Below are 57,671 nucleotides of genomic sequence, written 5' to 3'. Positions count from 1 at the left end.
CACCCTCGCCCGGGCCACTGCCCTGTCGTGGCGTGGTGCGGGGCGGGGGCTGGCGGAGCACTGGGGAGCACTGGGGAGCACTCAAGTACACCCAGGCCCTGGCCGGCGATCGTGACTCCTTCCTCAATGGCAGCCACAGCGACTCCGCCACCTCTGCCGAGCAACTGGCCTCCGCCTCGGCCCACGCCGAAGCGGTCCACATCGGCGCGTGGAACGAGACCCCCAGCCTGCTGTTCAGCACCCAGCTCCCGACGGACGGCGGCACGATCACCGTCCACGCCCTCCAGGCACCGGGCAGTGGTGGTCGGCTGTCCCCGGCAGAGGGCCGGGAAGCGAACCGGAACGCCCCGCCGTTCCAGGCGAACGTGATGCCGGACATCCACCCGCCAGCCGAGGGCCTGGTGGCGCCGGAGCCCGTACGGGGCTGCCACGTACAGCCGAAGGACTACGCCTGGTTCCAGGAGTCCCTGGCCCACACCACCGCGGCAGGCCTCATGGCCTTCACCGGCTCCGGCCACGCCACCGCCCGCCACCTGACCGACCGGCAGGGCCGCAAACGCTTCACCGGCCTCGAACTCGCGGCCAGCATGAGCATCCAGGACGCCGTCCACACCCTCTTCGGCAACGAGTACGTCGGCACCGACCACGTCTTCCGCCTCAACGGCCCCCGCGTCGAGGCGTTCTCCGGCGTGGTCAAGGAAGTTTTCCGACTTCTCGCCAGAGGCGACATCGAGGAGTACCGCGCCCTCGTCCACGCGAGCCGCCACGTCCGCCCCCGCCTCACCTTCGACAAGAACTGGGGCGGCCCCGTCTCCGTCCACGCCGACGGCTCGGTCTTCGTCCTGCGACTGCTGCCGGGGCAGAACGAGAAACCCCGCGCATACCCGTCTCGCTGACGCGCCTCTGAGACGGCAGGTCCGTCCGGACGGCCCCTGGGCGGACGGCCAAACCACCTGACGGCCAGGAGCGTGGGCCTCGACTCGCAGTGACGGTGTAGGTGCGGGCGATGCAGCGCATGCCCGCGCTTACCCGCGCCGAAGGAAGGCAGAGTCAGCCACGGCAGTGACCGAGCGGCGTACGAGCGGGCAGTGGCTGGCTAGTCCACGTTGTACGCCGTATGGCCTGGAGAGTGGTCCAGCTGCTGCACTACCACGGCCGGACGATATCGCTTCTGCTGGCGGGGCGCGGAATGCGTTGGCGGGTCCTTCCCAGCACACGGCGCCAGCAGGACCGGGCGGCGATCACCGGTGACACCCTGCTGGGCACCAGCCAGGTCCTGTTCACCTGATCTGTTCTGCTCAGCGCCTTCTTGCGGCTCGCCGGCCCGAGTGGGCCACTCGTACGCCGACTCGACGTACAACGCCCCCGGGGATGCCGGGTTGGACTGGATGTCTGTCGCCTTCATCAGCGACATCCCCTACGGCCCGCTCGATCGCGCCCGCGGGTCAGCGCGGGTTACCCGCGGTGGCGCAAGGGTGGTGCCGAGTGCACCGGTCAGCGCAAACCCGGGTGCAGCGTGTCGTACCCAAGGACGATCCGGATCGCGACAGTGGAGCACCCCCGATCGACTGACAAGGACAATGAGATGCCGGAGTCGACGACCGCTCGGCGACGAGCGCGCGGAGCTGCCGCCGTAGGTGTAGGTGCAGTCGCCACAGTCATGATCCGACGCAGCGCCCGGAGGCGCGACGAGTCGTTTGGTCGTCACGCGACACTCACCAGCGCGAACGGGAACGCCCGCGTAGCCGCGACCACGACTGCGCCGCACGTCGAGCAGCACACGAAGAGCCGGTGGTCGGTCTTCCTCGCCTACGGACTCCTGGCGGCCGCGACCCAGGCCCTCTTCGTGAACTACGCGCCCGTGACGCAGGACGCTGCGCGGCACTTCCGCGTTTCCATCGGCGCGATCGGCTTGCTGTCCCAGGTCTTCCCGCTGATCTACGTCCTCCTTGCCATCCCTGCCGGCATCGCGCTGGACCGGTTTCTCCGTCCATCCCTCGTGGTCGGCGCGATACTCACTGCGTCAGGGGCGTTCCTGAGGCTGGTTGCCGACGACTTCACCTGGGCGTTCATCGGACAGGTCGTCGCCGCAGTGGGACAACCCTTCATCCTGAACGCCATCCCGGGTCTTGCCGTGGGCTACCTCGCCGAAAAGCACCGCGCCACCGGAATCGCCGCCGCATCCTCCGCCACGTTCGCCGGCATGGTCCTCGGCTACCTGCTCGGCGCTTTCCTGCCGGGTGAGAGCCACATCCGTACCCTCACCCTCATCACCGCCCTGATCGCCATGGACGCCGGGCTGTGTCTCGTCGGGGCACTTCGCCTCCCACCGCGGACGAGCCGCGAGTCCGCATCCGTGACCAGCGGACTCCGGGCCTTTCGCGCGGCACTCGGCAATCGCCACGTACGCCGTCTGTGCGCGGTCGTCGCCATCCCGATGGGCACGTTCATCGCTCTCGCGACGTTCGTGCAACCGCTGTTGGCACCGGCGGGAGTCTCGGAAGCCACCGCCGGCCTCATCCTCGCTCTGACCATGATCGCCGGTGTGGTCGGCTGCGCAGTCGTGCCCATCTGGGCGGACCGGCACGGCCGCGAGGTCCAGGTCATGGGCCTCGCGATCGTTTTCACGGCCGGGGCCTGCCTCCATCTCGCCCTGGTGCCGAGCACGCCCATGGCCTTCCTCACGCTCCTCGGCACAGGCTTCGTGCTGCTCCCGGCTCTTCCCATCGTGCTCTCCCTGAGCGAGCGGCACGCACCGGAGGCCGAGAGTACGGCGGCCGGGCTCATCTGGATGGCGGGCAATCTGGGAGGAGTACTGCTGGCGACGGCGGTCGGACTCTTCGTCGCCCGCCCCGAGATCGCCTTCGGGGTCCTGTCCGCCGCTACCCTGCTCGCTCTTCCGGCACTTCACTGGTTCAGGAAGCTCGAGCACCCCGAAGCCATGACGTGAGTTCAGCTCGGTCTGCTCGCCACGCCCCGTGACGTGAGCTCAGCGCGATCCGTTCGCCACGATGTCGGGCGCGATGTCCAGCACAAGGAGCGCCGCCGCCACGTGGGTCGGGTTGTCCTCCACCTTGACGGTCGAGAGCTCGTTGGCGCGCGAGACCCGCCGCTCGACGGTGTTTCGGTGCGCGTAGAGGTTGGCGGCAGCCCGGGTGGTGTTGAAGCCGCACTGCACGTAGGTGAGCAGTGCCTGACGCAGTGCTGTGTCGGCTTCGGCCAGCGGCCCGAGAGTGTTGAGGACGAACCGACGTGCGCCGGCACGGTCCTTCGTGAGCGCGTCGATCAACTCGACGTCGGCGTAGGCGGTGAACCGCCGGTCGGACCCGAGGCGGGTGATCAGCGCTTGCGCCGCGAGAGCCTCCTGGTGGCTGGACCTGAACCCTTCGAGTCCACGTCCAGGCCTTCCCACCGCCGCGCGCACCTTGTCGGCCATGGCCAGGACCTTCTCCACATGATGAAGGTCCGGGACACCCGGCCCAGAGAGCCAGATCCACCGGGAAGTCGCACTGGCACGCGCCACCAGGGCGCTTCGGCCTGCGGCAGTGGAACGCGCGGCCGGGATCGCCTCGTCCAGAGCATCGACGTGCTCAGGATCGTCGACCCACAACACGAGAGCCACGTGCCACCGTGCAAGCCGGTACCGCAGGCGCCCCTCGGCGAGGTCCTCCGCCATCGGCGCCCCGCTGGCGATCAGCTGGATCAGTGCGATCGCATCGGCACCCGCATTGCCCATCGCGGCGGCGAGGCCGGCCTCGCGCAGGGCAGCGACCGAATCGAGCGCGTACTGCACCAGCGACTTCCCCGACACGTCCAGGACCCCCACGAGCAGGTCGGGGTCGGCGCAGTGCGCCACACATTCCTCCAGCCACCGCCGCCAGCCGATCCCCAGTGCCACACGCCAGGCACCGGCGAAGTCGGGTGCGATGCCGCGGGAGACGAGATCGTTGATGTACGCCGTGGTCCTCGGGCCGATGTAGGGCTCCACCCGCCGCCCCGGCTGCTGGATGTTCGCGGTCAGCCACTGGACTATGTCGGAGCGGTTGAGTTCCCGGTCCTCCTCGACCAGGGAGGCGTCGGCGAGGAGGGCAGGATCGTTCTGGGCCACGAGAGAGGGCCTTGCAAAGGCGTCGATCAGGGCGTCCGTCTGCGTCAGCAGGCGTTGGCAGAGTGACCTCATCGCATCAGCGACCTCGCGGGAGGGCGGGGGCCACAGATCTTCCATTTCTCAAGTCTCCCTCTGATCCTTTGGAGCCGGCGCTCCCGACGTGCCGTGTCACGGACAGAGGAAGGGCCGGCCGGCGGCACGGCCGCCGGCGAGGTCGGGTGTCATGCCGCCGGCCGACGGCAGCGAAAGGCGTCGGGCCGCTACGACCGTGCGGCAGCGGCGGCATCCGGCTCCGCGTGGGGTCTCCAGCAGCGTGGTGTTTAGTATGAGTAAACGGCGGAAGGTCTATCACGCCGTCGGGGGTGCAGCAAGGGGTTCAGCGACGCCTTCGCCGCTTCTCCCGAAGGCCCCATGACGTCGACGTCAGGACGGGCGGTGAGCACACCATGTCCATCGATGACAGCGGAAGAGCAGGCGGAGCAGCCAAGGGCTCCCCTGCCCTCGAAGCGTCCACGGGCGCGCAACTGAGGGAGATCAGGCTCAGCCGCGGGTTGTCATTGACGGAGGTCGCACATCAGGCAGACGTCACCAAGGGCTTCCTGAGTCAGCTGGAGCGTGGTCTCACCAACGTGTCCGTCGCGACGCTGCTGCGAGTCTGCGATGTGCTGAAGATCGGGGTCGGCGAGCTGTTCGCCTACCCTGATGAGCAGGTCGTGGAGGGCGGGAGCCGGATCGACATGGGCGGTGAAGGAGTCACCGAGTACCTGCTCACGCCCGCCAGCGCCACGGCGTTCCAGGTCTTCCGTTCGGTGATCGAACCAGGCGGGGGAACGGGTGGCCCCTATCGGCTCGACACCACCACGATCTTCGCGTTGGGACTGAGCGGCTCGACCCGGCTGATCGTCGGGGGTGAGACCCGGATGCTGTCAGCCGGTGTGTCCACCTCGTTCTCCGGTCGGACGCTGCATCAGTTCGACAATCCGGGCACGACCATCAGCGAGGTCCTGTGGGTCCTGTCGCCTCCGCTCCTTCGTGTCGCCCGCGAACCTTCCTAGAGCCGCCCGCATCGAGTCGCTCGTAGACAGCCGGACGGCACGTCCTCAGCACGAGCGCCTGCACCAAGCCGGCTACGGCCGAGAGGGCGACGAACCCGCCGATCACCCAAGCGCCCTCGGTGGTTCCGACGAGGAGCGGGAAGTTGGCGACCACCAGGTAGACCACGCAGGTCAGGCCGAGGAAGGCCAGGGCCGGGGCCACGACCGTGCGCCACACCGACCACTGCCCGTCCTGCTCATCGACTTGCCGGAAAAAGCCGATCACCGCGAGGCTGGTGGCCGCCATGAGCAGGACGATGCCGAGGGTGGCGGCGCCGGAGAACCAGGCGTAGACGTTCGCGATCGGGTCCAGGCCGAGCGCGACGACGACGAGCGTGGTGACGCACGCGACCGCCGAGACGACGCCCGACGACGCAGACGGCGCCCGGTGCCGGGAATGAACGACGCTCAGCCGCGCCGGAAGGGCACCGGCCCGGGACAGCGCGAACTGGTAGCGCGTCACAACGTTGTGAAAGGCAAGCGCGCACGCGAACTGGCTGGTGATCATGAGCATTTGCATCACGTCGAACCAGACGGGTCCGACGTAGCTCCGCGCCAGCGCCATGACCACGCCCTCGGGGTCGGCCTTCGCGGCGCCGGTCACCGCGTCGACGCCGACACCCACCACGACCGCCCACACGGTGAACGAGTAGAAGATCCCGACGACCAGGATCGCGACGTACGTCGCTCGCGGAACGGTGACGTCAGGGTCCTTGGCCTCGTCCCGGAACACGGCCGTCGCCTCGAAACCGATGAACCCGAAGAAGGCGAACATCATGCCGAGGCCCGGGGAGCCTTCCCCCAGGATCGAAGGCAACAGGGGCTTGGCCGTCAGGCCATGGGCGCCACCGTGGCCCACGATGCGGAGGTCCATGACCAGGAGCAGGAGGGATTCCAGCACCAGCACCACACCGAGCACCCTGGCGCTCAGTTCGATGTCCCGATAGCCGAGGAAAGCGATGATCCCCAGCGAGACGAACGCCCACAACCACCACGGGGAGCTGATGCCGGCGTACCGCTCGACGACATTGCTCGTCGCGACGCCGACGTAGGCGTTCACTCCGACGAGGATCAGCGTGTAGGAGAAGAGCGCCAGGGTCGCCGCCGAGAGACCGGGTATCCGGCCCAGGCCGGCCTGGACGTAGGCGTAGAAGGCACCCGCGTTGCGCACCCGTCCCGCCATCAGCGTGAAGCCGACCGCGAAGATCAGCAGCATCACGGTGGTCAGCGCGAAGAACAGGGGCATTCCCGGGCTGCCGCTCACGGCGAAGGCGACCGGCACCCCACCGGCCACCAGCCCGAGCGGCGCCGCCGCGGCGACGACCATGAACACGATCTGCGGTACGCCGAGCCCGCGGTGCAGCGGGTTGCCCGGGCCTGCTTCCCTGCCGGGTGCTTCGAAGTGCCCTGTCTCGGAGAGGTCGGCCATGGCGACCACCTTTCAGCTCACGGGCCGGTGCCGGCTCGTCGTGGTGGGGTGATGGGAAGGTGCGGGGGTACGGCCACACGGGGCGAACCGGCGCGACTGCCCCGCGGCAGGGCGACGCGGTCCGGGTTCTGCTTCTCCGGCCAGGTAAGCGGCGTCCATCCGGTGATCGACCCGGAGAGAGCCTGCCGATGAGGTGGCCGCAGGCGACGGCTACCGGAGAGAGCCGCGACCTTCTGGGACGGAGCCCGGTCGCGTCCCGGAGCGAGGCACGCACTGCCGCAGGTGTTTAGTACTGGTAAACGCCGCAAACGACTATCACGCCGGTGAAGTCACCGCAAGGGATGCGGCGAGGTCGGCCATGTCAGACAGATCCGCGGGTTCCCGGCTTCTTCGAGAGCCGCCGAGACCTCGGCCGAGGTCGTACCGGGCTGCCGCCAACGCCTGAGGGCGGTGCTGCCGGACCGGCTTGTGCATCGTGCACCGAGCCCCGGGCCCAGCCGGTGCACGCTGTCGTTCCGCCCGTGGCCGCGGCTGGCGACAGTGAGATCACCACCCCGGGAACAGCGAGGAAACACCATGACAACTGAGGTGCTTGACGCCGTCGAGGAGTTCGACGTCATCATCATCGGAGCGGGGATCTCCGGAATCGGTGCGGCCAGCTACTTCCGCCGGGAGCTCCCCGGCAAGTCCCTGCTCGTGCTCGAGGGCCGCGACAACATCGGGGGCACGTGGGATCTCTTCCGCTACCCGGGCATCCGCTCGGACTCGGACCTCCACACGTTCGGCTACGAGTTCAAGCCGTGGCGTCATGAAGCCGCGATCGCCGACGCGCCGCTGATCCGGGACTACCTCCGGGAGACGGTCGAGGAGAACCACCTGGAGCCCCTCATCAGGCTGCGCCACCGGGTCGTCGGGGCCGAATGGTCCTCGCACGAGGCGCGGTGGACCCTCACCGTCGAGGCAGCCGACCCCGCCGGCGGCACCGTGACCAAGACGATCCGTGCCGGATGGGTGTTCGCCGCCACCGGCTACTACCGGTACGACGAGGGGTTCTCCCCCCAGTTCCCGGGGCGCGACGACTTCGAAGGCACGATCGTCCATCCGCAGCACTGGCCCGAGACGCTCGACTACAGCGGCATGAAGGTCGTCGTCATCGGCAGCGGCGCGACGGCGATCACGCTGGTGCCGGCCATGGCCACCGGGCCCGGCGCCGCCCGGCACGTGACGATGCTGCAGCGGACCCCGACGTACGTCCTGGCGATGCCTCGCGTCGACAAGGTAGCCCTGGCGCTCACGAAGGTGCTCGGGGAGGAGCGCGGGTACGCCGTGACGCGGTTCAAGAACATCTGGCTCGACCGCGCCGTCGTCAAGGGACTGCGGACGTTCCCGAAGGCCGGGCGCCGGTTGATCCGGCGCGAGAACATCAAGCGGCTGCCGAAGGGGTTCGACGTCGACAAGCACTTCAATCCGCCGTACGACCCGTGGGACCAGCGGCTGTGTCTGGCGCCGGACGGCGACTTCTTCGACGCGATCAAGCAGGGCTCCGCGACCGTCGTCACCGACACGATCGCGCGGTTCAGCAAACGCGGAATCGTGCTGAGCTCGGGCGAGGAGCTGGAAGCGGACGTCATCGTCACCGCGACGGGGCTGAACCTGCAGCTCTTCGGCGGCATGCCCATCGTGGTCGACGGGCGTCAGGTCGACATCGCGGACGCGCTCTGTTACCGCGGAATGCTGCTGAGCGGGATTCCGAACTGGGCGATGGCGATCGGCTACACCACCTCGTCCTGGACGCTCAAGGTGAGCCTGATGTGCCGTTACTTCATCGACTTGGTCCGGCACATGGACGACCGCGGATACGACACGGTCGTTCCGGTCGCACCGGCGGGGACGGAGCGCAGGCCCGTCATGGACCTCCAGGCCGGCTACGCCAAGCGCGGCGAGAAGCGCATGCCCAAGCAGGGCCCCGAAAAGCCCTGGCGGATGGCGATGTCCTACCCCGAGGACGCCAAGGCCCTGCGCGGCCCGGTGGCCGACGAGCACCTCGAGTTCGGCTCCCGTCGGGCGCCCGCGACGCAGTCGCTCGGTGGGAGGCGAGCCACCCATGTCTGAGACGAGCGGCGCGGAGAGCACCGACCGGTACGCGGCCCTGCCTTCCGGGATGAGGATCTGCTTCCGGGACGTCGGCGACAAGGCCGACCCCACCATCCTCCTCATCGCCGGTATGGGCGAGGACCTCACCTTCTGGACCGACGCGTTTTTCGGCTCGCTCGTCGCCCGCGGTTTCCGGGTCGTCGCGATCGACAACCGTGACGTCGGCCAGTCGACGTTCGTCGCCGCACCCCCTCCGGCGCTGTGGCGTCAGCTCGCCGGGCGCCCGCGCAGCGACGCGTACGCGCTCGCCGACATGGCCGAGGACGCCGTGGGCGTACTCGACTGCCTCGGGATCTCGCGAGCGCACGTGGTGGGGCGGTCGATGGGCGGGATGATCGCGCAGACGATCGCGGCCACGGCCCCCGAGCGCGTTCTGTCGCTGACCTCCATCTACTCGACCACCGGGTCGAAGAAAGTGGGCCAGCCCGCGCTGTCGACGATCCGGCTCCTCGCCGCCCCGCCGGCGAGGACCAGAACCGCGGCGGTGCGGGCCCACCTGCGGCTCACCCGGCACATCGCGGGGACGGGATACCCCATCGACGACGCGGCCGAGGCGGCCATCGCGGCCCGCGGCTGGGACCGCAGCGCCGGTGACCCGGCGGCCGGCGTGGCGCGCCAGGTCCAGGCGATCCAGCGCTCCGGAGACCGGACGGCCCAGTTGAGCGCCATCACGGCACCGACGCTGGTCATCAACGGCGACCGGGACCTGCTGGTCCACCCGAGCGGCGGCGCAGCGACGGTGAGGGCGATCCGCTCGGCCCAGCACGTGGTCATTCCCGGCATGGGCCACCACATCCCCGAGGCCCTCGTCGGGCCCGTCACCCAGTACATCTCCCAGCACGCGGACCGCGTGGGCGAAGGAGGAAACCATGTCCGGATCTCGTAAGCCCGGCTCCGCGGACACCTCGGTCGACGTCGTGGTCGTCGGTGCCGGCTTCGCCGGCCTGAGCGCTGCCGAGCGACTGGCGAGTATGGGGCAGTCCGTCCTGGTCGTGGAAGGCCGCGACCGGGTCGGAGGCCGCTCCCTGTCCGGCGAGGTGGCAGGCGTGAAGGTCGACCTCGGAGCGACGTGGGTGGCACGGCGCCACACTGCCATCCGGGACCTTGCCGGCCGGGTGGGGTGTACCACGACCGGCCAGTTCGACCAGGGCCGCAACGTGCTCTGGATGGCAGGCCGGCGCCGCACCTACAGCGGCACCATCCCCAAGATCTCCCCCGCGGCCCTGGTGGACATGGCCCGCATGCAGCTGGCCGTGAACAAGCTCGTCTCGACCATCGACGTGGACGCCGCGTGGGAGTCGCCCGAGGCGAGCCGGCTCGACGCCATCTCGTTCGGCGAGTGGCTCGACCGGAAGAACGCGCTGCCCAGCACCCGCGCGCTGATGACCGTCATCAGCAAGGTGCAGTGGGGCTGCACCCCGGGAGATGTTTCCCTGCTGCACGCATTGCGCTACATCCGTGCGGCGGGCGGAATCGATCACATGCTGGACGTCGAAGGCGGCCAGCAGCAGGACCGGTTCGTCGAGACCACCCAGGAGATCGCCAAGCGGGTGGCGGAGCGCCTCGGCGACCGCGTGCGTCTGGCGACTCCGGTGCGCCGTGTCGTGCAGGACGACCACGGCGTCACCGTCCACACCGATTCCGGCGAGATCCGCGCCGGGTACGCGATCGTCACGGCCGCGCCGGCGCACCGCGCCGCCATCGAGTTCTCGCCCGCTCTGCCCGAGCAGGCCGAAGGCCTCACGCGCACCTGGCGCATGGGCGTGCTGAGCAAGGCCTTCGTGGCGTACGACGTGCCGTTCTGGCGGGCCGGCGGACTCTCCGGTGAGGCAGTGACCGACACCGGAACCGTGTTCATCACCTTCGACGTGTCACCCGCCCCCCGCGGACCGGGCGTGCTGATGGCCTTCTGCGATCCGCGCGTCTTCGACGGCTTCAGCCCCGAGACCCGACGCGAGCGGGTCATCCAGCAGCTCGTCGACCTCTACGGTCCGCAGGCCCGCAACCCCATCGACTACGTGGACCACTGCTGGGGATCGGAGCCGTTCGCCCCGGGTGGCCCCAACCCTGCCGTCGCTCCCTATGCGACCACGAGCTACGGCAAGGCGCTGACCGAGCCCCACGGGCGCATCCACTGGGCCGGTACCGAAACCGCCGGCGAATGGGCCGGCACCATCAACGGCGCGGTTCTGACGGGCCAGCGTGCCGCCGAGCGCGTCGCCGCCCTCCTGTCCCGCGACGTGCGAGAGGGGGCGCTGCGATGAAGGAAGCGCTGTTCCTGCTGGCCGACCTGTGGATGATCTTCGCCGGCTACTTCTACGGCTGGAGGTTCATCCGCCGGTACGGCAACTACCTCCTCGGTCTCGAGTGGATGGTCGTCGCGACGTCGGGCAGCAACTTCCTGCTCTGGTCGCTGCTCGGAGCCGACAGCGGCAGCGTCCTGTACGACGTGGCGTACTTCTTCGACGCGTTCTCCAGGTCGGTCGGCATCACGCTCATCCTGATCATGGGCTTGATGAAGGTCACCCATCGCTACAAGCCGAGCCTCGGCGTCGATGTCGGCGTGTTCGCCGTCGCGACCGCGGCCGGCCTGTTCCTGCGGCACTTCCACGGCGCGGATCTCCACGCCGACCGCGCCGCGTTCTCGGTCGCCGTGTTCTACGTCGTCGTCAATCTCCTCACGGCGGTCTTCCTCGGGTACTTCGTCAAGCGGCTCTGGGACGCGGGCGCAAGGTGGCAGGCGATCTGGACGGGGCTGGTCACGGCCGCCGGGACCACCATCGCGATCACCTACGACTTCTTCCCCCTGTCCTTCGACGACGCGAACCGCACCATCTTCTACACCGCCGCGCTCGCGACGTGGGGCACCCAGGGATTCGTCTACTTCCGTGCCTACCGCGCGCTGCACGACCACAACGCGGCCTTGGACGCGAACCCGGCCCGCGCGACCGAAACCCTCGCATGAACCCCGAGAACGAACAAGGAGTCAGCATGGCGAACAGGCACGCGTACGCGGTGGTGGACCCCGCCAGCGGCAAGCTGGTCAAGGAGTACCCCACCGCGACGGACGAGGCCGTCGAGGGGGCGGTCGACGCGGCAGCCAAGGCCTACGCGCAGTGGTCGAGGCAGACCTCCGTGGAACAGCGCGCCCAGCTGCTGAACGCCGTCGCCGCCCTCCACGACGAGCGCAGCGCGCAGCTCGCCGAGATCATCCACCGGGAGATGGGCAAGCCGGTGGACGAGGCCGTCGCGGAGGTCGAGTTCAGCGCCTCGATCTACCGGTACTACGCCGAGAACGCGGAGAAGTTCCTCACCGACGAACCGATCGAGCTCCTCGAGGGAGAGGGCACCGCTTTCGTCCGTCGCCAGCCGATCGGCGTGCTGCTGGGGATCATGCCCTGGAACTACCCGTACTACCAGGTGGCCCGTTTTGCCGCGCCCAACCTCGCGCTGGGCAACACCATCGTGCTCAAGCACGCGTCGCAGTGCCCGGAGTCGTCCGAGGCACTCCAGCAGCTGTTCACGGACGCGGGCTTCCCCCAGGGCTGTTACGTCAACGTCCACGCCACCGGCGAGCAGATCGCTCGCGCCATCGCGGACCCCAGGGTGCAGGGCGTCTCCTTCACCGGTTCGGAGCGGGCCGGCGCGGAGGTTGCCGAGAAGGCCGGGCGCAGCCTCAAGAAGGTGGTGCTCGAACTGGGCGGCTCCGACCCCTTCATCGTGCTGTCGACCCACGACCTCGACGCCACGGTCCAGGCGGCGGTCGAGGCGCGGTTCGAGAACGCCGGGCAGGCGTGCAACGCCGGGAAGCGCTTCATCGTCGCCGAGGACGTCTACGACGCCTTCGTCGACAAGTTCACCGAGAAGGTGCTCGCCCTGACCGACGGGCTGGCGCCGCTCTCCTCGGTCGCCGCCGCCGAGTACGTCGAGGACCAGGTCGAGCGAGCCGTCGCTGACGGGGCGACCTTCGTCTCCGCTCGACAGCGCGAAGGGGCGTACTTCCCGCCCGGCGTTCTGACGGGCGTCTCGCCGACCTCGCCGTCGGCCGCCGAGGAGCTCTTCGGCCCCGTCGCGACCGTCTACCGCGTCGGATCCGAGGACGAGGCCGTCGAGCTGGCGAACGGGACCCCGTACGGGCTGGGCTCCTACGTGTTCACGACGGACGCCGAGCAGGCGCTGCGCGTCGCCGACAGGATCGACGCCGGCATGGTCTTCGTCAACGGCGTCGGCCTCGAAGGCGCGGAACTTCCTTTCGGTGGGGTCAAGCGGTCCGGTTTCGGCCGCGAACTGGGCCGGGGCGGGATCGACGAGTTCGCCAACAAGAAGCTCATCCGCACCGCCCGGACCTGATCGCCGCACCGCACAGAAGGAAACCTGCCATGACCATCGAATTCGACGCCGCTGTCTTCAGGACGCCGAACGAACCGTTGACCATTGAAAAAGTGACTCTCCCCTCGACGCCTCCGCCCGGCGAGGTGCTCGTGCAGCTCAAAGCGAGCGGGGTGTGCCACAGCGACCTTCACGTGCTCGCGGGCGAATGGGAAGTTCCTGCGCCGATGATCCTCGGCCATGAAGGGTCCGGGATCGTCGAGAGCGTCGGCGAAGGTGTCACGACGCTGAAGAAGGGCGATCACGTCGTGCTGTCCTGGACGCCCTCATGTCGCCGCTGCCAGTACTGCATCAGTGGCCGGCCGGTCCTGTGTGACATGGTCAGCCGGCACTCGGCGAACCACCTGTCGTTCGACGGCCGGACCCGGGTCACGTCCGCGGAGCAGGGCGACGTGTACAGCTTCGCGGGCCTCGGAACGTTCGGCCAGTACACCCTCGTGCCCGAATCGGCCGCGATCGCCATCCGGGACGACGCCCCGTTCCCGCAGTCGGCTCTGGTCGGATGCGCCGTCACGACCGGCGTCGGCGCGGCCGTCAACACCGCCAAGGTGCGTCCGAGCGACACCGTGCTGGTCCTCGGTTGCGGCGGCGTCGGCCTGAACGCGATCCAGGGCGCCCGGCTCGCCGGCGCGCGGAAGATCATCGCCGCGGACATCTCCGACGAGAAGCTCGAGCAGGCACGCGTCTTCGGTGCGACCGACCTGATCAACAACGCCCGCGAGGACTTCGCCGACAGGGTGCGCCAGCTCACCGACAGACGCGGTGTGGAGATCGCCATCGAGGCCATCGGGCTGCCGCGCACCATCGAATCGGCCTACGAGGTCCTGGCACGAGGCGGCACGGCGGTGGTCGCCGGGCAGGTGGCGGACGGCGTGAGGATCTCCATCGACCCCTTCGTCATGTCCGATCAGGAGCTTTCGCTGATCGGCTCGAACTACGGCTCCAGCAAGCCGGATTCTGACTTCCCCATGCTGATCGACCACTACATGAACCACCGCATCGATCTCGACTCCCTCGTGACGCGTGTGATCGATCTGAAGGACATCAACGAGGCGTTCGACCAGATGAAGCGCGGCATCGGCATCCGCTCGGTGATCACGTACTGAAAGGCAGGGGGCAATCCCATGGCCCTGGCATCATCACGCTCGGCCTTCGAGCGAGCCCGCCGCAGCATCGGCGGGGGTGTGGGGTCGGGCCTTCGCGCCGCGATGCCTCCCCATCCGCTCTTCGTGCAAGAGGCACGGGGCGCGCACGTCTGGGACCTGGACGGCGACCGGTACATCGACTACGTGATGGCCTGGGGCCCGCTCGTCCTCGGCCACGGTGACCCGCGGGTGGTGTCCGCGGTGTCCGAGGTCGCGAAGAAGATGCAGGTCGTCGGCACCGGCCACCGACTCGAATATCTCGCGGCGGAAGCGGTCCTCGAGGCCGTGCCGCACGGCGAGCGACTGCTGTGGAGCAACACGGGGACCGAAGCGGTGCAGGTCGCGCTGCGCCTCGCGCGAGCCGCCACCGGGCGGCGCCGCGTCCTCAAGTTCGCCAAGAGCTACCACGGCTGGCACGACACCGTGTACGCCGGGATGTCCGAGGACGACTGCGATCGCCCCGCGGCTCCCGGCGGAGCTGGGCAGTCGACCAGCGTGCTTGACGACCTGGTCGTAGCGCGCTTCAACGACGTGCACCTGGCCGAGCGCCTGCTGAGCGAGTCCGTCGAGCGCGACATCGCGGCCGTGCTCGTCGACCCGGTGATGAGCAACGCCGGCGTCGAAGCACCCACACCGCAGTTCCTGTCCACGCTGCGGACCCTCTGCGACCGACACGGCGTCGCCCTCGTCTTCGACGAGGTGATCGCCGGGTTCCGGGTCGCACGGGGCGGGGCGGCCGAGAAGTACGGCGTGCTCCCCGATCTGTCCGTCTTCGGGAAGGCGATGGCCGGCGGTTTCACCCAGAGCGCCGTCGTCGGCCGAGCAGAGCTGGTCGATCAGGTGACGGCCGGCGTCGTTCATGCCGGAACCTTCAACGCCAACCCGATCGCACTGGCGGCCGTCGAGGCGACGATGCGCGTCCTGGCCGATCCCGCGGTCTACGAACTGCTCGAGCGGACCTCGTCCGAGTTCGAGGCCCTCGTCGGTGGCTTGCTCGGCGCGTCTCCCGACTTCGGTCGTTTCAACAGGATCGGCTCGCTCCTCCAGTACGTTCCCACCGGCGGGGCCACCGGGCTCCACGGAACCGGCGGGATCTGGACCGAGATCCTCGAAGGGATGCTGCGTCAGGGCTTCCTGTTCATGCCGTCCGGCAAGATCTTCCTCAGTACGGCGCACACCACCGCCGACATGGAGGCGACGGCCGAGGCCCTCGACCGGCTCCTGCGGAAGTTGTGACGTCCGCATCGAGCCATCTGTAACGCCCCACCCGCCCCGGGCCAGGCCGTATGTCCCGTTCCCCGCGGTCTGGCCCGGTCCACTTTCCCGGAAGACACCATGCTGAACCTCTCGGTCCTGCTCGAGGACTCCGCCCGCACGCACCCGAACCGGGACGCAGTGGTCCTCGGCCCGACGCGTCTCACCTAAGCCCAGGTCGAGGCCGCCGCGAACCGGATCGCCAACCTCCTGGTCGACCGCGGCATCTGGCCCGGCGACAAGGTCGCGCTCAGTTGTCCGAACGTGCCCTGGTTCCCGATCGTCCACTACGGGATCCTCAAGGCCGGCGCCGTCGTCGTACCGCTCAACATCCTGCTCAAGGGCCGGGAGGTCGCCTACCACCTCGCCGACTCGGAGGCGAAGGCGTACTTCTGCTTCGAGGGCGACGCGGGTCTGCCGATGGGTGCGGAGGGACACGCCGGGTTCAGCGAGACCCCGGGCTGCGAGCACTTCTTCCTCATCACCGCCGATCCCGCGGCGGAAAGCCCGATCGAGGGCGTCGAGACCATGGGCGCCGCGCTGCGGGGCACGGCGACGACGTTCGACAGCGTCGGGACCTCGGGGGACGACCCGGCCGTGCTCCTCTACACGAGTGGGACGACAGGACAGGCGAAGGGCGCCGTACTCACCCACGCCAACCTGGTCCTCAACGCCCTCGCGTGCAACCGGCTGTTGGAGAACCGGCCGGCCCTGGACACCCATCTGGTCGTACTGCCGCTGTTCCACTCCTTCGGCGCGACCGTGCAGATGAACGCCGGTTTCTCGACGGCGAGCACACTGGTGCTGCTGCCGCGGTTCGACGCCCGGCAGGCGGTGTCCCTGATGCAGCAGGAGGACATCACCTTCTTCGCGGGCGTCCCCACCATGTGGTGGGGCCTGTTGCAGGCGCTCAGCGACGACGTCGACGTCGAGAGGATCGCGAGGAACCTGCGCGTCGGCGTCTCCGGCGGTGCCTCGCTCCCCGCGGAGCTCATCAGACAGGTCAGGGAGAGGCTGGGCGTCCAGGTCCTGGAGGGTTACGGCCTCTCCGAGACCTCGCCGGTGGTGACCTTCAGCGATCCGGCGCAGGAACCGCGGCCCGGGTCGATCGGCGTGCCGATCTGGGGTGTCGAGGTCAAGCTCGTCAAGCCGGACTGGTCGGAGGTCGAGGACGACGGTACCGGCAGCGCCGTCGGGGAGATCGCGGTCAAGGGCCACAACGTGATGAAGGGCTACCACGGCCGCCCCGAGGACACCTCCGACGCGGTCAGGGACGGCTGGTTCCGCACCGGCGACCTGGCCCGCAGGGACAAGGACGGCTTCTACTACATCGTCGACCGGGCGAAGGACCTGATCATCCGCGGTGGTTTCAACGTCTACCCGCGCGAGATCGAGGAGGTCCTGATGACGCACCCCGCGATCAGCCTGGCCGCGGTCGTCGGCGTGCCGCACGAGAGCCACGGCGAGGAGATCAAGGCGTTCGTCATCCTCGACCGCGGCGCCGAGGTCCGCCCCGACGAGCTGATCGCCTGGGGCAAGGAGCAAATGGCCGGCTACAAGTACCCGCGCATCGTGGAGATCGTCAAGACGCTGCCGATGACGTCCACCGGAAAGATCCTCAAGCGCGAACTCACGTGACCGGAAAGACAAGCGCATTCGTACGGTGGGGAGGACGGCAGATGACAGTGGATGAGGGTCGGCGAAGGGACGCGTTCCTCGACGGGTTCGGCAAGGGGACGGATGCGGCCCCCGACTCGCTCGCGGCCGCCTGGAAGGCGCGCGTGGCGAAGAACCCGAACGGCACGGCGCTCCGTTACTTCGACGGTGCCCTGTCCGCGCGGGAGGTGGACGCGGCATCCGACGCCCTGGCCGCCGCGTTCGAGGCCCGCGGGACCGGACGGGGCGATCGCGTCGGCGTGTACCTGCAGAACGTTCCGCAGTACGCGCTGGTGCTGCTGGCCCTGTGGAAGCTGGGGGCCACGGCGCTGGGACTCAATCCGATGTACCGGCGCCAGGAGCTCCGCCGGATCATCGACGACTCCGGGGCGGTCGGGGTCGTCTGCGCGGACGCGGACGTGCACGAGACGCTCGGCACGCTCGCGGGGAGCACGGTCCGATGGCTGGTCAGCACGTCGGCGCTGGACTACCAGTCGAGGAACGACGCACGGGCCTTCGCGACGACGGAACGCCACGCCCCGGCGCCGGACGGCGACCTGGTGGCGCTGATCGACGAGTTCGAGGGCCGCGCTCCCTCGCCCGTGGAGCTGACCCGCGACGACGTCGCGTTCCTGACGTACACGTCGGGAACGACGGGGCCGCCGAAGGGCGCCATGAACACCCACGGCAACGTCCTGAGCGTGGTGACGACCTGTGCGTCGTGGATGGACGTGAGCGACGGGGACGTCGTGCTCGCAGTGGCCCCGCTGTTCCACATCACCGGCGCGGTGGTCAATGCGACGATCTCCCTGCTCACCGACACCACGCTCGTCCTGACGGGCCGGTTCCACCCCGAGGTCGCCCTGGAGGCCTTCGCCGAGCACGGGGTGACCTACACGATCGGCTCCATCACGGCGTACAACGCGATCTACGAACTTCCGCAGGCGGGACCGGAGCACTTCGCGTCGGTGAAGGCCCTGTACTCCGGGGGCGCGCCGATCCCGCCGGCGACCGTCGAGCGGTTCCGGGAGCGGTTCGGCGTCTACCTCCACAACGGCTACGGGATGACGGAGACGACGTCCGCCGTCATCGCCGTGCCTCCGGGGAGCAGGGCCCCCGTCCATCTGCCGAGCGGGACGCTGTCCGTCGGCAAGCCGCTGCCGCACCTCACGGCACGCGTCGTGGACCTGCACGGCGACCCGGTGCCCAGTGGGGAGCAGGGCGAACTCGAACTGAGCGGGCCGCAGGTGGTGCCCGGGTACTGGGGCAAGCCCGAGGCCACTCGGCACACGATGCCGGAGGGCCGGCTCCGTACCGGTGACGTCGCCGTCATTGACGAGGAGGGCTGGGTCTACCTGGTGGACCGGCTCAAGGACCAGATCAACGTGTCCGGGTACAAGGTCTGGCCGCGCGAGGTCGAGGACGCGCTGTACGAGCACCCGTCGGTCCTCGAGGCCGCGGTTGTCGGGCAGCCGGACGAGTACCGCGGAGAAACCGTCGTCGCCTACGTCTCGCTCAAGGCGGGTCTGAACGCGACGGCGGAGGAGCTGATCGCCTTCTCCCGCGACCGGCTGGCCGCCTACAAGTGTCCCCGCACGATCCACTTCATCGCCGACCTGCCCAAGACCCAGAGCGGCAAGATCCGGCGCGCCGAGCTCCGCGGCCTCGACGGCACCGGGCCGGCATCGCCCCTGAAGGACTGACCCATGAACGAGAACCACACCGACCGCGGCCGTTTCTCGGGCCGCACCGCCATCGTGACGGGAGCGAGCCGGGGCATCGGTCTCGCCATCGCCGAACGGCTCGTCGCCGAAGGGGCGCGCGTGTGCCTGACCGCGCGCAAGGCCGGGCCGCTCGAAGAGGCCGCCGCCGCCCTCCCCCGGGGCAGCGTCATCACCGTCGCCGGTAAGGCGGACGACCCCGAGCACCGCCGCGAGGTCTTCGACACCGTCGCCCGCGAGTTCGGCGGACTGGACGTCCTCGTGAACAACGCGGGCATCAACCCGGCGTACGGCCCCGTCGTCGGCTTGGACCTCGACGTCGCCCGCAAGGTCCTCGAGGTCAACGTCCTCGCCACCCTCGCCTGGGTGCAGGACGCGGTCGCCTGCCCGAAGCTCGGCTTCACCGACCGCCGCGGCACCGTCGTGAACCTCTCCTCGGTGACCGGCGACACCCCCGCGCCCGGCATCGGCCTGTACGGCGTGAGCAAGGCGGCGGTGTCCCATCTGACCAGGACCCTGGCCGTCGAGCTCGGCCCGGAGATCCGTGTCAACGCCGTGGCACCCGCGGTGGTGAAGACCCGGTTCGCCGAGGCCCTGTACGAGGGCAAGGAGGCCGAGGTGGCCGCGGAGTACCCCATGAGGCGCCTCGGCGTCCCGTCGGACATCGCCTCCGCCGTGGCCTACCTGGCCTCGGGGGACTCCTCCTGGGTCACCGGTCACATCCTCACCGTCGACGGCGGGCTCACCGTCGCCGGCGGCACCGCGTAAACCGCGCTCACCCGACAAAGGACAGCCATGACTTTCCCTCATCCTCCGCCCGAGGTCGCCGAACTGCGCGACCGCACGCGCCGGTTCATACGCGAGGTCGTCATCGACGCCGAACCCGCACCGGGCGGACGTCTCGACCAGGCCACCCGTGACCGGCTGCAGGCGGCGGCGAAGGAGGCCGGCGTCTTCGCGCCGCTCGTGCCGAAGGAGTACGGCGGACAAGGGGTACCCATCGAGCACTGGTCCCCGATCCTGCAGGAGGCCGGCTACTCGCCGATCGGCCCCAGCGCGCTCAACTGCATGGCCCCCGACGAGGGAAACATGCACATGCTCCACCTGATCGCCACTGAGGAACAGAAGAAGCGGTACCTCGCACCCCTGGCCGCGGGCGAGATCCGGTCCTGCTTCGGCATGACCGAGCCCCACCCCGGAGCGGGCTCCGACCCGGCGGCGCTGCGGACCACGGCCGTCCGTGCCGACGACGGCTGGATCATCGACGGCCACAAGCGGTTCACCAGCGGCGCCGGCGGCGCCGGATTCTGCATCGTGATGGCACGCACCCCGGCCGTCGACGGCTCCCCCGAGGGAGCCACCATGTTCCTCGTCGACATGACGAACCCCGGCATCCGGGTCGGCGAGGCGATCCACACCGTCGACCGCTCCATCGACGGCGGCCACCCCCACCTGTACCTCGAGAACTGCTTCGTCCCCGACGAGGCAGTGCTCGGCGAGGTCGGCCTCGGCTTCCGCTACGCCCAGGTACGGCTCGGGCCGGCGCGTCTCACCCACTGCATGCGGTGGCTGGGGCTGGCGCGTCGGGCGCAGGACATCGCGCTGGACCGGGCCGCAAGGAGAGAGCTGTTCGGCGGCACGATCGATTCCCTCGGCCTGGCCCAGCACCTGATCGCCGAGTCGGTCATCGACGTCGAGACGTCCGACGCGATCATCACCAAGACCGCGGCGCTGCTGAACAGCGACCCCAAGGCGGGGTCCGCGATGTCCTCGATCGCGAAGGTGCACTGCTCGGAGGCGATCTTCCGGGTGATCGACCGTGCCATCCAGATCTGCGGCGGGGACGGGGTCTCCGACGGGCTCCCGCTGGCGCAGTACCTCAACGAGGTCCGCTCGTTCCGCATCTACGACGGTTCCAACGAGACCCACAGGTGGGCCGTCGCCCGCCGGGCCTCGACCGGCCGCGCCGCCGCGGTCCGCGCCGGTGAGCCGTACCGGGGCGACGCCGTCGTCGGCCGGGACGGGGGCGCGTGATGCACACCGTTCCCGACGGGGTGGAAGTCGTCGCCGACCGGGAGTGCGCCCGCCGCCTCGACAGCCCTCCGCTCCTGGTCCTCGACGCGGTCGCCGGCTTCCTCGACGCACACGGCATCGGCAGCGGCCCGCTCGCGTGGCAGCGCATCGGCGACGGCCATTCCAACGTGACCTACCTGATCGAGCGCGGCGGCGAGTCCGTCGTCCTGCGCCGTGGCCCGCGGCCGCCGCTGCCGAAGTCGACGCACGACATGGTGCGCGAGGCCCGCATCCAGAAGATCCTCGGCGGGCACGGGGTGCCCGTGCCGGAGATCCTCGCGGTCTGCGAGGACGAGTCGCTGCTGGGCGTGCCGTTCTACCTCATGTCCCGGCTCGACGGGACGGTCGTCACCGACACGATCCCGGCCCACCTCTCCCCCATCGAACAGCGCCGGGCCACCAGCGAGGAGGTCGTCGACACGCTCGTCGCCCTGCACGGCATCGACGTGACCGAAGGGGAACTCGCCACCCTCGGCTCGCCCCAGGGATACCTCGGTCGCCAGGTCGACCGGTTCCGCGGGCTGTGGGAGGTCAACACCACCCGCAACCTGCCCGCGGTGGAGTCGATCGCGGACTGGCTCGCCCGCAACCTGCCGAGGAGCCAGGCCGCCTCGGTGGTGCACGGTGACTACCGCATGGGCAACCTCATGTTCGCGCCCCAGGCGCCGGCCAGGGTCCTCGCGATCCTGGACTGGGAGATGGCCACGCTCGGTGACCCGCTCGCGGACCTGGGGTACCTCACCGCCACCTGGTCCGAGGCCGGCAACCCTGCCACCCCGCTCGAACTCACCCGGGTGACCCGGTCACCCGGCTACCTCACCCAGCGCCGGCTGGCAGAGCGCTACCAGTCCCGCACGGGCCTCGACCTGACCCCGCTGCCCTGGTACCAGACCCTCGCCCTGTGGAAGGCGGCGATCTTCTGCGAGGCCATCTACACCCGCTGGCAGCGCGGTGAGCGTCCGAACGACACGGTCTTCGGACCGTCGCTCGAAACGGGTGTCCCCCGGCTCCTGGAGCGGGCCGGGCGGTACGCCAGCTTGACGGCGACCAGCCGCCGCTGACACCCGACGCGTCCCGGTACGGGGCGCTTCAGCAACCTCGCCGTGGTGGCTGCGTCGATCCCGGAGATCCCCGCTCCGATGATCACCACATCGAACTCCTCGACGGCGTCCAACACTCAGCCGTCATGGCGTTGTCTCGCTGCTCGAGTTGGGCGTGACCGGCTTGTGCACCGTGCACCGTACCCATGGGGAAGCGGGTGCTCAGTGTCGTTTCCACTGCGGCCGTGGCTGGCGACAGTGAGGTACGAGGTAACCGCCACAGGCGAAGTTTCGTATTGCTAAACACCGTGTCGTGGGCGTGCCGACTTGGGCGCCCAGGGGAGTGCCCTTGAGTAATCAGACTGTCATTGTGGGTCTCGGTGCCACTGGTCGGGCCATCGCTTCTTCCTTGCTGCAACGCGCGGACGTGGAGATCGTCGGAGCAGTGGACCAGGACCCCCGCGTGGCTGGTCAAGACCTCGGAGTGCTACTTGATGGCCCCGCGATCGGCATCCTCGTCGTGAGCGACCTGGACGGCCTGCCCGCCGCCGACCTCGCGATCGTGGCGACCACCTCGGATCTGAACCAGGTCGCCGGCACCCTGCTGCCGCTGCTGGAGCGTTCGTACAACGTCCTGAGCATCTGCGAAGAGCTCGCCTATCCCTGGCAGAGCCATCCCGACCTGGCCCGGCGGCTCGACGAGACGGCCAGGGCGAAGGGCGTGACCGCCCTGGGCAGCGGGGCGAACCCGGGCACCTTGATGGACACCCTTCCCCTCCTGCTGACCGCACTGACCCAGCGCGTGGAGAACGTGCGCATCCGCCGACGGACGAACATGTCGCGTTACGGCGCGATCCTGTCGAAGTTCGGCCTCGGTCTGACCGCGGAGGAGTTCGAGAAGGCTCGCAGCCGGGGCGAGGTCGTCGGCCACTACGGCTTCGAGCAGGCCCTCGGAGCGCTCGCGGCGGGGCTCGGGTGGGATCTCGACTCGGTGGACGTGGGCGAGGTCGAACCCGCCGTCGTGACGACCTCGCCGCGCGTCGGGCGGCACAGGCGCATCGAGCCGGGTCAGATCTCGGCCGTCACCCATGCCGCCCGCGGCGTGCTCAAGGGCGAGACGGTGATCGACCTGGAGATCACATTCGGGTTCTTCGAGCCGGCCGACGAGGTGACCGCGGGCGACGACTACCGGATCGTCGGTGAGGAGCAGGTCATCGACCTTCGTTCCTCCGTGGGCTTCGGTTCCTTCCTCAGCACGATCGCGGCGGCTGCCAACGCCGCCACCGCGGTCGTCGAGGCACGACCCGGACTCCTGTCGATGGCAGACCTCCCGGCCCGCGCGCTCGCGGCCAAGGGAGAACGCCGAGCATCCCGGGCCCCGCTCCGAACCACCACTCCTCAGAACTGAGACGGAGACACAGAAGACGGAAAACCTGCTGCTCGCCATCTTCACACGTCTCGTCGAAGAGACGCCCGTCACGGTTGATCTGCTGGACGGGAACGAGGGCTTGCGGCGCGTGCCGAGCAGGTCTTGGCGCGAAGCATGACGTAGGACAAACACCCCACCTAAACGAGACCAGGACAGCATGAGGACCGACGACACGAAATACAGCAGCTTCACCGGCTGGATCGACCGGCCGAACGACGTGCAGCCTGCACTGGACGGCGATCTCACCTGTGACATCGCCGTCATCGGCGGCGGCATGGGTGGCATGGCGGCTGCGCTGCGCCTCGCGGAGCGTGACCAGGACGTGGTCCTGCTGGAGGCCGAGTTCTGCGGATACGGCTCAGCCTCGCGCAACGGCGGTCAGATCGCCGGGGCACCGGGTGGTGACCTGCGGATGCTCAGCCTCCAGTCCCCGAAGAAGGTGCCGGCCATGGTCAAACTGGCGGAGCACGCGGGCCACTACGTGGAAGACCTCATCAAGACGCACGACATCGACTGCGACTATGTGGCGAACGGCCTGGTGTGGGGTGCGGTCTCACCCCTCATGATGCTCAGGGTGCGCACCCAGGCGGCGGTCCTGCGCGCCTTCGGTGGGCACGGGACTGTCGGCAGCAGAGAGGAACTCGGCCTCCCTGCCGGCTTCGTGGGCGGTATGCGGGAATCCATCGGCGGGATGCTGAACCCGGGCAAGCTCGCTCGTGGTGTGCGTCGCGCGCTGCTCGCCTCCGCGGCCAAGGTCTTCGAGCAGTCGCGGGTGAGCGATGTCCGCCGGACAGGCAGCACCGTCGAGCTCACGACACCGCATGGCACCGTGCGGGCCAACAAGGTGGTGCTTGCAACCAACGTCTACGGCGGCGAGTGGGACATCTGGCCCAAGAACCTCGCGACGCCGCTGTACGTCATCGAGATCGAGTCGGAACCCATCGCGCCGGAGCGGCTCGCCGCACTGGGCTGGACCAGCCGGTCCGGCATCATCACCCAGCACCAGTTGATGACCCACTACCGGCTCACCGAGCGCAACACCATCGTCTGCGGGGTCCGCCAAGCGCAGCGAGGCCCGGCCTTCCCGCTCCCGGACCGGGTCCCGGATCCCCGTGTCGTGCAGGACATGGGGAAGGATCTGGCCAATCGGTTCCCGTCGCTGTCCGACGTGGCCATCGAGCGGGCCTGGGGCGGTTGGATCGGCATCAGCCCGGACTGGCTGTCAACTGCCGGGCAGGTGGGTGACAACGTCTTCTACTCGATGGCCTGCAATGGCCACGGCCTCTGCCAGGTGCCGTACGTGGCCCATCAGATCGCCGACTACATCGTCGACGGTGAGATGCCGGATGACCTCGCCGGCATCTGGTCGGACGCCGCGAAGTACTCGCCGTCGATGTCGCTGCTGCTGCAGCCGCTCGTCCTCCGAGCCGTCTGGGGGATCGACCGGTTCAACGACTTCTTCAACGGCAGCAGGACGCTGGCCCGGCGGACGCTCCGTCGTCGCCAGCGCGGGAACTCCTGAAGGTTTGGGTGGCGCCTGGTCCGTGACGACGTGGCGTGGGGTCGCCACCCGCTACGACAAGACCGCCGAGTCCTACGAAGCAGTCGTCGCCCTCGCATCACTCCTGGTGCGGGCCTGACATGTGACGACAGAACCTAGGCCGCTGCTCGCCGACGAGAGCCGGCGCGACCTCCTCTGCGGAGGCCGCGCCACCGTCGAGCCCCCGCGGTCGCAGACAGGGAGTTCCGACGGGTACGGAGCGCGGCCGACCGACTCCCTCGCTCGTCCTCAACGACTGCGCCCTCTCCCACGCCCGCTCACGCCGTGTCCTTCTTCCTTTCCTTCAGAGAGAGGTCCCGTGCCCTCCGTTTCCTCCCAGCATGCCCGCCGTGACACACGGATGCTGGTCACTGTCAATGCGCTGCCGCTCGCCGTCGGTGTCCTGCTCTCCTGCTCCACGACCCTCGGAGAGATCTCCGTGTACGGACGTCTCACCCTCGGTATGGCGTGGGCGCTCACGCAGCTGGTCGTCCTCGTCGGCGGGACCTGGTGGCACGAGAACCGAGCCGCGTCCTCCTTCGAACCGACCTCGGCGACGACTGCCGCCTCTCGTTCGGCCGGGGGCGCGTGGTGACGAGGCACCTCCTGAGCGTCGGCTCGCCCGATCTCATCGGCACCGCCGCGAGGGGCGCGGTCATCACCGCCTTCCTCGTCTTCATCGGCCTGTGCCTCCTGTGGGTCTTCACCCTCGCCACGCAGGACGACGCCCCGGAACGCCTCTACGTCGCCGACCGGTCTCTCCGGCCCGTCTTCAACGGCGTCGCGATGGCGGGAGAACAGATCACGGTCGTCATTCTGGTCTCGCTGCCGGGAGCGATCGCCATCTTCGGCTACGACGGAGTCTCGACCGCCGTCGACAGCGCCCTCGCACTCGGCGTCCTCCTGCTCCTCGCCTCCAGGATTCGCGCGACCCGCCGCTACACCCTGGGCGAGCTGTTCTCCCTGCGTGCCGAGGGACCGGGAGCACGGATCGCCGGTGCGGTGGTGACCCTGTGCATCGCCGTACCCCTGCTCATGGTCCAACTGCGGGCCGGCGGCATCACCGCCTCCCTTCTGATCGGCATGCCGAGCGAGCGGGCCCAGGTGGTGTGCACGGTGCTGATGGGGTTCCTGATCACGTGTTTCGCAGGAGTGGCCGATCTGCGCGGCACCAGTTTCGTGCAGGTCGCCAAGGTGCCCGTAGCCCTGGCGACGCTCGCCGCGGTGACCCTGCTGGCGCTCCGCCTGTTCGACTGGAGTCCTGGATCACTGCTGTCTGCCGCCATGGACAAGAGCGTGTCGCCGGACGAGTACCTCAGCCCCGGACTGTGGGCGAACTCCGCCGGTTTCGGGCCGCTCGGCACGCTCAGTGACCACATCGTCGTCATCCTCGGTACGGCGATGATGCCCCACCTGCTCCTGCGCGTCAGCGCCAGCCGGGACGTTCCCGGCGCTCGACGCTCCCTGAGCGTCGCCGTAGGGCTGACCGGCCTCTTCTACCTGCTCCTGGTCACGACCGGCTTCGCCGCGGCCGCGGTGGTGGGCAGCGGACGGATCGGGGCGGTCGACGCGAAGGGGCAGGGCGCCCCGATCCTCCTGGCCTCGGAGGTCCTCCCCCACCACCCCACCGGCCGCGTCGTGCTCATCACCCTCGTGGCCTGTGTCGCCTTCCTCGCCATCCTCACCGCCGTGGCAAGCGTGACCTTCGCCGCCGCCGTCTCCGTGACCCGCGACCTGATCGGGCAGAAGGACCGTACCCGGCTCGGGATCGGGGAGCCGACGGTCCTGCGGCTGTCCGTCGTCGCGCTCTGCGCCGTGAGCATCTTCCTCACCACCGCCGTACACCGCTACCCCATCGAGTTCCTCCTCGCCTTCTCGCTGAGCCTGGCGGCCTCATGCGTGTTCCCGGCGCTCGTCTACTCCTTCCTCTGGCCCGGCTTCGACCGCCGAGGGCTGCTGTGGCTCGTCTACGGAGGGCTGCCCCTCTGCGTCCTGCTGACCCTCTTCTCCCCCGCCGTGTCCGGGACGGCGTACGCGCTGCTGCCGGAGGAGGATTTCAACCTGTTCCCGCTCCACACCCCCGGGCTGGTCTCCGTCCCGGCAGCCTTCCTCCTCGGATGGCTCGGCAGCGCGCGTCCGTGGGAGCGGCCTGCGGGAACCCGCCGCACGGCATGGGGAGACACAGGAGATCGGGGACGCGCCCCGATTCCTGACCGTGGCGCCCCTCGGACGGGCATCGGCTCCGACCGGGACGGCGTCACCGGGTAGATCCGCTGAGACTGCGAACGCTCGGGATCTGGGCCGACGACCCCGCGCGGTTGCGCCGCCGCTCTCTTACGACTGTCGACGGCCGGAGGAGAGCGGCGGTGCGGCCGGCCTGTGCATCGTGCACCGGGCCCGAGCGAAGCAGGTGCTCGCTGTCGTTCTGGCCGGCGGTCGTGGCTGGCGAAAGTGAAGCCACGAGCCCCGGGAACAGCGAGAAAACGCCATGCCGATCGAACTCATCCGACCGTCGCCAGGACAACGCACGGTCGACCAGGAAAGCCAGGACGTCGGCAGCCGTCGAGGGCCCGGTCAACCGGAGTTCTCATCAAGGGAGAGAATCCACATGACAACACAGAAGCAGCCCCAGACCCTGCCGTCGGTGGCGGCTGACACGCCGAAGGACGAAATTCTCCAGCTCCTGACCCGCGACGGCGGCGTCATCGTCAAGAACTTCCTGACGAAGGAGCAGATGAACCGCTTCAACGCCGAGATCGAGCCTCCGCTGCAGGCACTTCGCCCGGGCTCGACCCACTCGAACGAAATGGTGGCCGCGTTCCACGGCAGCAACACCAAGCGGCTGACCAACCTGGTCACGCACAGCGCCACGTTCCGCAACGAGATCCTCGAACACCCCCTGGTCCACGAGGTCTGTGACCAGGTCTTCCTCCCGGAGTCGGGCACGTACTGGATGACCACCGCGCAAGTGATCGAGATCGGCCCCCACAGCCAGGCACAGATGCTGCACCGGGACCTGGAGAACTGGTTCCCGTTCATCGGGATGGGGCCCGACGGCCCGGAAGTCACCCTCAACTTCCTGATCGCCCTGACCGACTTCACGGAGGAGAACGGCGCCACCCGCGTCATCCCCGGGAGCAACCACTGGAGCGACTTCGAGGACCGCGGGACTCCGGAGCAGACGATTCCCGCGATCATGAACGCCGGAGACGCCCTTCTGTTCAGCGGCAAGACCGCGCATGGTGGCGGCGCGAACCGGACCAGCGACGAGTACCGGCGGGCCGTGGCCTTCGCCCTCAACCCGGGCTTCCTCACCGGCGAGGAGGCGTACCCCTTCCTGGTCGACATGGAGATCGCCAGGACGCTCTCGCCCCGTGTCCAGCGCATGCTCGGGTTCCGCTCCCAGTACCCCACGGGCTCCCCCGGCCTGTGGCAGGTCGACTACGCCGACCTCGGCAACTACCTCGGTCTCTGAGAGCCGACCTGATCGGCTCACGTGTCGTGACTCCTGACCTCAGGGTTCCGACACGGTGACGGGGCCTGAGCCGGCGGCAGCCCTTCCCGAAGATCCGTCTCGTGCTCACCCCTGAGCGGTAGGTGCGGTGGCCGGCTCGCTCCGCACGCGCGGACGAACCGGCTACCGCCCTGCCATCGCCCGAGGACCGACGGCACCTTTCAGGCGCCCTGCCCGCTGTCCAGTGCCCCGACCATGCCGGCCACGATCACCGTAACCCGGGAAGTCCAGCGCCGCCTCGTCCTCCACAGGTTGTCGGCATGGAAGGCGACCGCGAAGGCGACCAGAACGCAGATCCAGGCGACGACGACGAGACCGAGCGGCATCAGGACTCGCGCGGTCGCCGGGCCGATCGGCCCGTCTCCTCGATGACTTGGCCCATCCACTCCGCGACGTCGGTGATCGGGATGCCGTTCCCGAGGGCGCTGGAGGCGAAGTAGTGCCGAAAGCCTTACATCCCCACGCCCTCGTCCGGGGGCGGTCCGCGAACAGCTTCCTCACTCGCCGTCGCTCCATGCCTACGGTGAAGTAGCCACCCGGGCCACGCAGCAGGTAGCCGTCCTTCGTGGCGCCGTGCGTGGCCTCCTGACGCTCGACCGCCTCCCGTACCGATCGCGGCAGGGGCATCTCGCGGAACTCCCCCGCCTTGCGGTGCTTCAGTTTCGCCGGCCTCAGCGTGTTGGAGTGGATCTGCTCGCGCACCCGGTACACGTCCTGCGCCCACGACGTTGTCGACGTTCACCGCCCGCGCCTCCCCACAGCGCAGACCACAGTCGGCCACCATGACGATCTGCAGTGCGAGGTCCTCATCGGCCACGGTCAGTGCCTTCGTCACGTAGCCGAGAGAGGGAATGGCGACCGTTCCCCGCACGTAGTCCGGTGCCTGGGCTCCCTTCACCGGGTCGTCCGCCATGGCCACCTTTGGCGAACGCGTCGCGAAGAACGGTCTTGAGGACCCAGAACATGTTCGCCTGGTTGCCCCGCCCGACCCCATCGCCTTCCATCTCGTCAAGAAAGCGCTCGACAACCATCGGCGTGACCGAATTCAGCTTCCTTGCCCCCATGCGAGGAACGATGTGCACGTTGATCGAGCTGTCGACGTGCCAGCCCGTGGAGTAGTCCGTCATCCTTTGCTGCCGGGGCCGCCACTGCTTCGCGTACTCCTCGACCGTCAGCTGACCCAGCTCGCGGCGGGCCGCCGCCACCGACGGCGCTGTGGTCTTCTTCACCGCGTACAACTGCGTGAGGCGTTCGATCGCATCGTCTTGTGTGCCATAACCAGATTCCTCGCGCCGCTTGCCCAGCGCGTCCCGGAAGCGGATCGAGTACGGGTGCGCAGCGGGTGGGCTTCGCGCAGCCGCAGTCCTTGAAGAAGGACCCCATGCCACGGGTGAGCTGTCGGGCCATGTCACGCACCATCCGTTCCAGCCCAAGAACCTGCTCAGGCGCCGCACTATCGGTCGCAAGTCAGCAAGCAAGGACACGTCCGGGACGCATGCTGACCGTTTGCTGACCTGAAGGGGGCACATGATGCCCCTGACCTGCGGCAACGCCAAATAGCTAGATCTTGGACTTGAACATGGTACGAAGCACGAAGAAACTCCCGTTTTGTCGCTCCCTGCCCGCTTCTGCGGGTCAAGGGCCATGTCCGGAGGCTACAACGTTTCGCATGCGTGGTCAGCTGTCGCTGGGTGTCTGAGGACTCACACTGAGCCGTTGCCGACTTCGGTGATGGCGCGTCAGTCGTCGCCCCGCGCGGTCGGTCGGCCTGCCGGGGCGGCAGGGCTCCGAGTCCGGCTGACCGGTGAACGCACAGGCGCGCGGGGCCGATTCCAGGAGCTCCAGGTCACCGATAGCCTGTGTCACCATGACGCGCGCTTGGACCCTGCCCCTGATGCTCATGCTGTGCGGCTCAGCCGTCGCGACCGGGCTGATCCTCAGGAACGAACCCGGCTCAGGCGTAGCATTCCTGCTGGTGTTCGTGATGCTCGCCGTCGTCAACTCACCCCTGGTGTTCCCGAGGTCGATCGATGCGGTGGAGGCACGGCGGCGCAGCTCGGTCGACGGCCGCCCGGTCGTCTACTGGCGGCCAGGCTGCACGTACTGTCTGCGACTGCGTGTACGGCTGGGCCGCGGCGCCCATCGGTTGCACTGGGTCGACATCTGGCGTGACCCGGCTGGGGCGGCAGCGGTGAGGGCGGCCAACGAGGGCAACGAGACCGTCCCGACGGTCGTCGTGGCGGGCCGCCCGTACACCAATCCCGACCCCGCATGGGTGCGCGAACAGCTCTCCACGACTCCGTGACCGGACGTGGCCCCTGTGGAGAGGTCGATCCCCTCGGCGATGCGCGCGGCCCGGTCCGCCATGTCCTCGGTTTCCGGCACAAGAGGGTCGCTGGATCGGCTTGGCCGGCGCGTTGTCGGACTCCAGGCCGCCGAGCGCCACCGTGGCCTTCGCGGGACGGTGACAACCGGCAGCCTCCGCTGATCCCGCACCCTCCGGCGTCCCCGGATCGGCTGCTCGGATCACGTGCTCCGGCCGCGCGCCCGGCTCAGCTGCTTGACTTCGATGATGGTCGCGACGGCACGCAGCCAGTCGGCCGCGGTGTCGTCGGCGGCGATCCCGCCCGCGAGTTCGGTGCCGGCCCGCAGCCACTCCCGTACGAGGACGGCCGCCTCCCGGCGAGGCAGGGGCTCGGGCAGCTCCGCGGCGCGGGCGAGTCCGCCGGCCCGCACCGTGTCGGCGAGGAAGGCGACCGAGCGTGGCTCGGTGCCGAGGCGGTCGAGGGTGACCGCCGCGGCCGCGGCGCCGTCGCCGAACAGGGCGGTGCGCCGGGGGCCGGGCCCGGCGGTGAGGCCGTAGCGCAGCAGGACCGTGATGTCGAGCCGGGCCAGCTCGTCGTCCGTGCGGTCCGGCGGGTACGGGGCGTCGTCGTTCATGGCGGGGCCTCGGGTGTCTCGGGCATCTGACCGGTCCGCCGCGCCTCAGTCGACGGTCACGGTGTAGGTGATGCGCTCGGGGGCCTGGGAGGGGGTGGCAGCCCCCGTGGCCGGGGTGGCTGAGGGCCCCGTCGTCCGGGGGGGCCGGGTGGAGGTGTTGCCCTGGCAGGTGGTGAACGTGCAGTGCAGCAGCGTGAACCGGGTGGTTCCCTTGCCCTTGGCCTCGAAGGTGAAGGTGAGCCGGCCGCCGGCACCGGGCTCCGGCTCGCCACCGGAGTCCGACGCGTAGTCCTGGCCCTGGCTGACCAGGACCGAGCTGTCGGGCTTCGGGTCGACCAGGTACCAGTACTCGCGGGTGGAGGCGTTCTGGTCCACGGTGATCGTGAAGCGCTCGCCCGGCTCGGCGGTGATGCTGGTGTCCTTCACCGGATGGCTCGTCGGGCGGCTCGCGGTGCTCGTGGAGCCGCCGGCCGGTTCGCCGGTGCCCGAGCCGCAGCCCGTGGCGAGAGCGAGGAGCCCGGCCGCCGCGATCGCGGCACCGCCCCTGCTACCGCGGAAGATAGACGCTGTACGCATTGGGGAGATCACTGTTGGAAGCCTTGCCCATGTGGCCGTTGATGAAGTCGTCCTCGCTGACCCAGGTGGTCGAGCCCCAGGGGTTGTACACCTGAAGCCTGTCACCCTCCTGGGCGATGATGGTCATGGCGTGGGCGCCCTCCTTGCCCGAGACGTCGACCGGCACCGGCCGCCCCTCGGCCACCGACTTCTCGACTTCCGTGAGGACCGCCCTGCGGTCGGCGGCGCTGCTCAGGTCCTGGCGCTCGTAGTCGGTGCCGGTGGCACTGCCGACGGCGGTGTCGTTGATCCGTTCCTGCCCCTCGGGCCCCATGCCACCCCAGTTCGCGCCGCCGTCGCCTTCGGTGTGCAGCCGGTGCTGTTCGGCGACCAGGCGCTGTCTGAAGGCTTCGGGGTCGTCCTGCTGCCCGTCGGGGCCGCCGGTGAGGTCGAGCGCGTAGAGGGGGTCGACCATGGCGCGGGACGTGACGGTGGACGAGGCCACGCAGGTGCCCTCGGAGCCGTCGCCGCCCTGGATCCACCGCTGGCCGTCGAAGGTGACGTAGTCCTTGTTGTTGTTCGAGCCGTCCGGCGCGAGGCCCTCGTCGTTCATGCTGTCCGCGGCGGTGACCACCGGAGTGAGGTGCCGGCGCAGCCAGGCGGGATCCTTGCCGTGGATCTTGCCCTGGAACGTCTGGATCTCGGCGACGCTGTGACCGGCGGCCAGGGCCTTCATCAGGTACGCCCGCTCCTGCGGGCTGTGCGACTGGGCCAGCATCCGCTCCATGGCCGTCTCGTCGTCGAGGCTCAGCAGATCCATACGTGTCGACGCGCGGGCCAGGTCGCCGGCCGTGAGGATCTCGTTCAGCTCGGTGTCGGCGCCCGCGACGCCGGTGTCGGCGAGCATCAGCTTGTCGACGGCGGTGAGTTCGCTGGTCTCCATCTTGCCGGCGCGTGCCTCGGCGGCCCACTTGTTCAGGTCCCGGGCCGCCACGCGGCAGGCCTCCTGCGCGTCGGCCACGGCGGCGTGCATCAGGTCGACCGCGTAGGAGCCGAAGTGGGCGGCGTTCTTGCGGTCCCACTCCTCCTCGTCGTTCTCGTGCAGGTCGTCGAAGAAGCCGTCCTTGCCGCCGAGCGTCTTCTTCTGCTCCAGCAGCTGTCCGCGGCCCTGATCGTCCTTGCGCTGCGCGGCGCCGATCGCGTCGGCCAGCGTCAGCAGCACCGTCGCGCAGCCCTGGAACGCCTCGCTCATCTGGGTCACGGCCCGGCCGGCGGCGTTCACCACGTCGGAGGCGAGGACGCTCGTGTCGCCGACCCACACCTCCGGAAGACCCTTGCGGCCCACCCGGTCGACCTGGTCGAAGACGCTGCCGACCTGGTCGACCTGGCCGCGGTAGAGGGATGCCAGGCCTTCCAGCACGCCCGGGTCGCCGCCCGGTTCGGGTACCGAGAGCGCGTCGTCGATCAGGTCGAGGAGCTCGTTCTTGCTCCCGGCACCGAGCATCTTCTTGGACAGCCCGGCGAGCCACGCGAGGCGGAAGGAGGGGGAGTTGAGCGGGGAGGAGAAGAACGACACCGGCCCGTTCCTCAGTAGCTCGACAGGACCGAGGTGCGTCCGCCCTGCGCCGACGTGCCGGTGAGGCTGCTCGAACCGCCGACCGGGACGCTGTCCGCGTGCTTCTTCACCAGGCCGTCGGTGCCGTGGTAGGTGTTCTTGGCCAACTGCACCTTGCCACCGAGCTCGTGCAACGCCGAGGCCAGTGTCTTGGCCTCCGCCTCCCAGGCCTTGACGAACGCGTTCAGCGCCGACGCGGCGTCATCGCCGCCGGCATCGCTGTACGAGTAATTGGTGCGCGACTTCACGGCCGAGCTGACGCCGTCCATGTCCCTGCCGGCGTCGTCGAGTTGCCGGGCCTGACCGGTCATACCCGCCTTGGCCTGGTAGCCGTCCGATCCCACCGTGCCTCCCCCGTAGCGCATGTCGATCACGGCCACGGGCAGGCTAACACGCACTTCATATAAGAAGATCGCTGGTGCACTCGAGTGAGCGCGCCGGATTATCGCCGGGCTCGCGGGCCGCGGAAATCGGCCACCGGACGGCGGGCGAGGCTCCCCGCGCCGCAGGCCGTCCGCGTGGACACTCGGGCGGCGCCTGCTCCGCTGGGCCCTCTCCCGACAGACGGACGGGACGAACACGATGCCGACCAGGTGAAAGTCGCCGACTGCGCCGGACGCCTCGCGAGTCCGGGGGCCGTCGCATCGGATTCTGGTGTCCAGCCGGTGGGCGTCACGGCGCACCGAGCGGGTGGGTCGACGTGGTCGACACCGGCAGGGCGAACGACGCGAGCGAAACGACGTTCAAGAGCGAAACGACGTTCGAGAACAGCAGCCAGCAGAAGGAACACCGGGACAGGAAGAAGGACGGGCATGTCCGGCAGTGAGAGCGAGAACCCAGCAATCCCTTCCCCGACGCCCACGCCGACTCGGCGGCCCAGGACGAACCGGGACTGGTGGCCGAGTCAGCTGGACCTTCAGGTTCTCCACCAGCACTCGCCCGTCTCCGATCCGATGGACGAGGACTTCGACTACGCGAAGGAGTTCGCGACCCTCGACGTCGACGCGCTCAAGCGCGACGTCTTCAAGGTGATGACGACGTCCCAGGACTGGTGGCCCGCCGACTACGGTCACTACGGGCCGCTGTTCATCCGGATGAGCTGGCACGCCGCGGGAACGTACCGCATCGCGGACGGCCGCGGCGGTGGCGGCAGCGGCGCGCAGCGCTTCGCTCCTCTCAACAGCTGGCCGGACAACGCGAGCCTGGACAAGGCGCGCCGTCTGCTCTGGCCGGTCAAACAGAAGTACGGCCGGAAGATCTCCTGGGCGGATCTCCTGGTCTTCGCCGGAAACTGCGCCATCGAATCGATGGGGTTCGAGACGTTCGGGTTCGGTTTCGGGCGAGAGGACATCTGGGAACCCGAGGAGATCTTCTGGGGACCCGAGGACACCTGGCTGGGAGACGAGCGCTACAGCGGCGACCGGGAGCTCACCGGTCCGTTCGCCGCCGTGCAGATGGGACTGATCTACGTCAATCCGGAAGGGCCCAACGGCAATCCGGATCCGATGGCCGCCGCCCGGGACGTCCGGGAGACGTTCGGGCGGATGGCGATGAACGACGAGGAGACGGTCGCGCTCATCGTCGGCGGCCACACCTTCGGCAAGTGTCATGGCGCGGTCGACCCCCGTCACATCGGCCCGGAACCCGAGGCCGCCCCCATCGAGCAGCAGGCCCTCGGCTGGCGGAACACATACGGCAGCGGCAAGGGTCCGGACGCGCTCACCAGTGGTCTGGAGGGCGCCTGGACCACCCGGCCGACCCAGTGGGACAACGGGTACCTGGACAACCTGTACGGGTACGAGTGGGAGTTGACCAGCAGCCCCGCCGGCGCCCACCAGTGGACTCCCAAGGACCCCGCGGCCAGGAACACCGTGCCCGACGCCCATGATCCGTCGAAGCGGCACGCCCCCATGATGCTGACGACGGACCTCGCGCTGAAGGTGGACCCGGTCTACGGGCCGATCACGAAGAGGTTCCATGAGAACCCGGACGAGCTCGCGGTGGCATTCGCCAAGGCGTGGTACAAGCTGCTGCACCGCGACATGGGACCCCTCTCGCGTTACCTCGGGCCGTGGATTCCCGAGCCGCAGCTGTGGCAGGACCCCGTCCCCGCCGTCGACCACGAACTGGTGGGGGACGAGGACATCGCCGCGCTCAAGGCCAGGATCCTCGCCTCGGGCCTGTCCGTCTCCCAGCTGGTCACCACCGCCTGGGCGTCGGCGGCGAGCTTCCGGGGCACCGACAAGCGCGGCGGCGCGAACGGGGCACGGATCCGGCTCGCGCCGCAGAAGGACTGGGAGCTCAACGACCTCCCCGAGGTGACCGAGGCGCTGCGGACGCTCGAGCGGCTCCAGCAGGACTTCAACCTCTCCCGGACCGACGGAGTGCGGGTCTCCCTCGCCGACCTGATCGTCCTCGGCGGGTGCGCGGCCGTCGAGCAGGCGGCGAGGGACGCCGGGTACGACATCACGGTCCCGTTCGCCCCGGGGCGTACGGACGCCTCGCAGGAGCAGACGGACGCGGAGTCCTTCGCCGTGCTGGAGCCCAAGGCGGACGCGTTCCGCAACTATCTCCCGGCGGGCGAGAAGCTGTCGCCGGAGACCCTCATGCTGGACCGCGCCAACCTGCTGACGCTGACCGTTCCCGAGATGACGGTGCTGATCGGCGGCATGCGGGCCCTGAACACCGGCTTCGAAGGGTCCCCCCACGGCGTCTTCACACACCGGCCGGGAGTCCTGACCAACGACTTCTTCGTGAACCTGCTCGACATGGGCACGGAGTGGAAGGCGTCGACCACGGACGCGGACGTGTTCGAAGGCCGGGATCGCGCCACGGGAGAGGTCCGGTGGACCGCCACCGCCGTCGACCTCGTCTTCGGTGCGCACTCCCAGCTCCGGGCCGTCGCGGAGGTCTACGCGGCCCAGGACGCGGGAGAGAAGTTCGTACGCGACTTCGTGGCCGCGTGGAACAAGGTGATGAACCTCGACCGGTTCGACCTCCTGCGGAGCTGATGTCCGTACGACGCCGGCCGCCTGCCGTCATGCCCGCGGGGACGCCGCCGGTTCCTCCTGGCGCCGGCGGGTGCGCCCGTACCAGAACGCGGTGGCGGTGAGACAGGCCAGGGCGGTCGCGCCGATCGCCGCGCCCCGCAGCAGACCCGGCGGTCGGAAGTCACACCTGACGGACGTGGCCCTGCCGTCCAGGGGCACCGCGATCAGGCCGAGGTAGTTCCGGGCGGGGCGGGCGGGGCCGTCACCGGCCGCGCACGTCCAGCCCTTGATCCGCGGGATCGCGAGGACCGCGGTGCCGGTGCTGCCGGCCGGTATCCGGGCGGTGACGGAGTGCCCGCCGACGTGGACACCGGTGGCGCCGGTGGCGGTCAGGTGCTGTACGGCCTGGTCCAGCCGACTCTGGACCAGGCAGCCGATGGGCTGCTTGGGCAGGTCCAGCCACCCGGTGTGGCGCAGGTCGACCCGGACCTTCCCGGAGGCCGGTACCACTCCGAGGCTCTGGAGCGGAGGCCGGACGGCGGGCAGTTTGCCGGCGAAGGCCACCGGCCGGCCGCCGTTCATGGTCGCGGTGCCGTTGAACGTCAGCGCCGACAGGTAGGCCCGGCTGCCGGGCGCGCAGGTGGTGGAGAGGGTGACCGATCCCTTGCCGTGCCGGGTCTCGGTGGTCCGGGCCGGCGGATCGTACACGCGGGCGCCGAGCAGCATCTCCTGGTTGGCGAAGACGGACGCGCCGAAGCGCGCCGTGCTGTCCGGCAGGCGCAGGTCCGGGCGGACGGTGACCAGCGGCGGTACGGCGGTGGTGGTGGCCTGTGGCACCTTGAGGGTGCCTCCCGCCGGGTCCTGGACCAGGCGCATCCGGGTGCCGACGGAGAAGACGGCGTCGGTCACCGGGTTGTCGAGGCTCACCAGGCGCCGGCCCTTGGCGAAGTAGCCGTAGCCCAGCGCGGACAGGGTGTCGTAGGTGACCTGGGCGGTCAGACTGCTGTAGTAGCCGCCGCCCTGGCCGCCGACGACCATCGGGTCGTTGCGACCGGGATCAGCGCCGGGATCGGTGCGTGAGCGCGGCCAGTCGTCCTTGGCGGCGACGACGGCCGCCATGTCCTGCTCTTCCCGGCCCAGCCGCGGCGACCAGGACCTGTGCCGCAGCTCCGACTGCGCGACCCGCATCCCGGCCACCGCCGTCTCGCCCGCCTGGGCGGTCACCAGGAGTGCCACGGCCAGCACCGGCAGGACCCTGGCCCCGCTTCCGAGGCGGGGTGCGACGAGCACCGCCGCCGCGGCCGCCACGCAGAGGAGCAGCGCGACGGCGAAAGCGGGATACGACCACCGGTCGACGGCGTAGGTGCCCCGCGCCGTCAGTGCCAGGGCGGTCAGGACCGCCAGGCCCCCGGCGAGCGCGGCCGGCCGGGGCAGACCGTCGGCGGTGGACAGCCAGGCCGCGATCAGCAGCAGGCCGCACAGCACGAAGGCCTGGCGGTCGGTGACACCGTTGGGCTCGGCGCCCGCGTGCCAGAGCAGATGAGTGGGCCGCCAGTGCAGGGAGAGCGTCACGAGGCAGATCGCGGCCGGCCAGCCGAACCGTGTCCGGGCCGGCAGACGGCTGTTGAAGGGCATGGTCAGCGCCAGCGCGAGCGCCGGGGTGCCGATGTACAGCGCCGGCGATTCCGTGCTGCTCGTGGCGGGCAGCAGCCGGGCGAAGACGTCCGGCCAGGTGGCCGGTGAGAAGGTCACGGGCGGAGTGGGGTGGGCGACCTTGGTGGCCGAGTAGATCACCAGGACCAGCGGGGCGGCCAGCCCCACACCGATCAGCACGCTCCGGGCGGCATGCAGCGCACCGGTCAGCCACCGGCGGCCCTGGTCGTCGGTGAGCAGCCGTACCAGCAGCACGATGCCCGCGCCGATGGTGGCCATGTAGGCGGTGTAGAAGTTCGCCACCCAGGCCAGCCCCACGACGATCGGCCCCACCACCGGGCGCCGCCCGGTGCGCGCCCACTCGCCGACCAGGCACAGCAGCGGGAAGGCGAGCAGCCCGTCCAGCCACATGGGTACGTAGGCGCCGTTGTCGAGCGTCCAGCCGCACAGCGCGTACGCCGACCCCAGCACCGCCGCCACCGGCCACGGACCGCGGCGCAGCCTGAGCAGCAGCACCGCCATCGCCGCCCCGGCCGCGGTGATCTTCGCCGTGGTGATGACGTAGAGGGCGAGTTCGACGTGGTCGGCCGGGAAGAGCACCACCATCAGATCGAAGGGGCTGCTGAGGTAGGTGCCGATGTCGCCCAGGAAGTTCGAGCCGAAACCGGAGTTCCAGTTCATGAACAGATCGCCGTCGGTTCCGCCCAGCAGCGCCTTGCGCCAGTAGGCGTGGAAGGGCACGTACTGCGTACCCATGTCGACGACGTTGCGGCTGTGCGTCCCCAGTGGGTAGCTACCGGCGAGCAGGCTCCCCAGGCAGAACACCACACACGACAGGACGCCGGCGCCGAGGGCCGCGCGCAGCGGCACGCTGCCGCGCGACCGGTGCGCCAGCGCCCGCAGCCGGGCGGGGACGCGGCCGGCGCGCGCGCCGACCGGTCCCGTGTCGCCGTTGCCGTCGCCGTCGGGCACGGTGGGGCCGGACGGGGGCCTGACAGGAGCGGACACGATTCCTCCGGGGTGGGGTCTGATGCATGCCGCCCGGTACGGAGCCGCCGACGTCCGTCACGGGCAGGAAAGGTGCGGGCTCCCGCGCGGGACACGTTCGGCGGCTCGTGTCCCGTCCGGGCCCGGCCGTCAGGCTTGGGACGCCCTCTCGCGCCGGCCCCGTGAGAGCGCCTGCCGCAGCAGCGGCGCGTGCCGCTTCCTGCCGCCGGGCAGCTCCAGTTCGGTCAGCCGCTCGGTGGCGAAGTACGCGGCGTACCGCCCGTCCCGGTCGGCATCCGGGTCCTGCGCGGTCTGCGACAGCAGCCGTTCGGCCGCGGTCCGCAGCCAGGGGTACCGGGCGGGCTGCATGCAGTACCCGACCGCCGCCAGCAGTGGCTGGAGGGTGGGAGGGGCTTCGGGCAGCGGGGAGGTGGACCCGAGTTCCAGGTCGGCGACGACGTGGTCGACGATCACCAGGGGCACCCGGTTGCTGTTCTCATGGGGCGTCAGCTCGCCCAGCACCGTCCTGGTGCCGACGCGGGCGACGGGGATGCCGTGGTACACCGCGGCGGTGAGCATCGCGGTGGAGAAGCAGCCGACCACCAGTTTCAGCGGCAGGCGGGCGTAGAAGGCCTCGGCGAGCAGGGTCCCGCCCAGCACCGTCAGGCGTACACCGGCCGCGGCGGCCTCGCGCTCCAGGGCCTCGGAGCAGCGGACCGGCGCGGTGGGGTGCGGCTTGAAGGCCACCGACTCGTGACCGGCCGCCGCGGCGGCGCGCAGCATCCGCACATGCAGGTCCTCTTCCTCCTGGTCGGTGAGGATGCCCAGGGCGGCCAGGTACTGGCCGAGCAGCAGCGCGGTCGGCGCCGCCTCGGCCGCCCGCGCCACCTCCGCGTCGTCGGCGGCGGCCAGGGACAGTTCGGCCAGCACCGCGCGGAAGGCGTCGTGCGGGACGATTTCGGGCTCGACGCCGAACTCCGAGAGCAGCAGGGGGCGCAGCCCCGGCACCAGGTCCAGGTGGAGGAGCCGCTGGACCCGGACCGCGACGGAGTGCGGAGGCTCCTCGCGGGTCGGTCCGTAGCTCATCAGGCCGTCGGCGTACACGTGCACCGGAGCACCGGCGAACACGGCGGCGAGGCTGCGGGCCGGGCTGACCTGGATCGACTCCACCACGAGGGTCACCGGTCCGGTGCCGAGCCCCCACCGGGTGCGCAGGACCCGCTCCCACAGGGGCGCGTCGTCCGGGCGAGGCTGCCAGCCGGCCGGGTGGTGCGGGGCGATGGCCTCGTTGTAGTCCTCGACCTGGTCGAAGCGGGCGGCGATCTCCTGATAACCCGTCATGTCGGACAGACGCGAAGCCACCTCGGGGACGGCCGCGTTGTTGGTGAGCAGCAGCACCCGCCGGGCCTCGGCCGCGGGACCGAACTGGCCGGCGTCCAGGGCCGCGGCGAGTGTTGCGGCGCCGTACAGCGTGGACACCTGGAAGATCTGCACCTGCTGCGGGTGTGACGCGGGTTCGGCTCCGGTGGGACGGGGGGAGCCCGAGGCGCTCGCGGAGCCGGCGGAGGGTGCGGTTCGCGGGGCGGGACGGGACGCGTCGTCCGCGGTGCGCGGCGTGCGGAAGACCGGTGGCCCGACGACCGCGGCGGCGGTGCGGCCCGGGCGGGTCTCCCCCGTGTCGCGCAGGCGGCGCAGCAGCGTGCTCCGGGCGGTGTCCATCGTCGCCAGGGTCTCGTCGAGGACGTGCTGGGGCATCCGGCGCAACGCGGCCGTCGACTCGTCCTTGAGCTGTCTGGCCACCGAACTCTCGTACCGGTCGGCCTTGTTCATGTGGAAGGCGATCATCGCGCAATAGGTGCGGACCGCCTTCGGCATGAAACGGTCGCCCTCCGGATCGGCGCCCACCTCCCGCAGAACGGTGTCGTAGGCGGGGATGAAATCCAGCTGGCGGGTGTCGGATATCTGGGTGAGGGACGTTTCCACCCCCCGCCGGTAGAAGGCCCCGTGCAGTCCCAGCGCCGCGTAACTGCGGGCCCGCAGGTGCAGCCGCCACACCCACAGGCGGTCCTCGGCGGTACGCAGCCGCGTCTCGAACCGCCCCTCGCCGTCCTCGAAGAGCCGTGAACTGTAGATGCCGAACGGGACGAAGGGGTAGTCCACCATGGTGGACATATGGGCGGGCGCGATGCCGTCGCGCGGGTCCATCACGACGTCCCGCAGCCGGGCGGGGGCGTACCGGATCTGCCGCTGCCGGCCGGTGGCCAGCACATGGTCGGTGCGGGCGAAGTCGCAGCCGAGGCGGGAGATGCGTGCCACCATGGCGCGCAGGTGGCCGGGGGCGTACCAGTCGTCCCCGTCCAGGAACGTCACGTAGTCGCCGGTCGCCTCGTCCAGTCCGGTGTTGCGGGCCTGGGCCACGCCCTGGTTGGTCTCGTGGTGGATCGCCCGCGCGTTCGGCAGCGTGCCGATCATGTCCTCGATGATCTGCCCGGTACGGTCGGTCGAGCGGTCGTCGATCAGCAGGAACTCGAAATCGGGGTCCGCATTGACAGCCAGACTGCGCACCGTTTCCGCGACATAGGTCTCGACATTGTGGCACGGGACGATGACGGAAAGCGTGGGCATGCGCGGGTCCCCCCGGGGAGTTCATTCAAGGAACCCGCGCATGCTATCCGTTTCCAAAGGTTTTCCCTTGCCTGAAAATGAACGGCCGCCGACATGACGGTGAACACTGCTGCCGACACAGGGCTCCTGGTCGCCGCGCTGGTGATCTCACTCGCCGACGCATCGGCGAAGGGGCCCTGTGAGCCGTCACATTCGGTCTCGGCAACGCTCGATCTGCTCAGCGAATTCTTACAGGGCATCCGCTCCGTGACATGCTCCAGGAAGTCGCCCACGAATTCACGGACGCGGGCCGGCCGTGCGGGGAGGCCGGTGCTCCATCACGTATTGTCCACCACGCATTAAAGGCGTTTCCTCTGCCGCACCCGATCCCCGGCTTGTTCGCCGGCGACCGCCCGGCGGGCCACCGTGACCAGTTCCGCCGCCGGGCCCACCAGGCGACGCCCGGTCGGCCACACCGCGCGCAGGTCACGCGTGAGGTCGACGCCCGCGACGTCCACGCCGATCAGCCGGCCCTCGGCGATGTCCCCGCGGACGGCCAGCTCGCTCAGGACGGACGGCCCGGTGCCGGCGATCACCGCGCCGCGCACGGCGGCCGTCGAACCGAGCTCTACCAGGGGCCGGACCCGTTCACAGCCGGCCAGGTGCAGGGCGCGGTCCAGGGTCTGCCGCGTGCCGGAACCGCTCTCGCGCAGCACCAGCGGCGCACGCGAGAGCTCTCGCGCCGACAGCGGCTCACGGCGCCGCGCCCACGGGTGAGCGGGATCGACCACGACGACGAGCCGGTCCTCGGCCACCTGCCGCGTGGACATCACGCGGGACAGGCGCGGCCCCTCGATGAACCCGATGTCGGCCTCGCCCGACTCGACCAGCTCGGGCACGTGCTCGCTGTTGGTCACCTGCAATCCGACGTACAGCTCCGGCCGGCGGGCGCGCAGCTCGCTGATCCAGACCGGCAGCAGGTACTCCGCGATGGTCAGGCTCGCCGCGACGCGCAGTTCGGCCTCCCGCCGGTCGCGCAGCCTGCCCGCCCCGGCGAGCAGCTCGTCCAGCTCGTCCAGGACCCGCCGGGCGTGTCCGGCGACGATCTGCCCGGCCAGGGTCGGCCGGGAGCCGCGGCGGGTCCGGTCGACCAGCACCAGTCCCAGGCCGCGTTCCAGCGTGGACAGCCGTCGGCTGGCGGACGGCTGGGAGATCCGCAGCCGCTCGGCCGCCCGCCCCAGGCTGCCCAGGTCGGCCACGAGGACGAGGAGCCGCAGCGACTCGAGGTCGGGCGTGCGCAGAGGGAGGGGGAAGGTCCGGGGATCCGGCACGGAGGGGTCTGTCACAGTCCCAGCGTATGAGGCGGTCATACGTCTGCGCTATGACCTCCTGATCGATCCGGGGCTACAGGCCCGGCACCGCGCCGACCACAGTGGTGATCATGAAGGACGTCAGCCTGTCCCCGTCGGGGACCACCACCCGGTCGCCCCGCCCTGCCCTCGCCCGTGAGCCCGGCGCCGCGCCCTCCGCCCGGCTCCCCGGCGTCACCGCCCGGCTCTCCGGCGTCGCCACCCGGCTCCCCGGGCTGGCCCTGGCCGTCGGTGTCGCCCTGGTCGCGACCGCGCTGGGCCGGCTGGTGCCGGTCGTCGGCGGGCCGGTCATGGGCATCGTGCTCGGGGTGCTGGTGGCGGTCGCGGTGCGGCCGGGGGACCGGACGCGGCCGGGCATCGCCTTCGCCGGGCGCGGAGTTCTCCAGGCCGCGGTGGTGGTCCTGGGCGCGCAACTGTCACTGGGCCAGGTGCTCCGCGTCGGTGCCGGGTCGCTGCCGGTGATGATCGTGACCCTCGCGGTGTGCCTGGCGTCGGCGTACTGGATCGGACGGCGCCTGGGTGTCGTCCGTGACCTGCGCACCCTGATCGGCGTGGGCACCGGCGTCTGCGGCGCCTCCGCGATCGCCGCGGTCACGCCGGTCATCGGCGCGGCCGAGGCGGAGGTGGCCTACGCCGTCTCCACGATCTTCGTCTTCAACGTGGCAGCGGTGCTGACCTTCCCACTCCTCGGGCATCTGCTGGGGATGGGCCAGCATGCCTTCGGCCTGTTCGCCGGCACCGCGGTCAACGACATGTCCTCGGTGGTCGCCGCCGCCACCACCTACGGCGGCCCGGCGGCCGACTACGCGGTGGTGGTCAAGCTGGCCCGGACGCTGCTGATCATCCCGATCTGCCTGGGCCTCGCCGCCCTCGCCCGCCGCCGCGCGCGGACGAAGGACGCGCCGGCCGGCGTCGGCGCGGCAGGCACCGGGCGGCGCCTGCCCGGCCCGGTGCGCGTCGACCGACTGGTGCCGTGGTTCCTCACCGGCTTCCTCGCCCTGGCGGCCGCGAACACCGCGGGGCTCGTGCCGTCCGCCGCCCACGGCCCGCTCGGCACGCTCGCCGTCCTCCTCATCACCGTCGCCCTGTCCGCGATCGGCCTGTCCACCGAACCCTCCAGGCTGCGCCGGACCGGACCCGCGCCGCTGCTGCTCGGGGCCTGTCTGTGGCTGGTCGTGTCCGCCACCAGCCTGGGGCTCCAGTTCCTGACCCGGTATCTGTGAGTTCCCGGACCGGTACGTGTGACCGGGTCACCGACGGTCGTGGACCCGCGACCCCGACCGGGCCCCTCCCCGGCTCTTGCGCGAAGATCGGGATGGGGGTCCAATGCTGAAGATGACTGCCGTGAGTGGGCGCGGCTCCGCGGACGCGGGCGCTGAGGCCGAAGAGTGTGCGAACCCTCTCGAGGAACTGTCGCTGGAGCAGCTGCGCCGGCGCGGGAGCATGAAGTGGCGCACGCATCCGGCGGACGTCCTGCCCCTGTGGGTGGCGGAGATGGATGTCCCGCTGGCACCGGCGGTCGCCGACGCGCTGCGCGCGGCCGTCGACACCGGTGACACCGGCTACCCCGTCGGTACCGAGTTCGCCGAGTCACTGGCCGGCTTCGCCGCACGGCGCTGGAAGTGGGACGGGGTGGCGGTCGACCGCACCGCCGTGATCCCGGACGTGATGATGGGTGCGGTCCAGGTGCTGAGGCTGGTCACCGAGCCCGGGGATCCGGTCGTCGTCAACTCTCCGGTGTACGCGCCCTTCTACGCCTTCGTCACCCATGACGACCGCCGGATCGTCGAAGCGCCCCTCGGGCCGGACCTCCGGATCAGCCTGGAAACGCTCGAGGCGACGTTCCGGCGCGTCCGGGAGCGCAGCGGCAGGCGCGGGATCGCGTATCTGCTCAGCAATCCGCACAACCCGACCGGCACGGTCCACACCTTCGCGGAGCTCACCGCCGTGGCGGCGCTGGCCCGGCGGTACGGGGTCCGTGTGGTCGCCGACGAGATCCATGCCCCGCTCGTGCTGCCGGGCGCCACGTTCACCCCCTACCTGAGCGTGCCCGGGGCCGAGGACGCCTTCTCGCTGATGTCGGCGACCAAGGGCTGGAACCTCGCCGGCATCAAGGCCGCGCTCGCCCTCGCGGGGCCCGAGGCGGCCGGCGATCTGGGCCGGATGCCCGAGGAGGTGCAGCACGGCGCCAGCTATCTGGGCGTGATCGCGCACACGGCGGCCTACCGCCACGGGGACCGGTGGCTCGACGCGCTGCTGGCCGGGCTCGACGCGAACCGGGACCTGCTGGGCCGGCTCGTCGCCGAGCACCTGCCCGGGGTCGGTTACGCACGGCCGGAGGGGACCTATCTGGCCTGGCTCGACTGCCGGTCCCTCGGTCTCGCGCCGGAGGAGGACGCCGACGCCCTCGCCGTGGTCACCGACCTGGCGGGCCCGGCACGGATGTTCCTCGAGCACGCCAGGGTGGCCCTGTCCTCCGGGCACATCTTCGGAACGGGAGGGGCGGGGCACGTCCGCCTGAACTTCGCGACCTCCCGCTCCGTCCTCGCCGAGGCGGTCGCCCGGATGGGACGAGCCGCCGTCCGGCACGCGCGCCAGGTGCACTGATCTCGAGCGGCTCAGCCGGTGGCCCGGACCGCGACGCCCGGCGTCAAGGGGCCGAAGCCGTGAAACCGACACACCCCTACCGTTAGCATGTTCGAACCTGTGATGATCGCCCGCCGCCCCTTCTTCACCGGTACATCACGCCGTCCGGCATAATTCAAAGCCTTTTGTCCGCCATCTATTGAATGAGTCGAATAATTGGAAACCACGCAAAAGCGAATATCCTCGCGAAGAGACAACGGCTCTGAGTTCTCCGCGTGGTGCCGGCCGCGGGTGATGCTGTGGGGCGCGGCGGGTGTGGCGGTCGCCGGGTTCCTCGTCGCGCTGGAGATCGCCGCTCGCCGCTACGGCCTGCCGGGGCCGATCACCAACCTGACGCGAGAGGTGGTGTTCAAGCCTCGTTCGGGGCCCCTGCTGTACGCCGGTCTGGCGTTGATGATGGTGGTGCTCACCTGGCGGCAACGGCTCGTCTCGGCCGCCGTCGCGATCGGCGTCGACGTGGTCTTCCTGCTCGTGCGGTGGGCGGTCGGCGCCGACCCGAGCTTCGGCAACGGCGCGCTGTGGGTGATCCTCGGCTGGGTGGTCATCGCCGTCACGCGCCGTACCGGCCGGGAGCGGGTGCTGCTGCTGAAGGGCGTCGGGCTGGGACTGCTGCTGGTGGCCGGTCACAAGACGGGCGACACCTGGCTGCTGATCACCTCCAAGACCCGCCCGACGGTGCTGGACCCGTACGTGGCGACCGCCGATCACGCCCTGGGCGACCCGTCGTGGCTGGTGGGGCAGCTCGTCGACGCCACCGGGCCGGTCGGCGCCCAGGTCCTCCACCTCGTCTACGGCCAGCTCCCGCTGGCGGCGGCCCTCGTCGCGCTGTACCAGCTGCGCCACGTGGCCCGCGACCGCCGTTTCCCGGGCCACCACCTGGTACGCACCTTCCTGGTGATCGGTCTGCTCGGGCCGGCCATCTACATGATCTTCCCGGTCGTCGGACCGGTCTTCGCCTACGGCACCGGCGCGTTCGGCACCGGTGGCGGCCACTGGGCGGTGGCCGACCTGTGGCCGGACACCGTGCCGCCGCTCAGCACGCCGCACGCGATGCCGTTCGACGAGATCACCCCGCGCAACTGCATGCCCAGCCTGCACACGGCCTGGGCCACCACGCTCTTCGTCCACTCCCGCAAGGGCTCGCGGGGCATGCGCTTCGCGGGCACGTTCTGGCTGGCCGCGACCGTCACCGCGACGCTGGGCTTCGGCTACCACTACGGCGCGGACGTCATCGCCGGCGTGGTGTTCGCGCTGACGATCGAGGCGGCGATGCGCTCCTTCGCCCGCGGCTGGGACCGGTCGAGCGTGGGGCTGGTCGGGTACGGCACGGCGGTCTTCACCGTGCTCCTGGTGTCGTACCGCTATCTGCCGGAGCAGATGGCCGCGCATCCCTGGGTGTACGGGCCACTGCTCCTGCTGGCGACGGCCTCGGTGATCTCCGCGTACGTGCGGACCACCAAGTCGTGGGAACCGGAGGCCGCACCGGCGCCGCAACCGGAGCCGCAGTCCGCGAAACCGCAGCCCGGCCTCGTGTGAGTCCGCGCCGGCGCCGGAGGCGATCCGCCGGTGGCGATGTGCAGCCCGGGGCCGCGCCTACGCCACCGCCTCCTCCACCTCGCCCTCGTCGAGGCCGGCCGGTCCGTGGTGCCTCTGCTGTTCGAACTGGGTGCGGTACAGCTCCGCGTAGCGGCCGCCGGCCGCCAGGAGTTCGTCGTGGGTGCCGCGTTCGACGATCAGCCCCGCCTCGACGACCAGGATGAGGTCCGCGGCGCGCACCGTGGACAGCCGGTGGGCGATCACCACCGCGGTACGGCCCACCAGGGCCTCGGCCAGGGCCTCCTGCACGGCGGCCTCGGAGGTGTTGTCGAGGTGGGCGGTGGCCTCGTCGAGGATGACGACCCGCTGGCGGGCCAGCAGCAGCCGGGCGATGGTCATGCGCTGGCGTTCGCCGCCGGAGAGCCGGTATCCGCGTTCGCCGACGACGGTGTCCAGGCCGTCGGGCAGGGAGCGGACGAGGTCGTCGAGGCGGGCCCGGCGCAGGGCGTCCCACAGGTCCTCGTCGCTCGCGGCGGGCCGGGCCAGCAGCAGGTTGGCGCGGACGGAGTCGTGGAAGAGATGGCCGTCCTGGGTGACCATGCCGAGGGTGGCGCGCAGGGAGGCGGCGCTCAGGTCGCGTACGTCGGCGCCGCCGATGCGTACGGCGCCCTCGTCGACGTCGTACAGGCGCGGCAGCAGCTGCGCGATGGTGGACTTGCCGGCGCCGGAGGAGCCGACCAGCGCGACGGTCTGCCCGGGTTCGGCGCGGAAGGAGATGCCGTGCAGGACCTCGGCGCCGCCGCGGGTGTCCAGGCTCGCGACCTCCTCCAGTGAGGCCAGGGAGACCTTGTCGGCGGACGGGTAGGCGAAGCGGACGCCGTCGAACTCCACCGCGACCGGGCCGTCCGGCACCTCACGGGCGTCCGGCTTCTCCACGATCAGCGGCTTCAGGTCGAGCACTTCGAAGACCCGCTCGAAGCTGACCAGGGCGCTCATGACCTCCACGCGTGCCCCGGCGAGCGCGGTGAGCGGCGCGTAGAGCCGGGTGAGCAGCAGTGCGAGCGAGACGACGGCGCCCGGCTCCAGGGTGCCGCGCAGGGCGAAGAAGCCGCCGAGGCCGTAGACCAGGGCGAGGGCCAGCGAGGACACCAGGGTCAGCGCGGTGATGAAGGCCTGCTGCGCCGTGGCCGTGCGGACGCCGATGTCCCTGACCCGGCCGGCGCGGGCGGCGAACTCCGCCGACTCCTCCTCGGGGCGGCCGAAGAGCTTGACGAGGGTGGCGCCGGGGGCCGAGAACCGCTCCGTCATCCGGGTGCCCATCGCCGCGTTCAGCGTGGCCGCCTCGCGCTGCATGCGGGCCATCCGGCTGCCCATGCGCCGGGCCGGCACCACGAACACCGGCAGCAGCACCAGTGCCAGGAGCGTGATCTGCCAGGACAGGGTGAGCATCACGACGAGGGTCAGCAGCAGTGTGACGACGTTGCTCACCACACCGGACAGGGTGTTGCTGAAGGCGCGCTGGGCGCCGATGACGTCGTTGTTGAGCCGGGACACGAGGGCTCCGGTGCGGGTGCGGGTGAAGAACGCGACCGGCATCCGCTGCACGTGGTCGAAGACGGCCGTCCGCAGATCGAGGATGAGCCCTTCGCCGAGCGTCGCCGACAGGCGTCGGCCGAGGATGCCGAAGGCGGCCTCGGCGACCGCGATCAGCGCGATGAGCAGGGCCAGACGGACGACCCTGCCCTGATCGGCCCCGGCCACGATCGCGTCGACGACCCGGCCGGCCAGCACGGGGGTCGCCACGGCGAGCAGCGCGGTCACCACCCCGAGGGCGACGAACCGCGCGATACGGCGGCGGTGGGGGCGCGCGAACGCGCCGATGCGGCGCAGCGTCGCCAGGGCGAACGGACGGCGCTCCTGCTGGGCGGTCATGACGCTGTGCAGCTGCGTCCAGGCGGTGGTCTCCATGCTCATGGGAGCAAACGTAGGACCTCAACCAACGTTGAGGTCAACCGTCCTACCGGCCGGTGACCGACCGGGACGGCCGCGACCCCCGGGATCGTGAGGGCCGGCCGCGGCGATGCGACGGGGGTCCGGTCGGGCCGGGCGGCCGGAAGAGAGGGGCGGCCGGACCCGCGGGGTGCGACTCCGCACGCCTCTGGACAGGGGCCGTAAAGCGGTCCTGCCGCTGGTCGGACCGGACTGCCGGGCTCCGTCATTTCCCCCGCCAACTCCCTTGCTTTACTTTTTACTTGACTCCACATGACAGCTCCAGTTGACTGAAAGGCGTCGATACGTCAGCCGAGGAGGCAGACCGTGATGGGGGACGACACGTCAGGTATCTCCGGGATCATCCTTGCCGGAGGCCGGGGGGAGCGCGCCAAGCCGCTCACCCTCGCCTCGTCCGACTACATCCGCAGCAAGGCGCTGATCCCGTTCGTCGGCCGCACCGTCGTCGAATGGCTCGTCGAGGCCTGCCGCGACCAGGGCATCCGCCGCTTCTACGTGATCGCGCAGGGCGCCGAGAACCACAGCCAGATCAAGCTCGTGCTGGGCCACGGCGAGCGGCTCGGCGTCGAGATCCACTACTCACGCGCCCGTCTCGACCGCTACAACGTCGGCTCCGGCGCCGCCACCCTGCACAACCTGGAGCACTGGGACCTGACGGGACGCGCCCTGGTGCTGCCCGTCGATTCCGTCTTCGAGTTCTCGCTCGCCCGGCTCACCGAGGCGCACGACGCCGCCGACGCCGTCGTGACCGTCGCCGCCGTCGAACGCACTCCGGAGGAGATCGCCGGCAAGTACGGCGTGATGCAGACCTCCGCGGGGGGACTTGTCTCCGGATTCCTGGAGAAGCCCACCCTGGACCGCATCCACCGGCTCTTCCCCGAGACCTCGCTGCCCACGGCCGGCCGCACCCTGCCCACCAACGCCGGCATGTACCTGGCCGACTGCGGCCGGCTCCGGCTGGCCGCCCGCACCCCGGAGATGATCCGCCTCGCCCAGCAGCGCCTGGACTGGGGCGGCGACCTGCTGCCGTGGCTGGTGGGCCGGGGGCTGCCGGTGGCGGCCACGCCCATCGACCGGCTCGGCGACCTCGGCAGCATCGACGACTACCTCACCACGCTCGGCGACGTGCTCGGCGGCCGCTATCCCTGGATGCGCCGGGCCATGGGATCCCCGCTGAGCGCCGAGGCGCCGTACTGGATCCACGAGTCCAGCCTGCGCACCAAGGACAGCGTGACCGGCACCACGCTGGCCCAGAAGATCTCCGAGGGCAGCGTGGTGGTCGGGCCCGCCGTGCGCATCGGACGCAACGCCGAGATAGGGCCCGGAGTGCATCTGCGGCACACCGACATCGGCGACGGCGTGGACATCGACGAGGGCGCGCGGCTGAGCCGCACGGCCGTCGGCGACGGCGCCGTCGTCGGACCGTACGCACGGATCAGCGACTCCTACGTGGGGCCGATGGCCCATGTCCACTCCGCACGCGACAACCCGGTCCGGCTCAGCGGCTCCGCGGTCGGCGACGCCGCCCAACTGCGGCCCGGCACCCGGCTGTCCGGGGTGAGCGTGTATCCCCGGCTGCGCGTGCCCGCCGTCACCGGGCTTCCCACCGGCACCCATCTGACCAGCCCCGACGACGTACTGCACTGGATCTGACGACCCGCCCCGCACCCGCCCCCCGCACCCGGGCGCGGCTCGTTCCCGCGGAGTGGCGGACCTTCCACCTTCCCTTCGACCCCTTCCCCTTCCGATCAGACCTCGTCCCTTCGAACCCCGCCCACCCCGTCCACCCCGTCCCTTCAGACCTCAAGAGCTGGAGACCCCATGGACAGCCCGATCGCAGTCATCGGAGGTACCGGCCGGCTCGGCCGGCTCGTCACCCGGCGGCTGCTGGCCCGCGGCGAGAGCGTGCGCGTCCTCGGCCGCAACGTCCAGCGCGCCCGCCGGCACCTGCCGGCCCAGGCGCGGTTCTTCGTCGCCGACGTGCGCGACCCGGACGCCGTGCGCGCCCCGCTGTACGGGTGTGCGGCCGTCGTCTACGCGGTGGAGCCCGGCACCGACGCGACCGGCCCCGACAGCCCGGAGGCCACCCTGTACGGCGGGGTCCGGCACGTCCTGGACGCGCTGAACCCGCCCTCCGCGGCTCTGGACGCGGCCGCCGGCGGCCCGCACGTCGTCCTGGTCAGCCAGCGGCACGTCACCCACCGAGACCACCCCATGAACGCCTACGGCCGGATGCTGGACTGGCGGCTGGCCGGCGAGGACGCGGTGCGCGCCTCCGGGCTGCCCTACACGGTGATCCGCCCGGGCTGGCTGACCGACGAGACCGGCGACGGCCCGGTCCACCTGGAGCAGGGCGACCTGGGCGACGGCCGGGTGGCGCGCGCCCACGTCGCCGACGCCTGTGTCCAGGCCCTGTACTCCCCCGCGGCCCGCGGCGTGACGTTCGAGATGCGCGGCGAGCCCGGCCCGTCCGCCGGAGACATCCCCTGGGAGGAGCTGTTCCACGCGCTGCGGGCCGACGCCCCGGCCACCGCCCGAGCCGTGTTCGCCTGACCCCGTCGACCGTGCTTGACACTCCGATTGACCCTGTGACGTATGCCATGACTGATCAGATGACATTCGCCGACCACGACGGTGACGCCGCCGGCCCCGGCGGCCACCCCCTCGATGTCACCCCAGGGCACCCCCAGCCGCTCGGCACCACGGTGGACGCCGACGGCGTGAACTTCTCGATCTTCTCCGAGCACGCCACCCGCGTCGACCTGCTGCTGTTCGAGCACTGCGACAGCCCGCGGCCGTACCGCACCATCCGGCTGACCCCGGACCGGCACCGCAGCTTCCATTTCTGGCACTGCCATGTGCGCGGACTCGGCGCCGGCCAGGTCTACGCCTTCCGCATCGACGGACCGCGCGAGAGCAGCGCGCTGGGCACCCGGTTCGACCACCGCAAGGTGCTGCTCGACCCGTACGCACGCGCCAACATCAACAGCCGATGGGAGCGGACCGCCGCGATAGGCCCCGGCGACAACGTCGAGCAGTGCATGCGCAGCCTGGTCGTCGACCTGGGCGACTACGACTGGGAGGGCGACCGGCCGCTGCGCGTCCCGATGGCCGACACCGTCATCTACGAGACGCATGTGCGCGGCCTGACCGCCTCACCGACCTCCGGCAGCACCCACCGGGGCACCTTCTCGGCCGTCATCGACAAGATCCCGCACCTCAAGAGCCTCGGCATCACGGCCGTGGAACTGCTGCCCGTCTTCGACTTCGACGAGACGCAGGTGCTGCGCACCGGCCCCGACGGCGCCCTGCTGCGCAACTACTGGGGCTACGACCCGTACGGCTTCTTCGCCCCGCACACCGGCTACTGCTCCAGCCCCCATCTCGCCACGCACATCACCGAGTTCCGCGACATGGTCAAGGCGTTCCACAAGGCGGGCATCGAGGTCATCCTCGACGTGGTCTTCAACCACACCAGCGAGGGCAACGAGTTCGGTCCGACGATCAGCTTCCGGGGCGCGGCGAACGAGGCGTACTACCACCTGTGGCCGCAGGACCGCTCGCACTACATGGACTTCACCGGCTGCGGCAACGCGGTCAACGCCAACCATCCGATGGTCACCAAGTTCATCCTGGAGTGCCTGGAGTACTGGGTGACCGAGCACCATGTCGACGGTTTCCGCTTCGACCTCGCCTCCGAGCTGTCCCGCGGCCCGCTGGGCTACGAGATGGCGGTGCCCCCCGCGCTGTGGGCGATCGAGCTGTCCCAGGTACTGGCGGAGACGAAGATCATCGCCGAGCCGTGGGACGGCGGCGGGCTGTACCAGGTGGGGCGGTTCCCCGGAAAGCGCTGGGCGCAGTGGAACGGGCCGTTCCGCGACGATGTGCGGCGCTTCGTGCGCGGGGACGCGGGCCTCGTCGGCGATGTCGCCTCGCGGCTCGGCGGATCGGCCGACCTGTTCGCCCCGCAGGGCGAACTGCCCACCAACAGCATCAACTTCATCACCTGTCACGACGGGTTCACCCTCAACGACCTGGTCAGCCACAACACCAAGCACAACCACGCCAACGGGGAGGCAGACGCCGACGGAACGCACGAGAACTACAGCTGGAACTGCGGCGTCGAGGGACCCAGCGACGACCCCGAGGTGGAGCGGCTGCGGGTGCGGCAGATCAAGAACCTGCTGTCGATCCTCATGGTCAGCCGCGGCGTGCCGATGCTGCTGGCCGGTGACGAGTTCCGCAACAGCCAGGGCGGCAACAACAACGCCTACTGCCAGGACAACCCGGTCTCCTGGCTGGACTGGGACCAGGCGGAGAAGGAGAAGGAGACACTCGACTTCACCCGGCGCCTCATCGCCCTGCGCCGGCGCTACCGCACCTTCCGCGAACCGCACTTCTTCTCCGAGCACCTCAACTCCCGGCTGCTGCCCGACATCACCTGGCACGGCACCCGGCTGCACCAGCCCGGCTGGGAGGACACCAATGCCCGGGTGCTGGCCTGCACGTACGGCGGTTTCGACGGCGACCCGGACCTGCATCTGATCCTCAACATGTATCACCTGGGCCTCGACTTCGAGCTGCCCGAGATCCGCGGTCACCGCTGGCACCGCGTACTCGACACGGCCCGCCCGGGCCCGCACGACATCCTTCCGCCCGGACACGAGGAGCTGGTCGACGGTCCCACCTTCCACGCCCATGGCCGCAGCATCGTCCTGCTGGCGGCCCTGCCTGACGAGAAGGGCACCTGACGATGAGCGCACCTGCCCAACGACGCATCCACTCCGACACCCTGGCGGGCTACGTCACCTACTACAGCCCGACCGCCCGCCGTTTCGGTCTGCGCACCTCGGACGAGAGGGAGTTCACCGTCCAACTGGCCGCCAACGCCGTCTCGCGCATCGTCCGCAACCTCGGCGATCCCTACCGCGACACGACGGCCCACACCGTGGACATGCTGGCCGAGGGCCGGTTCGTGTTCGCCTACGGCGTCCACTACGAGTGGGACGGCGGCTCCCGGTTCGAGGCCAAGGAGATCACGTTCCCGGAGGAGAACCGCGGCCAGTACGTCTTCGAGCACCCCAACTGGTGGGTCCAGCAGGCCGCCGCCGTCGCCGACTTCTATCTGCGCGGCCACTTCCCCGACGGAAAGTACGACTGGCGCAACTTCCGCACCCACCTCACGCTCAGCGGCACCCATCTGCCGGACTTCGACGGCGAGGACGTGCGCCAGGAGACCGACACCATCTCCCGGCTGGTCTACGCCCTGTCCACCGCCTACCTGCTGACCGGCGAGGACCGCTTCCTGCTGGCCGCCGAGTCCGGCACCGAGTATCTGCGCGAGCACATGCGGGTGGACGACGAGGCCGACGGGATCATCTACTGGTACCACGGCATCGACATCACGCAGACCGGTCACCGCCCCGTCTTCGCCTCGGAGTTCGGCGACGACGTCGACGCCATCCCGATGTACGAGCAGATCTACGCGCTGGCCGGACCCACGCAGACCTACCGGGTCACCGGCGACCCGCGGATCCTGAACGACATCGACCGCACGGTGACCCTGTTCCAGAAGTACTTCCGCGACCCGGTGCACGGCGGATTCTTCTCGCACCTGGATCCGATCAACCTCGATCCGAACGCCGACGCGCTCGGCCGCAACCGGTCCCGCAAGAACTGGAACTCGGTCGGCGACCACGCCCCGGCGTATCTGATCAACGCCTATCTCGCCACCGGCCGCCCGGACTTCGCGGCGCTGCTGGAGGAGACCGCGGACACGATCGTGGAACGGTTCCCGGACGAGCCGAACAGCCCGTTCGTGCAGGAACGCTTCCACGCGGACTGGAGCCCGGACCGCACCTGGGGCTGGCAGCAGGACCGGGCCGTGGTCGGGCACAACCTCAAGATCGCCTGGAACCTGACGCGGATCCGGGCGCTGTACGACAAGCCCGAGTACGCTACGACCGCCGAACGGATCGCCGAGATCATGCCGGCCGTGGGCAGCGACACGCTGCGCGGCGGCTGGTACGACGTGGTGGAGCGGCAGCCGGACCCGGACAGCGGCATCCACCGCATGGTGTGGCACGACCGCAAGGCCTGGTGGCAGCAGGAGCAGGCGATCCTCGCCTATCTGATCCTGGCCGGCACCACCGGGGACCCCGAGCAGTTACGGCTGGCGCGTGAGGCGGCGGCGTTCTACAACGCCTTCTTCCTCGACTACCAGGACGGCGGCGTCTACTTCAACGTGCTGGCCAGCGGCGTCCCGTACCTGCTGGGCACCGAGCGCCTCAAGGGCAGCCACGCGATGGCCGGTTACCACTCGCTGGAGCTGTGCTACCTGGCCGCCACCTACACCGGGCTGCTGCTCAGCAACGACCCGCTGACGCTGCACTTCCGGCCGTGCCCCGACGACCTGCCCGACCGCGTCCTGCGGGTGGCGCCGGACCTGCTGCCGACCGGCTCGGTGGAGCTGACCCGGGTGTGGCTGGACGAGCGGCCGTACCACAACTTCGACGCCAAGGACCTGACCGTGCGGCTGCCCGAGGGCGTCGAGCCGGTACGGGTACGGGTGGAGCTGGAGCCCGCCCAGATACGCCTGCGGATGCGCTCGGAGTTCGACGGGCAGACCGCCCACATCAGCTGCCAAGGCGTGATCGACGCCGCCGAGCTCGGCAAGTTCCGGCGGGTGCTGGGCGAGGTGATGGCCGCGGATCCGCGGCGGGTGGAGTTCCACCTGTGCGAGGTCACCCAGATGTGCCGGCCGGCCATCAACGAGCTGCTGTTCCAGCGCACCAAGGCCGGACTCGACGTGGACTTCGTGATCGTGGGCTGCGCCCTGCCGGACGTGGCGGACGCGCTGCTGGCGACGGACGCTTTCCTGCTGGCGGGTGGTGACGACTGCAGCCATGACTGATCTCGCGACCTTCACCGTCCCGATGCCGTCCGTGCGCGCCGCGGACGTTCCGATACCGTCCGTGCGGTCCGCGGGCGCCCCGCCGGGCGCCGCGGCCGACTTCCCGGCCTACTGCGGCGACCTTTTCGGCGAGCTCGCCCGTGCCGACCAGCGCCGCTGGGGCGAGGTGTACGTGCGCGGGCTGCTGGACGTGCCCGGACGCAAGACGCCCGCGCGGATCTCCGAGCAGGTGCTCGGGCGGCGCGCCGTGCAGCAGATCCAGCAGTTCGTCAACCAGAGCCCGTGGGCCTGCGGGCCGGTGCGCGGCCGGCTCGCCCGGCAGATGGCGCGGGCCTTCCGCGTCGAGGCCTGGTCCGTCGACGAGGTCGTCTTCACCAAGAACGGCGACCGGTCGGTGGGGGTGGCCCGCCAGTACGCGGCCTCCCAGGAACGCACGGTCAACTGCCAGCTGGCGCTCGCGGCCTCGCTGGTGGGGCACGCGGGGAGCGTCCCGGTGAACTGGCGGCTGGTGCTGCCGGCCCGCTGGGACGCCGACGAACGGCTGCGCGGCCAGGCCCACCTCCCGGAGGAGGAGCGCTGCCGTCCGCGCTGGGCGTACGTCATGGAGGCGCTGGACGAGATGCTCGACGAGTGGACGCTGGAGCCGCTGCCGGTGCTGGCGGACTGGCGGGGCGAGAGCGATCCCGATCCGCTGCTGCGCGGCCTGGAGGCGCGGGGCCTTGGCTATGTGGTGCGGGTGGCGCCGCACACCCCGGTGGTGCTGCCGCGCCGGCCGGCCGCCGTGCCGGGATGCCGCGGCACCCTGGCCGAGCTCGCCGCGCACGCCGCACGGCACACCGAGCGCACCTCGGTGACCTGGCACGACCCGGTGGCCGAGCGGATGCGGCACTCGGAGTTCGTCACCGCCCCGGTGCTGCTGCGCTGTGAGCCCGCCCCCGGCCGGGGCGCCGGCGCGGCCCCGCGGCCCCGGCTGCTGCTGGCCGACTGGCCCTACGGCCGGCCCCGGCCGCGCGGGTACTGGCTGACCAATCTGCCGGCCCGCCGGCTGGCGGAGATCGTGCCGCTGGCGCAGCTCGGCAGGTTCTCCGAGGAGGCGCTGGGCCGGATGCACGAGGAGTTCGGCCTCGGCGACTTCGAGGGCCGCTCCTTCCGGGGCTGGCACCACCATGTGACGCTGGCCTCCGCGGCCCTCGGCTTCGACATGGTGCGCCAGCAGGCGGACGAGAGGGCGCTGAGCGAGACGGGCGCCTGAGCCGTGGCGCGGCCCCGTGCGGATCCGTCCGCACGGCAGCGGCCCCGTGCGGAC

43 protein-coding genes and 3 pseudogenes are annotated in these 57,671 nt (G+C 70.3%); 33 read left to right on the top strand and 13 right to left on the bottom strand.

The features are described 5' to 3' along the window. The first annotated feature begins 32 nt into the window (after positions 1 to 32). The 3 genes and pseudogenes from ABZ484_RS14495 (at position 33) to ABZ484_RS14485 (ending at position 2,950) form a co-directional block, all read left to right on the top strand. Complete coding sequence (locus tag ABZ484_RS14495; RefSeq protein ID WP_358866206.1) at positions 33 to 896, top strand: hypothetical protein; 864 nt, start codon at positions 33 to 35, stop codon at positions 894 to 896. Positions 897 to 1,216: 320 nt separating this feature from the next. Beyond that, a pseudogene (locus ABZ484_RS14490) lies at positions 1,217 to 1,412 on the top strand (metallophosphoesterase); the annotation flags it as partial. A 248-nt stretch (positions 1,413 to 1,660) separates the two neighbouring features. Further along, complete coding sequence (locus tag ABZ484_RS14485) at positions 1,661 to 2,950, top strand: MFS transporter (protein WP_358866205.1); 1,290 nt, start codon at positions 1,661 to 1,663, stop codon at positions 2,948 to 2,950. 39 nt (positions 2,951 to 2,989) lie between these two features. Here the strand turns inward: ABZ484_RS14485 and ABZ484_RS14480 are convergent, their stop codons facing one another. Continuing rightward, a complete protein-coding gene (locus ABZ484_RS14480; RefSeq protein ID WP_358866204.1) occupies positions 2,990 to 4,225 on the bottom strand; it encodes a helix-turn-helix domain-containing protein in 1,236 nt (411 codons plus the stop codon). A 329-nt stretch (positions 4,226 to 4,554) separates the two neighbouring features. Between ABZ484_RS14480 and ABZ484_RS14475 the strand changes: the two genes are divergently transcribed. Then, positions 4,555 to 5,163, top strand: a complete 609-nt coding sequence (locus ABZ484_RS14475) for an XRE family transcriptional regulator (protein WP_358866203.1) — start codon at positions 4,555 to 4,557, stop codon at positions 5,161 to 5,163. Here the strand turns inward: ABZ484_RS14475 and ABZ484_RS14470 are convergent. Beyond that, on the bottom strand, positions 5,102 to 6,631 hold the full coding sequence (locus tag ABZ484_RS14470; protein ID WP_358866202.1) for an APC family permease: 1,530 nt from the start codon (positions 6,629 to 6,631) through the stop codon (positions 5,102 to 5,104). The two genes, ABZ484_RS14475 and ABZ484_RS14470, sit on opposite strands and share 62 nt — an antisense overlap. 576 nt (positions 6,632 to 7,207) lie before the next feature. On the opposite strand from ABZ484_RS14470, the gene ABZ484_RS14465 reads away from it, so the two are divergent. From ABZ484_RS14465 to ABZ484_RS14380, 18 genes and pseudogenes are all read left to right on the top strand, one after another. Then, a complete protein-coding gene (locus ABZ484_RS14465) occupies positions 7,208 to 8,743 on the top strand; it encodes an NAD(P)/FAD-dependent oxidoreductase (RefSeq protein ID WP_358866201.1) in 1,536 nt (511 codons plus the stop codon). Next, positions 8,736 to 9,671, top strand: coding sequence for an alpha/beta hydrolase (locus ABZ484_RS14460; protein ID WP_358866200.1), 936 nt, complete (start codon positions 8,736 to 8,738; stop codon positions 9,669 to 9,671). The genes ABZ484_RS14465 and ABZ484_RS14460 overlap by 8 nt, the downstream gene beginning before the upstream one ends. Continuing rightward, a complete protein-coding gene (locus ABZ484_RS14455) occupies positions 9,655 to 11,049 on the top strand; it encodes a flavin monoamine oxidase family protein (protein WP_358866199.1) in 1,395 nt (464 codons plus the stop codon). Before ABZ484_RS14460 ends, ABZ484_RS14455 begins: the two co-directional genes overlap by 17 nt. After that, the gene (locus ABZ484_RS14450; protein ID WP_358866198.1) at positions 11,046 to 11,750 is read left to right on the top strand and encodes a transporter; all 705 of its coding nucleotides are present in this window, start codon (positions 11,046 to 11,048) and stop codon (positions 11,748 to 11,750) included. The genes ABZ484_RS14455 and ABZ484_RS14450 overlap by 4 nt, the downstream gene beginning before the upstream one ends. 26 nt (positions 11,751 to 11,776) lie before the next feature. Continuing rightward, complete coding sequence (locus ABZ484_RS14445) at positions 11,777 to 13,135, top strand: NAD-dependent succinate-semialdehyde dehydrogenase (protein ID WP_358866197.1); 1,359 nt, start codon at positions 11,777 to 11,779, stop codon at positions 13,133 to 13,135. 29 nt (positions 13,136 to 13,164) lie between these two features. After that, complete coding sequence (locus ABZ484_RS14440) at positions 13,165 to 14,280, top strand: Zn-dependent alcohol dehydrogenase (RefSeq protein ID WP_358866196.1); 1,116 nt, start codon at positions 13,165 to 13,167, stop codon at positions 14,278 to 14,280. Between the two features lie 123 nt (positions 14,281 to 14,403). Next, the gene (locus tag ABZ484_RS14435) at positions 14,404 to 15,555 is read left to right on the top strand and encodes an aminotransferase class III-fold pyridoxal phosphate-dependent enzyme (RefSeq protein WP_358866195.1); all 1,152 of its coding nucleotides are present in this window, start codon (positions 14,404 to 14,406) and stop codon (positions 15,553 to 15,555) included. A 201-nt stretch (positions 15,556 to 15,756) separates the two neighbouring features. Beyond that, a pseudogene (locus tag ABZ484_RS14430) lies at positions 15,757 to 16,800 on the top strand (AMP-binding protein); the annotation flags it as partial. Continuing rightward, complete coding sequence (locus tag ABZ484_RS14425) at positions 16,798 to 17,211, top strand: hypothetical protein (RefSeq protein WP_358866222.1); 414 nt, start codon at positions 16,798 to 16,800, stop codon at positions 17,209 to 17,211. The pseudogene ABZ484_RS14430 and the gene ABZ484_RS14425, both read left to right, overlap by 3 nt. A 41-nt stretch (positions 17,212 to 17,252) precedes the next feature. Further along, positions 17,253 to 18,932, top strand: a complete 1,680-nt coding sequence (locus ABZ484_RS14420; protein WP_358866194.1) for an AMP-binding protein — start codon at positions 17,253 to 17,255, stop codon at positions 18,930 to 18,932. 3 nt (positions 18,933 to 18,935) lie between these two features. Next, the gene (locus ABZ484_RS14415; protein ID WP_358866193.1) at positions 18,936 to 19,718 is read left to right on the top strand and encodes an SDR family oxidoreductase; all 783 of its coding nucleotides are present in this window, start codon (positions 18,936 to 18,938) and stop codon (positions 19,716 to 19,718) included. Between the two features lie 27 nt (positions 19,719 to 19,745). Then, positions 19,746 to 20,984, top strand: a complete 1,239-nt coding sequence (locus ABZ484_RS14410; RefSeq protein ID WP_358866192.1) for an acyl-CoA dehydrogenase family protein — start codon at positions 19,746 to 19,748, stop codon at positions 20,982 to 20,984. Then, a complete protein-coding gene (locus ABZ484_RS14405) occupies positions 20,984 to 22,084 on the top strand; it encodes a phosphotransferase family protein (RefSeq protein ID WP_358866191.1) in 1,101 nt (366 codons plus the stop codon). Before ABZ484_RS14410 ends, ABZ484_RS14405 begins: the two co-directional genes overlap by 1 nt. Positions 22,085 to 22,526: 442 nt before the next feature. After that, positions 22,527 to 23,471, top strand: coding sequence for a dihydrodipicolinate reductase (locus tag ABZ484_RS14400; RefSeq protein WP_358866190.1), 945 nt, complete (start codon positions 22,527 to 22,529; stop codon positions 23,469 to 23,471). Between the two features lie 178 nt (positions 23,472 to 23,649). Then, a complete protein-coding gene (locus ABZ484_RS14395; protein ID WP_358866189.1) occupies positions 23,650 to 25,014 on the top strand; it encodes an FAD-binding oxidoreductase in 1,365 nt (454 codons plus the stop codon). 379 nt (positions 25,015 to 25,393) lie between these two features. Continuing rightward, positions 25,394 to 25,627, top strand: coding sequence for a hypothetical protein (locus tag ABZ484_RS14390; RefSeq protein WP_358866188.1), 234 nt, complete (start codon positions 25,394 to 25,396; stop codon positions 25,625 to 25,627). Next, entirely contained in the window at positions 25,624 to 27,300 is a 1,677-nt protein-coding gene (locus ABZ484_RS14385; RefSeq protein WP_358866187.1) for a transporter, read from the top strand. Before ABZ484_RS14390 ends, ABZ484_RS14385 begins: the two co-directional genes overlap by 4 nt. Positions 27,301 to 27,640: 340 nt before the next feature. Beyond that, positions 27,641 to 28,507 carry a phytanoyl-CoA dioxygenase family protein gene (locus ABZ484_RS14380; RefSeq protein WP_358866186.1) on the top strand — a complete coding sequence of 289 codons (867 nt, stop codon included), beginning with the start codon at positions 27,641 to 27,643 and terminating at the stop codon, positions 28,505 to 28,507. 200 nt (positions 28,508 to 28,707) lie between these two features. On the opposite strand, the gene ABZ484_RS14375 is transcribed toward ABZ484_RS14380, so the two are convergent. Then, positions 28,708 to 28,872, bottom strand: coding sequence for a hypothetical protein (locus tag ABZ484_RS14375; RefSeq protein WP_358866185.1), 165 nt, complete (start codon positions 28,870 to 28,872; stop codon positions 28,708 to 28,710). Between the two features lie 480 nt (positions 28,873 to 29,352). Beyond that, positions 29,353 to 29,958 carry a hypothetical protein gene (locus tag ABZ484_RS14370; protein ID WP_358866184.1) on the bottom strand — a complete coding sequence of 202 codons (606 nt, stop codon included), beginning with the start codon at positions 29,956 to 29,958 and terminating at the stop codon, positions 29,353 to 29,355. 455 nt (positions 29,959 to 30,413) lie between these two features. Here ABZ484_RS14370 and ABZ484_RS14365 point away from each other — a divergent pair, with 455 nt between their 5' ends. Then, complete coding sequence (locus tag ABZ484_RS14365; protein WP_358866183.1) at positions 30,414 to 30,851, top strand: glutaredoxin domain-containing protein; 438 nt, start codon at positions 30,414 to 30,416, stop codon at positions 30,849 to 30,851. 221 nt (positions 30,852 to 31,072) lie between these two features. Here the strand turns inward: ABZ484_RS14365 and ABZ484_RS14360 are convergent, their stop codons facing one another. Genes ABZ484_RS14360 through ABZ484_RS14345 form a run of 4 tightly spaced genes read right to left on the bottom strand, consistent with a single transcriptional unit; the run spans position 31,073 to position 34,036 of the window. Then, a complete protein-coding gene (locus tag ABZ484_RS14360) occupies positions 31,073 to 31,486 on the bottom strand; it encodes a hypothetical protein (RefSeq protein WP_358866182.1) in 414 nt (137 codons plus the stop codon). Between the two features lie 45 nt (positions 31,487 to 31,531). Next, complete coding sequence (locus ABZ484_RS14355) at positions 31,532 to 32,062, bottom strand: protease inhibitor I42 family protein (protein WP_358866181.1); 531 nt, start codon at positions 32,060 to 32,062, stop codon at positions 31,532 to 31,534. Further along, a complete protein-coding gene (locus tag ABZ484_RS14350; RefSeq protein WP_358866180.1) occupies positions 32,034 to 33,617 on the bottom strand; it encodes a peptidoglycan-binding protein in 1,584 nt (527 codons plus the stop codon). The genes ABZ484_RS14355 and ABZ484_RS14350 overlap by 29 nt, the downstream gene beginning before the upstream one ends. Positions 33,618 to 33,628: 11 nt before the next feature. Further along, positions 33,629 to 34,036 carry a hypothetical protein gene (locus ABZ484_RS14345; protein ID WP_358866179.1) on the bottom strand — a complete coding sequence of 136 codons (408 nt, stop codon included), beginning with the start codon at positions 34,034 to 34,036 and terminating at the stop codon, positions 33,629 to 33,631. A gap of 320 nt (positions 34,037 to 34,356) precedes the next feature. Between ABZ484_RS14345 and ABZ484_RS14340 the strand changes: the two genes are divergently transcribed. Both ABZ484_RS14340 and katG read left to right on the top strand, forming a co-directional pair. Then, complete coding sequence (locus tag ABZ484_RS14340) at positions 34,357 to 34,482, top strand: hypothetical protein (protein ID WP_358866178.1); 126 nt, start codon at positions 34,357 to 34,359, stop codon at positions 34,480 to 34,482. Continuing rightward, entirely contained in the window at positions 34,469 to 36,667 is a 2,199-nt protein-coding gene (gene katG / locus ABZ484_RS14335) for a catalase/peroxidase HPI (RefSeq protein ID WP_358866177.1), read from the top strand. The genes ABZ484_RS14340 and katG overlap by 14 nt, the downstream gene beginning before the upstream one ends. A 27-nt stretch (positions 36,668 to 36,694) precedes the next feature. Here katG and ABZ484_RS14330 read toward each other — a convergent pair whose 3' ends face one another. From ABZ484_RS14330 to ABZ484_RS14315, 4 genes and pseudogenes are all read right to left on the bottom strand, one after another. Then, a complete protein-coding gene (locus ABZ484_RS14330) occupies positions 36,695 to 39,307 on the bottom strand; it encodes a YfhO family protein (protein ID WP_358866176.1) in 2,613 nt (870 codons plus the stop codon). Between the two features lie 129 nt (positions 39,308 to 39,436). Further along, positions 39,437 to 40,780 (bottom strand): polysialyltransferase family glycosyltransferase, encoded by a 1,344-nt coding sequence (locus ABZ484_RS14325; RefSeq protein ID WP_358866221.1) that lies wholly within the window; start codon positions 40,778 to 40,780, stop codon positions 39,437 to 39,439. Positions 40,781 to 40,963: 183 nt separating this feature from the next. Beyond that, positions 40,964 to 41,911 (bottom strand): annotated as a pseudogene (locus ABZ484_RS14320) (glycosyltransferase); the annotation flags it as partial. Positions 41,912 to 42,249: 338 nt separating this feature from the next. Further along, the gene (locus ABZ484_RS14315; RefSeq protein ID WP_358866175.1) at positions 42,250 to 43,236 is read right to left on the bottom strand and encodes a LysR family transcriptional regulator; all 987 of its coding nucleotides are present in this window, start codon (positions 43,234 to 43,236) and stop codon (positions 42,250 to 42,252) included. A 95-nt stretch (positions 43,237 to 43,331) separates the two neighbouring features. On the opposite strand from ABZ484_RS14315, the gene ABZ484_RS14310 reads away from it, so the two are divergent. The 3 genes from ABZ484_RS14310 to ABZ484_RS14300 all read left to right on the top strand — a co-directional run bounded on the left by ABZ484_RS14310 (position 43,332) and on the right by ABZ484_RS14300 (position 47,442). Beyond that, on the top strand, positions 43,332 to 44,483 hold the full coding sequence (locus ABZ484_RS14310; protein ID WP_358866174.1) for a putative sulfate exporter family transporter: 1,152 nt from the start codon (positions 43,332 to 43,334) through the stop codon (positions 44,481 to 44,483). 112 nt (positions 44,484 to 44,595) lie between these two features. Further along, positions 44,596 to 45,867 carry a MalY/PatB family protein gene (locus ABZ484_RS14305; protein ID WP_358866173.1) on the top strand — a complete coding sequence of 424 codons (1,272 nt, stop codon included), beginning with the start codon at positions 44,596 to 44,598 and terminating at the stop codon, positions 45,865 to 45,867. A gap of 273 nt (positions 45,868 to 46,140) precedes the next feature. Continuing rightward, positions 46,141 to 47,442, top strand: coding sequence for a phosphatase PAP2 family protein (locus tag ABZ484_RS14300; protein ID WP_358866220.1), 1,302 nt, complete (start codon positions 46,141 to 46,143; stop codon positions 47,440 to 47,442). A 57-nt stretch (positions 47,443 to 47,499) separates the two neighbouring features. On the opposite strand, the gene ABZ484_RS14295 is transcribed toward ABZ484_RS14300, so the two are convergent. After that, a complete protein-coding gene (locus tag ABZ484_RS14295) occupies positions 47,500 to 49,410 on the bottom strand; it encodes an ABC transporter ATP-binding protein (protein WP_358866219.1) in 1,911 nt (636 codons plus the stop codon). A gap of 351 nt (positions 49,411 to 49,761) precedes the next feature. Between ABZ484_RS14295 and ABZ484_RS14290 the strand changes: the two genes are divergently transcribed. The 5 genes from ABZ484_RS14290 (at position 49,762) to ABZ484_RS14270 (ending at position 57,617) form a co-directional block, all read left to right on the top strand. After that, positions 49,762 to 51,105 carry an NDP-sugar synthase gene (locus ABZ484_RS14290; RefSeq protein ID WP_358866172.1) on the top strand — a complete coding sequence of 448 codons (1,344 nt, stop codon included), beginning with the start codon at positions 49,762 to 49,764 and terminating at the stop codon, positions 51,103 to 51,105. Between the two features lie 168 nt (positions 51,106 to 51,273). Beyond that, positions 51,274 to 52,005 carry an SDR family oxidoreductase gene (locus ABZ484_RS14285; RefSeq protein WP_358866171.1) on the top strand — a complete coding sequence of 244 codons (732 nt, stop codon included), beginning with the start codon at positions 51,274 to 51,276 and terminating at the stop codon, positions 52,003 to 52,005. A 47-nt stretch (positions 52,006 to 52,052) separates the two neighbouring features. Next, a complete protein-coding gene (gene glgX / locus ABZ484_RS14280; protein ID WP_358866170.1) occupies positions 52,053 to 54,203 on the top strand; it encodes a glycogen debranching protein GlgX in 2,151 nt (716 codons plus the stop codon). A 2-nt stretch (positions 54,204 to 54,205) separates the two neighbouring features. Then, positions 54,206 to 56,365 carry an AGE family epimerase/isomerase gene (locus ABZ484_RS14275; RefSeq protein ID WP_358866169.1) on the top strand — a complete coding sequence of 720 codons (2,160 nt, stop codon included), beginning with the start codon at positions 54,206 to 54,208 and terminating at the stop codon, positions 56,363 to 56,365. Continuing rightward, positions 56,358 to 57,617: an IS701 family transposase gene (locus ABZ484_RS14270; RefSeq protein WP_358866168.1), complete on the top strand. Its 1,260-nt coding sequence runs from the start codon at positions 56,358 to 56,360 to the stop codon at positions 57,615 to 57,617. Before ABZ484_RS14275 ends, ABZ484_RS14270 begins: the two co-directional genes overlap by 8 nt. Positions 57,618 to 57,671 lie beyond the last annotated feature (54 nt).

Origin of the sequence: Streptomyces sp. NPDC006393 (genome assembly GCF_040628575.1) — a bacterium.
Lineage (GTDB): Bacteria > Actinomycetota > Actinomycetes > Streptomycetales > Streptomycetaceae > Streptomyces.
The sequence above is the reverse complement of the archived record's forward strand: the minus strand, read 5'-3'. Positions and strand labels throughout refer to the sequence as shown.

Excerpts from the sequence above, each read along its gene's own strand:
- ABZ484_RS14485 (WP_358866205.1), top strand. The coding sequence starts at position 1,661 with ATGATCCGACGCAGCGCCCGGAGGCGCGACGAGTCGTTTGGTCGTCAC.
- ABZ484_RS14480 (WP_358866204.1), bottom strand. The coding sequence starts at position 4,225 with ATGGAAGATCTGTGGCCCCCGCCCTCCCGCGAGGTCGCTGATGCGATG.
- ABZ484_RS14475 (WP_358866203.1), top strand. The coding sequence starts at position 4,555 with ATGTCCATCGATGACAGCGGAAGAGCAGGCGGAGCAGCCAAGGGCTCC.
- ABZ484_RS14470 (WP_358866202.1), bottom strand. The coding sequence starts at position 6,631 with ATGGCCGACCTCTCCGAGACAGGGCACTTCGAAGCACCCGGCAGGGAA.
- ABZ484_RS14465 (WP_358866201.1), top strand. The coding sequence starts at position 7,208 with ATGACAACTGAGGTGCTTGACGCCGTCGAGGAGTTCGACGTCATCATC.
- ABZ484_RS14460 (WP_358866200.1), top strand. The coding sequence starts at position 8,736 with ATGTCTGAGACGAGCGGCGCGGAGAGCACCGACCGGTACGCGGCCCTG.
- ABZ484_RS14455 (WP_358866199.1), top strand. The coding sequence starts at position 9,655 with ATGTCCGGATCTCGTAAGCCCGGCTCCGCGGACACCTCGGTCGACGTC.
- ABZ484_RS14450 (WP_358866198.1), top strand. The coding sequence starts at position 11,046 with ATGAAGGAAGCGCTGTTCCTGCTGGCCGACCTGTGGATGATCTTCGCC.
- ABZ484_RS14445 (WP_358866197.1), top strand. The coding sequence starts at position 11,777 with ATGGCGAACAGGCACGCGTACGCGGTGGTGGACCCCGCCAGCGGCAAG.
- ABZ484_RS14440 (WP_358866196.1), top strand. The coding sequence starts at position 13,165 with ATGACCATCGAATTCGACGCCGCTGTCTTCAGGACGCCGAACGAACCG.
- ABZ484_RS14425 (WP_358866222.1), top strand. The coding sequence starts at position 16,798 with ATGAAGGGCTACCACGGCCGCCCCGAGGACACCTCCGACGCGGTCAGG.
- ABZ484_RS14420 (WP_358866194.1), top strand. The coding sequence starts at position 17,253 with ATGACAGTGGATGAGGGTCGGCGAAGGGACGCGTTCCTCGACGGGTTC.
- ABZ484_RS14415 (WP_358866193.1), top strand. The coding sequence starts at position 18,936 with ATGAACGAGAACCACACCGACCGCGGCCGTTTCTCGGGCCGCACCGCC.
- ABZ484_RS14410 (WP_358866192.1), top strand. The coding sequence starts at position 19,746 with ATGACTTTCCCTCATCCTCCGCCCGAGGTCGCCGAACTGCGCGACCGC.
- ABZ484_RS14405 (WP_358866191.1), top strand. The coding sequence starts at position 20,984 with ATGCACACCGTTCCCGACGGGGTGGAAGTCGTCGCCGACCGGGAGTGC.
- ABZ484_RS14395 (WP_358866189.1), top strand. The coding sequence starts at position 23,650 with ATGAGGACCGACGACACGAAATACAGCAGCTTCACCGGCTGGATCGAC.
- ABZ484_RS14390 (WP_358866188.1), top strand. The coding sequence starts at position 25,394 with ATGCTGGTCACTGTCAATGCGCTGCCGCTCGCCGTCGGTGTCCTGCTC.
- ABZ484_RS14380 (WP_358866186.1), top strand. The coding sequence starts at position 27,641 with ATGACAACACAGAAGCAGCCCCAGACCCTGCCGTCGGTGGCGGCTGAC.
- ABZ484_RS14375 (WP_358866185.1), bottom strand. The coding sequence starts at position 28,872 with ATGCCGCTCGGTCTCGTCGTCGTCGCCTGGATCTGCGTTCTGGTCGCC.
- ABZ484_RS14365 (WP_358866183.1), top strand. The coding sequence starts at position 30,414 with ATGACGCGCGCTTGGACCCTGCCCCTGATGCTCATGCTGTGCGGCTCA.
- ABZ484_RS14360 (WP_358866182.1), bottom strand. The coding sequence starts at position 31,486 with ATGAACGACGACGCCCCGTACCCGCCGGACCGCACGGACGACGAGCTG.
- ABZ484_RS14355 (WP_358866181.1), bottom strand. The coding sequence starts at position 32,062 with ATGCGTACAGCGTCTATCTTCCGCGGTAGCAGGGGCGGTGCCGCGATC.
- katG (WP_358866177.1), top strand. The coding sequence starts at position 34,469 with ATGTCCGGCAGTGAGAGCGAGAACCCAGCAATCCCTTCCCCGACGCCC.
- ABZ484_RS14310 (WP_358866174.1), top strand. The coding sequence starts at position 43,332 with ATGAAGGACGTCAGCCTGTCCCCGTCGGGGACCACCACCCGGTCGCCC.
- ABZ484_RS14305 (WP_358866173.1), top strand. The coding sequence starts at position 44,596 with ATGACTGCCGTGAGTGGGCGCGGCTCCGCGGACGCGGGCGCTGAGGCC.
- ABZ484_RS14300 (WP_358866220.1), top strand. The coding sequence starts at position 46,141 with ATGCTGTGGGGCGCGGCGGGTGTGGCGGTCGCCGGGTTCCTCGTCGCG.
- ABZ484_RS14295 (WP_358866219.1), bottom strand. The coding sequence starts at position 49,410 with ATGGAGACCACCGCCTGGACGCAGCTGCACAGCGTCATGACCGCCCAG.
- ABZ484_RS14290 (WP_358866172.1), top strand. The coding sequence starts at position 49,762 with ATGGGGGACGACACGTCAGGTATCTCCGGGATCATCCTTGCCGGAGGC.
- ABZ484_RS14285 (WP_358866171.1), top strand. The coding sequence starts at position 51,274 with ATGGACAGCCCGATCGCAGTCATCGGAGGTACCGGCCGGCTCGGCCGG.
- glgX (WP_358866170.1), top strand. The coding sequence starts at position 52,053 with ATGACTGATCAGATGACATTCGCCGACCACGACGGTGACGCCGCCGGC.
- ABZ484_RS14275 (WP_358866169.1), top strand. The coding sequence starts at position 54,206 with ATGAGCGCACCTGCCCAACGACGCATCCACTCCGACACCCTGGCGGGC.
- ABZ484_RS14270 (WP_358866168.1), top strand. The coding sequence starts at position 56,358 with ATGACTGATCTCGCGACCTTCACCGTCCCGATGCCGTCCGTGCGCGCC.